Genomic DNA, 57,671 nt, shown 5'->3' on the forward strand with positions numbered 1-57,671 from the left:
TAGGTATCATTGCCTGTCCCTCCGAGAAGTTTAAACTGGAGGTAACTTATTAATGTCTCCAGTGTGATAGGGTACTGACCCCATAATAGGGATAAAGTAGCGACAACAATTAACAAAATTGTTGAGCCGATTATCCATCCCGCCGGTTTAATTTTTTTCATCATGCGCCTTAAAATTTCAGATTAATGCTGGCGAAGAGCCCGAATGGTTCACCGGTTTGATAAGTTGAAGCCGTAGCGGATGCTGCTAAAGCATTATCAGCTGCATTAATCGTAGCAATATACTTTTCATTGGTAAGATTGGTTGCCGTAAGGCGGAAAATGGCATTACGTGAACCCATAAACTGAGCCATACGATACGCTACATCAAAATCCACCAATGTATAGGCATCCACTTTTTGGGTATTTTGGACATCTCCCCATCGGCTTGAAGTATAACGGAGACTTGGGGTAAGGGTCCAATCGCCTAGCATGTAAGAGAGGGCAGCTTTTGCCATATATTGCGGTGCATCAGGGAGTTGTTTCCCATCGGTGTCGACGGTTGTTGTTGCACCGCTTTGGAAGTTCTGGGTAAATTGATAACGGTTATACGAGAGTCCGAGGAGAAATTCAAAATTTTCATTAATCGGACCATAAGCTGAGAACTCTGCACCGTATCCAAGAGCATCGCCGATATTGGCAGGATAGGAAACTCCGTACTGTGGATCATAGATATTAGCCTGTTTATTTTGGACAAATGAGACGAAGAGGCTTGGGTTAAGCGTTACAGCTCCTATGGTTGTTTTTACCCCAAAATCGATATTATTGGAGAGCTCTAAATCGAGTTTATCCCACAACTGTTGGAGTGTGACATTTTTAGCTACGAAGTTGGCTCGATTCGAAACATAGGTAGGAAAAAGATTGACATCAAATCCATAGGTGCGTGAGTAATCGATATACGCTGAAGTTGACGGTGATAGTGCATATCCAAGATAGAGTGAGGGGATAAAGGTATGGAATATTTTGTCATTGACACTTGCCCATGAATCGACGGCGGTTGTCGCAAGTGCCGTATCATAATCAGAACTGGTGGTTGCACTGGTATTGAGCGTATGGCTTTGCAGAGACCCTATTTTAAACGATTGGTATTGTAATCCGGCAACATAATTAAAATGCGCTATGGCTCCACTAACCTCTCCAAACGGAGCATGTAAAACATGATAAGCATTATCGGATAAAACACCGTATCCATCATATACTAAACTACCGTTGAGCACTTTGTATTTCTCTTGATCACTTGGTGGCCCGGGAGGGAGCTGTTTATGATACCAATATCCGATTTTTGTTTTCAGTGCTTCAGAAAAGGTGTGATCAAATGATGCCGTTGCTCCATAGAGGTCATGGTCTATTTGCCAATTAATTACGCGGTTTTTACTAACATTGCCATCACTGCTGGCGTTTGAATACCAATAATCCCCTTTGTCTTTTTTATAATACGGTTTAATCGTGATAGTATCGTTTGAGGTCGGTTTATACTCAATTTCTCCCAGTACGGCGGTGGTATCAAAACTCTGTTTGTTCCAGTCGTAGTAATTGACATCATTGGAAGAGGTTGGTTTACTCGTGCCATACTCTTTATTGAAATTTGCACTGAGATTAGTAGTATCGGCAAACGAGAGGTTGTAGTAGTTATGGTGATCATCAGAGTTGCGGATAGCGGTGATTTTGGTTTTTAATGCATTAGTCGGTGTATAGGTGAGACCGACGGTAGCGTTAAGTCGTTTCAGCTCACCTGAACCTTTTGTTTTGTCATTGCTAAGATCAGAAAATGATCCGAATACCGCTACATCACCGATTTTACTGCTATCAATTCGGACAAAAGTGCGTTTAAAATCATTACTGCCAAAGCTTTGTGATACTTCAGCTCCTAGAGTGTTTTTTGCCTCTTTAAGATTCATATCAACTTTACCGATGAGGCTCGAAAAACCGAGATTTTTATCAACAGGTAAGTATCCTTTGAGTAAATCGATTGAGCTAACATTCTCCATATCCATGAGCTGCTTTCCACCGCCGGGATTACTCGAAATCGGCATTCCATCGACCATAAATACCCCACCCGGACCGCTTTGGCTTTTTCCTCGAATACGGATGGGATCGTGATACGATGGTTCGTTTGATCCCGCTTGATCAACAGGGGTAAAATTAACAGAAGGGGAATACGCGATAACACTATAAGGGTTCATATTAGCTTGAGTCGATAGTGTAGCGATACTTTTGGTGCTAAACGTTTGATTGGCACTGCTACGATTTGAATCGGTAATCATAGTATCACCATCATCGAAGGTATCCGTGACAACGATTCGCTCGATTCCTAGTGGATTTGCGGTGAGAACCGCACACGCGGCAAGTGAGAGGAAAAAGATAGAGGGCTTCATTATTTATCTCCTACTAGATTTTTAGTTTGTTCATCACTTAGTTTTACATGTAAGAAAAGGTCGTAAAACTCTTTGGTTCGTTTCAATAAATCAACTTTGTACTCTTTAGGATGGAAGAGATGTGCTAACCATTGGATACCGAGTACACGCATAAACGATGGTGGGCGATCGATCCAGTTAAACGGTTGAACCGGAACGAGATGGATATGTCCTGATTTTACGGCACGAAGATTTTTCCACATTGGATCATTTTTTAGATCGAAGAAAACACTGCTATTTTGGACAATAATAACGTCGGGGTTATAGGTGAGGAGAGTTTCAAAGCTAATTTTTTCTAACCCTAAAATACCGCTTTGTTGGCATTTATGGACATTTTCACCCCCTGCAAAATTCATTGCTTCGACATGAAACGATTTATCGCATTCGGTTGAGAGCCCATCCATCCCCTCCGCATAATAATAGCGGACAGGTTTGAGCTTGGAAACACTGTTATGTACTTCACTGATAATACCTTGTGAATAGATCGCAAGGACTTCACCCCGTTTGTTTTCACCGATAGCATTACCGGCAAGACGAAACGCATTTGGCATATCGTTAACTTCTCGAAATGGAATCATAAAAGTGGGAATTTTGGTTTTTTCAATCTCACGAGCCACCGTTTGAACCAACATATCATCTTGCCATACGAGGACGAGTTGCGGTTTGTAGGTCATGAGTGTTTCGAGATTGATACTTTGACCTCCACCGTGAAATGATCCAATCACCGGCAACGAGAGAAATTTTTGATTTAAGAATTTTTCGTCAGCACTGTTATTTGAATTCTTTGCTGCGAAGTTCAGTCCAATCATTTTCTCAGGATTGAGGGTATAGAGGAGATAGTTCATCGGAGGGGATGAACCGAAAACCCGATCAGTGACATCGGGAAGAGTCACTTTTTTGCCGTCTAAATCGGTAAGTGTTTTCGCACTCATCGAGGTTGTAAGAAAGAGTGCTATGAGGAGTATTATTGACTTCATGGGTAACCTTTTAAGATTTATGGAGATTAAACGCGATAGGGATACTCAATTCAAAGGTTTTACCCAAAGCAGGGTAATCACCGCTGAGGCTGAGAATCGTCTGAATCGCTTTGGTATCGAGAAGATTGCTTCCGCTTGAGCTTTTGATTTGTGCTGTTTCAACGGTACCATCGGGTCTGAGAACGAACATAACCAATACTACCCCCTCAAGTCGCAATTTTCGTGCGATAGCAGGGTATGCGATGGCATTTTCGATCATAGCTCGTATATGTCCCAATGCCGCTCCGCCGATTTGGTTTTCTAAAACAGAGTTTTTTGGTACCTCTTTTTCAGAAGTTGTAGGTGCGCTATGAGGAGAATCATGAACATCAGTTGATGGCGGAGCTGAGGGGTGTTGAGGTACAGCTAGAGGCGCGGACGCCTCAGAGGAGAGCGTCGGTTGTTTCGTAGCTATCCTCTCAGGGGTCGTTGCCGAAATAGGGGTTGGTTCAATCGGTTGAGGTGTTTTGGCATGAGGTTTTGGTGCAGGAGTAGTTAGTTTAGGTTGCGGTAATTGTTCTAGTTTATGTATGTCGCCATCGGTAGAAGAAAAATCACTCAGTGAAATGACAACGCGCTCTTCCCCTTTTGTAAGTGGGATAGTATGGTGTGCGGCAATATAAAATAGTATGACTAAAAAGGTTGCGTGAATGGTAAAAGAGAATGCAAACGATTTTATATTTAATAATAAATTATTATGTTGTATCTCATTTGACATAACGATAGAGTTTGAAATACGCATCTTTTTTCCTTAGGATAGTAAAATATCAGGGGAGACGACAGGCATTTGAATAACCGCAGACAAACACTCCTGTCGCCTCGTCTCATACTTCATTTTGGCGAGAAAGGGATAGAATCTCTTTCTCTACGCTAGCCGCTTGGGCTAGGAAAGCTTGCCTCATCCGAGGCAGAAATTTTAGGATTAAAAAAAGTAATTCGCTTCTAAACGCAGTTCACGATTAGAGGTATCTTTGGTATACAAGGTTGTTGTATCATTACTTTGATCCATAAATCGTGCTTTTAGCTCAGTCCCTTTCCACCCTCCTGAGAGTTTATAGAGAACATCCAAATTCCATTGGTTAGTATCACCGTTTTGGAAGGCACGATCCGTCATACTTTGGTATGGTTTTTTACTGGGGTCACGATCATATGTAGCATAACTTAACATAGTGCTAAGTCCCGATATTAACGCATTAAAATCGTAATCCAATTGTGCTTTGTAAGCACGGGTATCAGCATTCCAGTCGGTTTGCGTCATACTACGTGTATATCCATCTGTCGGAAAACCGCGCCATGGAGCTATCAAGTCACCTCCACTAGCTGTATGCGATGTAGCCAATGTTAATTTTGCAGCGCGGTAATTAACGGATGTACGAAATGCGTATAATGAGGTGTCGATGCTATTGTCGGTATCAAAATTATTGCTTTTAGGTACGATGATATTTCCTGCCCCTTTATCACGCTGTATAATGTAACGTCCGCCGAAACTAACGATAGCATCACCGGCTTCTAATGCGTAATTGGCTTCGACTATCCCCTCATCAACGATATCGTTCCAATGCATTCCCCACGCTTGGAGTTCGAGGTTGTCAATCGATTTATTTTTGATACCGAGGATAGCTACACCCGGAGCATCGCCGTGTGTCCCTTGAACTGTAGCATAGTGGGTGCTGTAGTAGGCAGCAATTTTATCCGGAGTATCTCCTGTATCAGCCATTGAGCCAAAATAGGTCATCCCGCGTTCTTTGATTTTATCGGCATAATCAAGCTGTATAGTTGTGTTGAGGATATCGTTTGAGATAGCTTCATACCCTTCTATAGCGATTGGGATCATTTTGGTATCATTTGGTGAAATCCATGGATTGCTCATGAGCATCCGTCCACCTTTTGCTTTTGTTTTTGCAATGTCGTATTGCACATAAGCTTGGGCTAAAACAGCGTATCCTTTTCCATAGCTTACTGGTATGATACTTCCTGTGGCTGAACGTGATGAGTTACGTGAAAATAAATCTTTACTGGTAGTTGCGGTAGCACCGTCATAAGAGTCTGTTCGTCCCATAGGATTTTGGGTAGTGTAGAGTCCTGCACCGACACTGATTCCATAAAGAGGGTCTGTTTTATAAATCAAGCTACCACCAACAGCAAGACCGTTCGCATCAGAACCATTTTTTCCAGTTGCTCCGTTATTATCCCAATCAGTATTAAAATATTGAACGCGGAGACGTTTTTCCATCTTTCCGTTTACCAATGCATCGGTTAAAACATCCGCAGCAGTAGCCACCACTGTTGTTCCTAAAATGAGTGCTGTTGCAATGCTAAGTTTTGTCATAATAGATCCTTATTTACATTATTATTTATGCCAATGGAATAAAGTCCCCTTGGCTATGCTAGCCGCTAAGGCACTAAAACTTGCCTCTATCGAGGCAGAGTAATTATTTTTTTGGCAAGCCGTATCCGCTCGCTTTTAAGATTTCAAGTGCTTTTGGTGATGACATATAGCGCAAGAATTTTTTTGCCGCAATCTGATTTTCCGGTAAACCGTTTTTAAGTCCTACCATCGCTTGATCAATAATATTATAGGTTTTAGGATCAACTTCGACCCATTTACCAACATTTTTCATCTCTGGGCTTAGGACGATTGATTTTGCCATAAACCCGACATCAACCGCTTTAGTAGTTACGTAGCTTCCCACTTGTGAGATTGATTCAGCGGTAATGATTTTAGGCGTAGCCACATCGGCAACTTTGTAAAATTTCATGGTATTCATGGCTTCTACACCATATGGTGCAGTTTTAGGATTAGCAACAGCAATTTTTTTCACTGAAGAATCAGCGACAACTTCTACACCTTTGGAGAGATCCACCCCTGTATCACTCCACAGTACGAGTGAGCCATACGCATAGACGGTTGATGGTGTTGTAGTAAACCCACCTTGTGCCAGTTTCGCCGGAAATTCGACATCCGCTGACAAAAATGCATCATACGGAGCACCACTCATGATTTGTTGCGTCAATTTTCCAGATGCACCGGTGATAATTTTAACATCGATTCCTGAGTCTTTGGTAAATTCTTTGGCAATATCTGCCAAAGCATATTTGAGATTAGCCGCCGCTGCAACCGTAATCGTTTGTGCGCTAAGAGCTGAGGCAAACGCGAGGGATGCCAATACAATTTTTAACAGTTTCATTGAAACTCCTTAGTATCTATTTTGATATAGCGAAAATTACAAACACTGTATTGCAAAAAATGTTCGTAAAAAATACGACATTTTCGTTAGCTTTTGTAAGATATAACGAATTATATGAAAACAAATCTTAAAGTGGAGCGATTATGGATAAAATTGTGTTATATATGTGATAGAGTATTGTACACCATTTTATATCGTTAAAATGATGATTAAATTTCCTAAGTGTGGCATGGATTAATGGACTACAGGAAGCCCATCACTTTTCCATTGAGCAATTCCCCCTTTGAGATTAAGGGGGTGAAATCCATTGTCTGAAAGTATTCGTGATGCAGTAACACTCCGATTACCACTGTGGCAATAAACAATAATTGTTTTATCTTTTTTATCTTCCAGTTTAAAAAGGGTGTCATTTAATGCTTGCACCGGTATCAAAGTCGCACCTTCGATAAACTCTTGGGAAAACTCATCAGGAGTTCGCACATCCAGTAAAACAACGTTTTTGTCCTTCAGTAACATCTCATGTGCTTGTTTGGGTGAAATCGATTCAAAGTTAGTAAAAATCCACCCCTTTGTATAGGCCAAAAAGAGAGCAACTAAAGCCAGTACACTCCATGAAAGTAGGTTAGTAATTTGTTTTTTACTCATGTATAACTCCGTTTGGAATAGATGGTAGTTTGAGAACGGCAGTATAGTATGGAATAGATAACATTTACGTTATTTTTACATTGCAACAATATGATTACAATAATAAATAAATAAAAATGGAGATAAATATAATGAATAGTAATGGTATTTTTCAAAAGAAATACATTCTAATCGGGAGTGCAATAATAATTATTGGTATGAGCATTTGGGTTAGTAGTATGTTGTCTGGTAGTGAGCAAAAAGAGAAAATTTATGCTGATAAAGCGACCTCTATGGAGAAGATTTATACAAAAGCAATAGATGATCAGGATGTTATGTTGATGATGAATGCAATTAATATATCGACAAACACGGGAATTATTGAGGGGTTAAAAACAAACGATAGAACAAAAGTGTTAGAGACACTTCAATCGATAAAAAAAAGGTATAAAAACAACGCACTATTCGGTAATGTAAAAATACATGTACATGATCGAAATATTCACAGTTTTGTTCGACTTTGGAATCCAGAAAAATTCGGAGATGATCTGAGTGGTTTTCGTAAATCTATCGTAGCCGTAAAAGAGACGAGAAGTCCCGTTCTTGCACTTGAAGTAGGGGTTACAGGGGTAGAATTACGCGGCATTGTACCAATTGTTAGCGGTAATGAATATGTTGGTTCGGTAGAATTCATGCAAGGAGCCGATACGATTGTTACCGCATTAAAAAAGAAATTTAATTTAAATGTCATTATTGCATTAGATAACCGTTACCTAGAGACGGCGAAAGAGCTTCACGATGCTGCTAAAATAGGTTCCAATTTGACGTTGGCAACCCAAGAAAAAATAGTTGATAAAGAATTTTTGGATGAGTTAAAACAAACCACTTTGGATACCAATACCAAAACGTTCACTACTAACCACTATTATACAAAAGTAGTTCAGCTAAAAGATTTTTCTGGTAATGTTGTAGCTTATGCATTTTTAGGAGAACCATTAGGTGTTCTTGAAGAGCAGGTCAATGAGTCCAAAAAAGTATTACTCCGCCAAGTGGTTATTAATTCTATTGGGGGCTTTTTGATCTTGATTTTATTGTTTTATGTTATCCGTATTGCATTCTCTCAGGTTCAAGATAACGTCAAAACATTTAACTAAATGGGCTGACATTCATCGTTTTAGAAACGAGATTTCACCCCTTTGCGGGAATAATGAAGTTAGGACTATAACCCGATGATAATATGTAACGGTGAGATAATAGCGTAGGCACTTATGCCCACTTGCAGATTTTGGAGGGCATCTTGTTTTTCGAGGGCGATGAGGAGTGTTCCTCCTTCTAATCGTAATCCTATCTCAATATTTTCACCTGAACGCTCTAATGTTTCGATCGTTCCACTGAGGATATTATCAGATGTCTTAGAATCGGGACGTGATGATGCGATATGAATATCACTTGATTTGATAATTGCGTAGGTGTCACATCCGATAGCTAATCCCATATTCTCTACCGATTTAGCGGTGATGGTGGAGCGAAGGGTGTCTGAACCGCTGAGGGAGAGTGTGAGGGTCGAATGTAAACCGTTAGTCTCGATAGTTTGGAGGGTTGAGGGGATTTGGTTTCGTGCACTGGTGGTGAGAAAGGTACGGCTGAGGATGCGTGCGAGCCGTTCGGGGTCATTGCCTGCTTCAGCGAAACGGTCGATGAACTGGCGATGCAGTTCCCCCAAGCGATGAAAAGTAGCGATGAGCTCATGGGCATAGGGGGTGAGTTTTGTTCCTCCTCCCCCTTTTCCTCCCGTTGAACGTTCTATGAGTGGCTGATCGGCTAGGGCATTCATCCCGTTGATTCGCTCCCACGCCGCTTTGTAAGACATTTTCATCTCTTTTGCAGCAGCATTGATCGATCCTGTGGTATCGATTCGCTCCAACAGTTCAATCCTACCGTAACCTAGAAAGCTTTGATTCTCTTTGGTAAGCCAAAAACGTCCGTCAATCTTCATCCGTTTCCTCTTCTGGGGTTTCTTTATCGGTAAAGTTTATCAGTTTTTTAGCAACATTAACAGGGCAAAAGAAAAAAAGTTCAAAAATTGGATCGATAATTGTTGTCTCATCATCAATGATTTCAAACCCTTTAAAATGAAAACCCGCTCCATCCGTTTCACTGTTCATTGTTACCATAAAGTTCAATGGTGCGAGGGTACGGAGCATGTTGGTAACATTTTTATACTCTTTCGACGTAGAGGGTACCATGAGATTTTGATTCTCTACTTGACGGGCGTTAAGACGATGGCTTAATGTTGCTAAGGTGTCACGATGGAGAGTTTTATTCCATTTTATGACCCCTTTTGGGAAACGTAAATAAGGCGTTTTTGAGATGAGTGGATGGGGTGAAGTCCGTTTAATGGTTTCGAGTAACTTTAAAAAAGCATTTTTTCCACCGACAGCGGCGGCATATCCCAAAAGTTGATCGCGAAGCGCACTTTTTTCAGCTGATGAGAGGTGGTGGAATGGGCACATTGGTGGCCTTTAATTGAGATACGTCATTATAGCGGTTATAGCAAAAAACTTCGGTGCATGATAGGTTCTATCTCTTGTGCACTGAATTGATTGTTTAAAAAAAGGATATTTGCGAGTACCCCTTGTTCCAAGAGCATATTAGAGCCGTCTTTATAGGGAAGTGAGGCTTTTTTGACGACTGATAAAAAAGGTGTCTCTTTTCCATAAATGACGTCTACGGCACATTTTGCCCTGCTGAGTAGGGTTGTTAAAAGAGTTTCATCTATCGGAAGATGATTATCGCTGAGTCCTGCGGAGGTGGTGTTGATGATCATATCATACGTGTTTGGCATAAAGGTTTCCCACGTATAAGATTCAAATCCATTATCCTGAAAATAGCTAAGTCGATTTTTGGAACGATTTAAAATGGTTGGGGTGATGTTGTGATGGCGTAATACGATTGCTAACGCGCGAGCCGTTCCACCCGCCCCTAAAATCAAAGCATTGGAGAGAGAACCAAACGATTGAATAGCGGAATAAAAACCATCGGCATCGGTATTATAGCCGATAAGACGACCGTTTTCTTCGATAAGGGTATTAACCGCACCAATCTCTTTAGCCACTCCGCGTACTTCATCGCAGGCTTGAAATGCCGCTTCTTTATGGGGAACAGTGACGTTTGCACCGTTTAGCTTTTTGGCAAAAAAAGTCTCTTTGAGCAGTGCTCCATCATCTAAATGGGTGCGGGTATAACACGCATTAATCCCTAATGTTTTAAAAACGGTGTTATGCATGAGCGGCGAGCGAGAATGGCTTACCGGATCACCGAAAATGGTAAAAATTTTCATGTAGGATTGATGAGATCATCCAAGGTACTTGTTAATGCACCGAGTTTGTTGGTCACTTCGAGGTATTCGAGTTCATGCACCGAATCAGCGACGATTCCGGCTCCTGCTTGGAGGATAATCTCATTTTCTTTAACCAGAGCGGTACGGATGGTAATGGCACTGTCCATATTTCCATCAAAACCGAAATATCCGATAGTACCGCTGTAAAAGCCCCGTTTTACCCCTTCAAATTCGGCGATCAATTCCATCGAGCGTATTTTTGGTGCACCCGTCATAGTTCCTGCCGTAAACGTAGCGGCGAGGAGATCGAACATATCTTTATCACTTTTCAAAGTTGCATGGACATCAGAGACAATATGCATTACGTGCGAATAACGCTCAACGTGCATCATCTCCTCTACCCGTACGGTTCCCGTTTGTGCAACGCGTCCCACATCGTTACGTCCGAGATCGATAAGCATGAGATGCTCTGAGAGCTCTTTAGGATCACTCAAAAGCTCCTCTTCGAGTTCCAAATCACGTTGTTTACTACCACCACGTTTACGTGTTCCTGCGATAGGGCGGAGTAAAATATCCCCATCACTGAGACGCACCATCACCTCAGGAGAGCTACCGACGATACTAAAATCACCATACTCCATGAGATACATATACGGTGAGGGGTTTTTGATTCGTAATACACGATAAAAACTAAACGGGTCGATAGAAGCATGACGAACATAACGGTTTGTCATCAAAATTTGAAAGACATCTCCACTACGAATCATCTCTTTGGATTTGTCCACCATCTCAAAAAATTTCTCTTTTGTATGGATAAAACTGCCGCCTTTGTCATTTTTGATAGGGATGAGTGGGGTAAAGTGATAGGATTCTTTGAGAGATTTTTCAATATCACTAAATTGCTCTTGGATAGTTTCCAGTGATGTGATAAAGGTAATAGTAGCCGTTTTATGAGAGACAACCGCCACAAATTTTGGCAAGATTAAATCCATATCGGGGATATGGGTTTGATCTTCTAAATGTGCCATAGAGGAGTTTAAAGTAGGTTCAAACACTTGCACCATATCATAACCGATATACCCGATAAATCCATCGATATACCCGATATCGAGTTCTTTGGCTTTAGCATGATAATAGCGTTGATCGATGGTTTGGTAATAGCGTTTTAAAAATGAAAAAGGGGATTCATTACTTTCTGAAGTAAAATTATTTATATCAGTATGTTGGGTTGTATTATTTTGGTAACGCAATCGTTCGCGAGCACCAATAGCGATAATTGAATAATTACCGTTACTGTTTCCGGCGCTCTCTAATAAAAAAGAGATTTCGCCGCTAAATTGCTCTTTGAGCTTTTCATAGACGGCAATTGGGGCAAATTGATCGAGGGAAAAACGGTGAGAATGGATCACATTATCCCTTTATTCTAAATGCTTTGGCTTCGATATTTTGACGAATATTGCCGATAGCATCTTGAACTGCTTTTTCCCCTTGGAATGGTCCTACGAGAACTTTAGTCTTATCACCTGATTTTTGTGTTGTGTATTTCATACCGCTTGCATTGAGACGACTAAATAGAGCTTTGTCTGGTTCTTTCTCAAACGATCCAACTTGTACAAAGTAGGTTGTACCGCTGGTAGTTACAGTTTTTGCCTCTGCTTTAGCTTCTGTTTGTTTTACCGGTTCTGTGGCTGTGGCAGGTGTCGCTACTGCAGGTTTAGGTTCTACTGCTTTAACTGCTGGTTTTGGTGTAGGGGCAGCAGGTGCTTTTTTAGCCTCTTGTTTTATGATAGCCGGTTGCGCTTTAATAGGCTCAGTTTTAGGGGTTTTTACAACTACAGGTTTAGCTTCTACAGGTTTGGCAACTGGCACTACTTTTTGAACCGCAGGTGCTGCTTGAACTGTTTTTGGTATTGCAGGAGCAGTTTGTGGTGCAACAGGTACGGATGCCACAGGAGTCTCTTTCAAAGACTCCTCTTTAATTTTTTGTGCAACTTTATTTAAATCCATAGTTGCGTTGCTTTTGTTGGTTTCATTACCTTCTTGAATCACTTCTACGGGCTCAAAGAGTGGATCGTTGATGATTTCAGTCGGTGCAGTCGGTTCTGGAGGGAGAACAGCTTGAGGTGCTTTTTGAACTTCATCTTTTTTAAGTGAGTTCATAATTACCAGTACAATGATAAGAATAAGGGTGAGGGTCGCAATTGCTAATAGCAGTTTTTTACTGCCAGAACCTGATCCCCCTTTGTTGAGAATAATATCATTGAGTTCGTTTTTTTCTTCCATTAAATACTCCTTTAATTACATATGTTTTGACCATGAAGCACCGCGCTCTTTAGCGTAGACTTCATAAGGCAAATTAAGAATGTTATACTCAAGCGGTAGATCATCAGCGGGAAACATACGCCACTGTTTTGGTTGTTTAGCAGCCAGTTTCATAGAGATCATTTTACCCAATTGTATCGCTTCTTGCAGTGTAGTATGTCCTTTATGGATATAAACATGCAAATGTCCCGGTGTTTTTGTTTCGAAAGCGGTGAAATTAATAAATCCCTCTTCTCTAAGCAACAATTGTGCCTTATGATAAAAGCGTTGAGGATCGGTACCATTATAATCAATGACAATATTTTCAACTTTATTAAATTGGTTAATGAGAGAGTGTGCTATCGTGATTTGCTTTTTTAAATGTTGATCGATGAGTGCTTGAGTTAGCATTTTAGGAATTTTTTCATATTTGTTATAGAAAGTACGTCCTTTGAATTCTATCTTGTCAAACGTACCTTCATGTTTTATCCAATAATGATCTGAAATCATTTTGATCAGTTTCATATCCATCGATGTCATTTAAACTCCTCACAGTAGATTTTCTCACAGAGATACCAATATCTCTATGATTTTTAATAGGTAGATTGTTTATATATGATAAATCCACGTGCTAGGGTTTTTAATTCCTCTTTGATTGCGGCTTGTTTACCTTCATTTTCAATATCGTCCAAAACGTCCGCAATTTTATTGGCGATAAACTCAAACTCTTTCTCTTTCATACCGCGTGATGTTAATGCCGGACTTCCGATACGGACACCTGAAGTGACGAATGGAGAACGAGTTTCACCCGGAACAGTGTTTTTATTGACGGTAATCCCTGCACGTCCAAGTGCCGCATCAGCTTCTTTTCCACTGAACGGTTTATTTAAAAAGGATACGAGAACGAGGTGATTGTCGGTTCCGCCACTAACGATATCATACCCACGTTCCATCAATACTTTAGCTAGTACAGCTGCATTTGCTTTGACTTGCGCAGCGTATACTTTCCATTCAGGAGAGAGATTGTATTTGAATCCGACCGCTTTTGCCGCGATGACATGCACCAACGGTCCCCCTTGAAGAGCTGGAAAGATAGCAGAATTGATTTTTTTAGCAATCTCTTCATCATTGGTCATAATCATACCACCGCGAGGACCTGCAAGGGTTTTATGAGTTGTTGTAGTGACAATATCCGCGTACGGGAACGGGCTAGGATGTTCACCCGCACACACCAGACCTGCGATATGGGCGATATCGGCAAACAAAAGTGCACCGACTGCATCGGCAATTTCACGGAATTTTTTGAAGTCAATTTCGCGTGCATAAGCAGATGCACCACAGACGATGATTTTCGGTTGAACTATTTTTGCGATATCCATAACTCGATCATAGTTGATACGACCATCAAGCTCTACACCGTATGAAAAACTGTGGTAGTTTTTTCCCGAAAAGCTCACTTTTGAACCGTGAGTCAAGTGTCCGCCATGACTGAGATCCATACCGAGGAGTTTATCACCCGCTTGTAGTAATGCGGCATAAACTGCACCGTTTGCTGATGAACCAGAGTGTGGTTGAACGTTGGCAAATTTACATCCGAACAGTTCACATGCACGATCAATTGCAAGCTGTTCAACGCCATCGGCGTATTCACATCCGCCATAGTAACGTTTAGCAGGATACCCTTCAGCGTATTTGTTAGTAAACACAGATCCCATAGCTTCCATAACGGCAGGGAGGGTAAAGTTTTCAGACGCAATCATCTCTAAATGATCGGTTTGACGTTCAAGCTCTTGCTCACATAAGGTGTAAATTTCATTATCGAATTCTTTGAGGAAACTCATTCTTCTTCTCCGTTGTTAAGTTGGTTGTTGTTTAAAGGTTTCATTGCCGGGAAAAGCAATACGTCCCGAATAGAGTGTTGGTTGGTGAGCATCATCACCAAACGATCGATGCCGATCCCTTGACCGGCTGTTGGTGCCATACCGTAGCTAAGAGCGGTCACGAAATCTTCGTCCATCTCATGGGCTTCATCATCACCCGAATCTTTAGCCGCCATTTGACCTTCAAACCGCTCTAACTGATCGAGTGGATCGTTGAGTTCACTAAAAGCGTTGGCTATTTCACGTCCAGCAATGAAAAGTTCAAAGCGATCTGTTAACTCAGGACGTTCATCATTACGTCGTGCAAGGGGAGAAATCTCAACCGGATAGTGGGTGATGAAGGTTGGATTAATCAGTTTAGCTTCAACGAATTCATCAAAGAGTTCCCCTTGAAGCTGTCCGAGATTCATTGCCGCATTGGCTTCGAGATTTTTCGATTTCAAAAATGCCAAAATGGCCTCTTTGTTATTGACAATCTCCTCAGGTACTCCGCCGATAAGAGTGAGGCTTTTAACGAGTTCAATTTCGCTAAATTGGTCGAAATCGACTTCGAGTTCGCCATACGGGAGACGTTTTGGGAGGTTGAGATGATCAAAGAGATACTCGAAATACTCTTTAGTGATAAGAATCAAATCTTTATAAGTTTTGAATGCCCAATAAAATTCGATAGAGGTAAACTCAGGGTTGTGGGTTGCGTCCATCCCCTCATTACGGAAGTTACGATTAATTTCAAATACCGCTTCAAATCCGCCGACGATGAGACGCTTGAGATATAACTCAGGGGCAATTCGTAAAAATCGATCTATCCCTAATGCATTATGATGGGTCACAAACGGTTTGGCATTCGCACCACCAGCAATCGGATGCATCATCGGAGTTTCTACTTCGAGGAACCCTTTATCTTCAAAAAAACGACGGGTAAGACTGATTACCTTTGAGCGGATATGAAATGTTTTACGCACTTCAGAATTCATAATCAAATCCAAATAGCGCTGTCGGTATCGCATCTCTTTATCGGTGATTCCGTGAAATTTTTCAGGAAGAGGGGAGATTGCTTTGGTGAGGATTTTGAGATCATCTGCGTGCAGAGAGAGTTCTCCATGCTGTGTCACAAACGGATAACCGCTTACTTCGATAATGTCTCCCACTTCGATTAGTTTTTTAAAAACATCGTTATAAAAATTTTCAGGAAGATTGTCACGAGCAACATAAACTTGGAGCATTCCGCTTTCATCTTCGATTTTAATAAAACTTGCTTTACCCATCAAACGGTAGAGTTTGATTCGTCCTGCCACCGTGTAGTGACGATGCTCATCACGTTGATCCTCTTTTTTAAAAAGATCGGAGTTGACGTTATGAAACTTTTCGATGGTGGTATTACGCTGTGAATGGTTTGCGTACGGATCAATCCCCATATCTCGAAGAATTTTCCCTTTTTCGATCCGTTGTTGTATGTATTGATTATCAAATGTCACTAGTTTTTCCCTTTATTATTGGCATTCACGGCATTTACCGTAAATTTGCATAGAGTGTTCTTCTATTTTAAATCCAAATGCTTCTGCAATTTTTTGCTGTTTTTCTTCAATTTCATCATCAACAAATTCGGAAATGGTTCCGCATTTTGTACAGATAAGATGGTCATGATGATCTTTGGCACCCAGTTCGTATTTTTTCCCTTGCGCTCCAAAGGAGAGTGAGGTGACCATGTCGGATTCTTCTAAGAGTGATAACGTACGATAAACTGTAGCGATTCCAGTGCCTAGTTCAGGGTGCTTTTCTTGAATAAGATGGTGTAACCCTTCTGGCGTAAGGTGCTCATCCGAGTTGTACAGCATCTCTAATATAACTTCGCGCTGGATGGTAAATTTGAGCGCATTGACTTTTAGAAGCTGTTTGAAATCGCTAAGTAATTTAGCATATTCAACAGTGCGTTCTGTAAAGTCTGTATGTGAACTCATAACTTATTTCCCTTTTTTTGCGGATGGTGTAGTTGAGTCATTTTTATCACTTTTATTGCTATCCATAAAATGAGTCACCTTATCTGTTTCGATGTGTAATATAAAATTTCCGGTAGCAAACATTGGTTCAAAGAAAATACTACTTTTCATTTTCTCTCCAAAATTTTCTCTTATCGCTGTAACACTAAAAAGGGCATAGATAATAACCGAGAGGATAAAGAAAAATTTGCTTGCTCCAACGATAAAACCGAGTCCTTGATCCAAAGGTCCTAATCCACTTAGCGTACTAAGACGTTTAAAACCGGCACCTAATGCAACCATAAATAGCCAAAAAATTCCGACAGTAAAAACAAATCCTACTAAATTGATGGCTGCTGATGATTGAAAATTAAAAAACGTAGTGTTGAGAAAATTTCCGATAGCACCACCGATATGTGAAGCGATAAAAAGTCCTCCAACAATTCCGACTAATCCAAATAACTCTCTGGAAAAACCGTTTAACAGCCCTTTTAACCCCAATAATAAAATAATTGAGCCTACGGCAACATCAAAATAATTCATATCCATTACAACTCCATTTCGTATCGATCTTTACCGTTCTCTTTTGCTCGGTACAAAGCGTTATCTGAACGCTGAATTAAGCTATCCATTGTATCATCATCACGCAGTTGTGTCAGTCCAAGACTAATGGTGACAGAAATTTGTTCATTTTGATATAGCGGTTTGTTCTGTCTGCAAAGAGTTAAGAGACGTTCTGCAATTAATTGAGCACCTTCGATGTCGGTTCGATTGAGTAAAATTAAAAACTCTTCTCCCCCAAAACGGTAAACTTTATCTCCATCACGAAGAGCTTTTTTAAGAAGTTTGGAGAGAAAAATAAGAATTTTGTCACCTGCAATATGTCCGAAATGGTCGTTGATGCTTTTGAAGTTATCTATATCTAGCATTAAGATAAAGAGTTCGTTAGTACTTCTCTCTTTGGAAAGAATTTCATCAAAATGTTTTAAAAGTGCGTATCGATTAAAAGTTTTTGTAAGAGGATCAAGCGTTGAAGCTATCTCTAAACTTTTAACTTGTGAATTTAGACCTGAAATAATGTTATTCGCTCGGGAAACTTCATTGCTAAGGTGGGATTGTATATCGGAGAGTTTCTCGTTAAAGAATTTCAAATTAATAAGCTCTGATGGCTGATTTTTTAAAATAGATGCATGTTTATCGGATATGTGCTCGTATATTTCATTGGATTGAGTATACGAATCGATACTGAGTTTGGCAATATCTTTGTAGTTATAAGAATCATCACTGTTGTATTCGTGCAAATCGAGATCCCCGGTGAGATGATGATCTAGTACTTCTTTAGTAGCAATAGAGACAAGCTCGGCAAATTCAAGAGGGGTGATTTTTTCTTGACGTTTAGCCGCACTTTCTAAATAAAAAGAGAGCTCTTTGTAAAAAAGAGATAAAAAAAGGTTTATTTGTGCTGATTCCATAACACTCCCCTTATCTATAAATATCTATCTCTATAAAATGCGCAATTATACTTCTTAAAACCTAAATGTAGCTTTTGTAGCGGATAATCAGTCGATTTTTAGGATAAAACGATAAAATTGCCTACCTTAAAAATAATATTATGTAATGACCTTAGGTCTAAGCACATCAGGAGAGATAATTATGACGTCGTGGAGCCGCTCCAGCTGGAGAGAAAAAACAATTAAACAACAACCAACGTATCCTGATCAAGCTTATCTTCACGCTATTGAAGAGCAGTTAAAAAATTATCCTCCCCTTGTTTTTGCGGGAGAAGCACGTAATTTGAAAAAAAGTCTTGCGGATGTATGTGAGGGTAAAGCATTTTTACTGCAAGGTGGTGATTGTGCAGAGAGTTTCTCAGAATTTCATGCTCATAATATTCGTGATACTTTTAAAGTGATGATGCAAATGGCAGTAGTTATGACGTTTGCAGGCGGTGTTCCTGTTGTTAAGGTTGGACGTCTTGGCGGACAATTTGCTAAACCTCGTTCGTCTGATATGGAAACGATTGATGGTGTGAGTTTACCGAGCTATCGTGGAGATATTATCAATGGTGTTGAATTCAGCGAAGAAGCACGTGTTCCTGACCCTTATCGTATGGTTCAAGCGTACAATCAATCAGCCGCTACGTTGAATCTATTGCGTGCATTTGCATCGGGAGGTTTAGCTGATTTACATCAAGTTCATGCATGGAATCTCGGTTTTGTCGGACAAAACGAAATGACACGAAAATATGAAGAACTTTCACGTCAAATTGATGATTCACTTCGATTTATGGCAGCGTGTGGGATTACATCCGATACCTATCGCACTTTGCGTGAAACTGATTTCTATACCTCTCATGAAGCCCTATTGCTCAACTATGAAGAGGCATTTACACGCCAAGATTCACTGACGGGCGAGTGGTACGATGTATCGTCTCATATGTTGTGGATTGGGGATCGTACGCGTCAACTTGATGGTGCACACGTAGAATTTATGCGCGGTATTAACAACCCAATCGGAATTAAAGCCGGTCCTTCAATGTCTACCGATGATTTATTGCAATTGTGTGATATTTTGAACCCGAATAATGAAGCAGGTCGATTAAATGTCATTGTTCGAATGGGAGCCGATAAAGTGGGTGATGATATGCCGAGATTGGTACGTGCTATCGAGGCTGAAGGGAAAAAAGTGCTCTGGAGTTGTGATCCAATGCATGGAAATACCATAACAAGCAATGGTTACAAAACGCGTCCGGTTGAGCAAATTCTCAAGGAGATGAAACAGTTTTTCCAAGTTCATAAAGCAGAGGGAACCTATGCAGGTGGAGTCCATTTAGAAATGACCGGTAAAAATGTTACGGAGTGTTTGGGTGGATCGTTTGAGATCACTTCAGATAACCTCAAAAGCCGTTATCATACCCATTGTGATCCACGTCTCAACGCAGACCAATCCTTAGAATTGGCATTTTTGATTGCTGACACACTTAAAGAAGCACATCGTTAATTCGTCATTCCCGCGAAGGCGGGAATCCAGCTAGACTCCCGCCTTCGCGGGAATGACGGAATATGAAATTATCTTTGCCTCATTACTTAATTACAATTATTTCTTCTGACATTTTGGACAAATACCTGAAATAATTACCGATACCTCTTCTGTTTTATAAGCACTTTGTGATGCTACTAGTTGAATAAAACTTTGCGGGTCAAACTCGATATCTTTCAATTCACCGCATTGCGTACATAAAATATGTGCATGTCTCTCTTTTTCAATCTCATAGTGTGTTTTTTGCCCAGGAACTTTTACTTCTCGAATCAAATTAACGCCCATCATACTGTGTATATTTTTGTAAAGCGTTGCCAGTGAGATTGAGCTAAAAATTTGACGTATAGAGCTGTAAAGGTCATCAATCGAAATATGTCCATGATATTCCATAAGCTCAATAATCGCTAGCCGTTGGGGTGTTGCTTTGAGTTTGTGCTGTTGCAATAGAGTGTAATTTTTCATAATATGCAATTATAAAAGAAAAATCCAAGAAATCAGATAAAGAGTAAAGGAATGGGCTTATTGTTTAATATTGATTTAAATTCTCAAATTCTTGAACCCAAAAAAGGGTTCATTCTAAAAACTTATAAGGAATCGATGACCCGTTGTAATTCATCGGGTTTGTTAGAGTATTGCATTGCGGTATCTTTACTGATCAATTTTTTACGTAAGAATTCAACAATCTCTTGAGTTTGAGTGGTCATCCCAGTTACTTGTTGATTCAGTTGCATTTGAGAGTACATTTGGTGTACTTTATCTTCACGAATCAAGTTGGCGATTGCCGGATTGGTAATCATTACCTCTTGTGCTGCAATACGTCCTCCCCCAATTTTAGGGAGGAGCGCTTGAGAGATAACGGCAACCAAAGAGGTTGAGAGCTGTGCTCGAACTTGTGGTTGCTCTTCACCGCTAAAGACGTCAATGATACGGTTAATGGTACCGGGCGCTGAATTGGTATGGAGGGTTCCAAAAACCAAGTGCCCGGTTTCAGCGGCGGTAAGGGCAGCAGAGATCGTTTCACGATCACGCATCTCCCCAATCAAAATAACGTCAGGGTCTTGTCGGAGTGCGTATTTAAGTGCGGCGGAGAAGCTCTTCGTATCTGTTCCGATATTACGGTGTGAGAAAAGCGATTTTTTGTTTTGATGGACAAACTCAACGGGATCTTCGACGGTGATAATATGACGCGCTTCATTGAGATTAACTTCATTAAGCATTGCAGCAAGTGTGGTCGATTTACCGCTTCCGGTAGGTCCTGTTACAAGGATAAGCCCTTTTTCTCTTTTAATGAGTTCTTTAAATATTTTTTTTGCATTTAAATCATCCAAAGAGGGGATGGTAGTAGGAATGATACGAAAGGCACAAGCGATATCATCCATCGTTTTATAGTAGTTGGCACGGAAGCGACCTACATCGGGAATAACGATTGAGAAGTCGAGTTCATTATTCTCCTCAAATGCTTTTTTTTGTTTTTCAGTTAAGAGTGAATACGCCATCTCTTCAATTTGCTTTCCGTCCATAATAGGTAAATTGAGGGCAACAAGACGTCCGTCAATACGAATTTGAGGCTCAGAACGGCTAACCAAGTGCAAATCAGATGATTTGTAGGCAACAACACTTTTAAGCAGTTTATGAATATCTAGGGATTGACTCATGGTAAAAATAGTCCTTCATATTGAGTTTGATTAAAACCGATTATAACATTTGAGCCGTATTCTATCACAGGACGTTTAATAAGTCGATTTTCTTTTGTCATCCACTCAATTTTATCGTTGTTACTGAGATCTAACGATTTTAAATCAAGGTTCTTATAGGTTGTCCCTTTTGTGTTGAGCAAAAGTGAAAGGTCACTTTTATCACACCATTCAGAGATTTTTTTCGAATCTACGGGGGTAGTTTTGAAATCAACAAATGTATATTCAATTTTATGTGTGGTTAAAAAGGTGAGTGCCTTTTTGACGCTACCGCAGTTTTTAATACCGTAAACAGTTACCATGATAATTACTCAATAATCTTAGGGACGATAAAAAAATGATCTTGTGAATGGGGTGTATGGTTTAAGATGTCGTCATTAATTTGACGATTTACTCTCCGGATATCATCGCGTAGATGGGTTGAGCTAGTATCCATCGAGAAAGTCGGGTTAACACCATCGGTAGAGAGTTCGGAAAGATTATCCACAAATGAGACGATTTCGGACATTTGAGCAATCATCTCTGAACGATTTTCAGCCGGTATTTCTAAAAATGAGAGTTTTTCAAGACGTTGTAAAAGTGTTTCATCAATATGCATACTTTGAACCTAGTGAGGGAAATTTATTCTCTTATTGTAGCGAAAAATAGTTCTTATTATGAAAAATTAACAACTCTTGAGTTATCATTATCATCAAATAGATCAATTATGATTATCCACAGGAGCCCTTTTGAGCCTTAAAGAGAATATACAAGCTCTCCAAACTGAGCTAAGTTCGGAAGAAAAATTTTTTGAAAGTGCCGTGAAAACGGAACGTTTTGTTAAAAAATACCAAAAACCATTGATAGCATCATTGTTAGCTTTGGTATTTGGTTTAGGTGGATATGCAGGTTATGAAGCATACGAAAAGGCAAAAATGGAGAAAGCCAATAGTGCTCTTAATCTTTTATTGATGAATCCTAGTGATTCAAAAGCTAAGCAAGAGCTTGCTAATAACTCCCAACCGTTATATGAACTTTATACATTGTCACAAGCCCTTAAAAATAACGATCTTAAAGTGTTAAGTACACTAAAAAGCTCTAAATCAGGGGAAGTAGCTGATATTGCTACCTATGAAAGTGCGATAATTAGTAAAAATGAGAAAGAGTTGGGAACTTATAGCAAAAAGCAAGATGCGATTTACGGTGATTTAGCAACGATTGAATTGGCGGTAAAAGATATACAAGCAGGTAATGCTTCTAATGCCCATACATCCTTGTCAAGAATTAAAGAAGATTCATCACTCTATCCTTTGGCTCAAATGTTGAGCCATTATGGTGTGAAATAATGAGATATCTTTTTCCTTTAGCCTTGTTAGGGATACTTTTTCTTCAAGGGTGTTCACAAAAAGAGGTATTTAAACCAGAAAATCTAAAAGGGGAATGGCGTAGTAGTGGACATTTGAGTTCACCTATCAGCAATGTCTCACTCAAAGCGGCTGTTTTAGAAAACCGAAATCTTTTGACCAAAGAGGGTGAAAAAAAATTAAAAATTCCGGAAGGATTTCGTTTTATCACTATAAATGATGGTTGGATTATTACTCAAAACAGTCTCAATAATTTAGAATTAATTCCTGAAGACGGTGTTAGTGAGCATGTTACAATCGAGCTAAAACGTTCTGTTGCAGCAGCTAATATCGAAGGGGATGTAATAGCAATTTTGTTTGCCAATAATGAGATGGCATTGTATTCATTACAAAGCAAAAAATTAACTTTTAAAGAGAGTTCAAATGCTCCGATAGCTGTGGATGAACGGATTGTTAACCCTTATTTCTTAAAAGATTTAGTTGTTTTCTCAACATTGGACGGAAAAATTGTCATTGTTAATTCAACAGAAAAAAAGATGCTTAGATCAATTGTTGTTGGTTCAGAAGAGTATTTTAACAATGTAACTTATCTTAATGTTATAGAGAACAATATGGTTGCATCTACCGGTAATACGGTTCTAGCCCTTTCTCAAAAAGAGAATCGTGAAAAATACGAAGTGCGTGATATTGCTTATAGTGATGATGGAATATGGTTGACGACAAAGCAAGGTGAAGTTGTAGCACTTACTTCAACATTGCAATTCAAAGGGAAGAAAAAATTCCCTTTTGCCCATTTTGTAGGGATTTCGGTTCAAAAAGATCATGTTTATGTTGTAGAGCAGGGGGGATATTTAATTGCGTTAAGCAAAGACTTACTCACCTATGATGTGTATGACATTGATATGAAGCATGAGAGCGTATTCGCTGGAGAGGGAAGATTTTATTTTGGCGATCGTTACATTGATGTAAAATAAATGTCATCTGCCGTTGAAGCTTTTTGTGAATATATAACCATTGTCAAATCCCTGAGTCCTAATACAATTGAAGCGTACCGTCATGATCTCGATGAAATTGAGAGATTGACACAGCGTCCTTTGGTGGAGTTGGATACGGCTATGATTGTGAATGTTTTAATGAAGATTGAGAATAAGCGAACGCTCAATCGAAAGTTATCCTCTGTAAACTCTTTTTTAGACTTTTGTTATAAAAGCCATTTTGATGCCAAACTCTCTAAATTTCGTCTTTCCAAACTTCCGCAAACACTTCCAAAATATTTACCGTTTGAATCGATTATGGGTGGATTAAATAGTATAGACAAATCCGATTGGTTAGGATTGCGTGATTATGCATTAATACTTTTTCTCTATGCCACAGGGACGCGTATCAGTGAGTGTTTGGGGATTCATGAAGAGGATATTGAAGGGGAGTGGTTACGTGTGCGCCACGGTAAAGGGGATAAAGAGCGCTATATCCCTATTGCGCATGAGGCACTTAAAGCGCTAAGAGCATATCGAGATGCATGCCCCTATGTTAAACGCTCTTTATGGCTCAATTACCGTTTTGAGCCTTTAAGCCGTATCTCGGTATTTAAAATTACCCAAAAGTATCTTGGTGTTTCTCCCCATGCGCTTCGACACTCTTATGCAACGGGTCTGATATTGGGTGGAGCTGATTTACGGGTAGTACAAGAGCTTTTGGGGCACGCTTCATTAGTCACGACTCAGATATATACCCATGTGCAGAAGTATAATCTTCAGGAGACGGTATTGAAATATCATCCGATGGCAGATGCTATGAGAGAGGAGAAAGTATGATTTGTTGTGATATAGGCAACACAACCGCTGATATTTATGAAAAAGATGTGTGTCGAAAAGTTCTACTTTCGGAATTCAAACCTGAAGTGTTCATTGGTGAAGTGTGGTATGTTAATGTCAACCAAAGTATTCAAGACCAACTCGAAACTTTACCGAATTGGTATAATATAGAACTTTTGGTGGAGAGAGAGAAATATTACTCCACCATGGGGTTAGACCGTATTATGGTGTGTGAAGCGATAGATGATGGTGTGATAGTGGATGCCGGGAGTGCCATTACGGTAGATGTAATGCAAGGTGGTGTGTATCAGGGGGGATTTATTGCATTAGGTCTTCGTGCAGCGCAAGAGGCATATGCTAAACTCTCTCCCGCATTGGATATGTCATTTAACTTTGAGGTAGATTTGGCTAAAATGGCGAAAAATACCCCTGATGCACTCAGTATCGGTTTTTTAGCCCCTTTAATCGAAAAGATTGAGGGTTTAGGAAAACCCATTTATGTGAGCGGCGGAGATGCACGGCTGTTGTCTCGTTTCTTTAGGGAGGCAAAAGTGGATGAAAATTTGATTTTCACAGGGATGAAGAAGTTGATAGATAAAGGGGCTAAATGCTAAGTGTTGCACTTCCTAAGGGGCGAATTGCCGAAGATACGTTAGAGATATTTGAAACAATCTTTGGAAGCAGTTTTAAATTTGATGATCGCAAATTGATTTTGCAAACGGAAAATTTTAAATTTTTATTGGTACGTAATCAGGACGTCGCTACCTATGTCTATCATCAAGCCGCTGATATCGGTGTTGTCGGTCTCGATACGCTCGAAGAGCAGGGGTTGGACGTTATACGGTTACTGGATTTGCAAAAAGGGAAATGCCGTGTCGCTATCGGGATGCGTGCAGGTGAAAAACCCGATTTTACCAAAAGCGAAATCAAGGTAGCGACGAAGATGGTGAACATCACCAAACGCTATTTTGCTGAGCGTGCAGTGGCCGCTGATATTATCAAACTTTACGGTTCCATTGAGTTGGCTCCTCTCGTGGGATTAGCCGATATGATCGTTGATGTGGTGGAAACGGGGAGTACGATGAAGCAAAACGGGTTGGAAGTGGTAGAGACGATTATGGAATCGACCACTCACCTGATTGCCAATAAAAACAGTTTTTTTGAAAAAAAATCTGAAATTTTAGATATTTATGAAAAAATAAATACCCTTCTTTATCCTCAATAATTATAATTACCATTTTTTAATAGAATCTCGTGAGAGATTTTATTCTTCTTATCCCTTTTTTATCCGTTTTTTGTTACACTACCTCATTATATAGTCACTATTTAGGAGATACAATGGCACTTAAAGTCGCAATCAACGGAACTGGACGTATAGGACTTATTGTTGCAAAAATTATTGCTTCACGTACTGATATTGAATTAGTAGCACTTAATACGACTGCTAAACCTGATATGTTGGTCTATTTGTTGAAATATGATAGTGTTCATCAAGGTATTGATGCACGCATTATTGATGAAAATACGATTGAAATTGGCGGGAAAGCGGTACGTATGTTTAGTGACCGTAATCTTGATAATGTTGATTTTGGTGGAGCGGGTGCTGAGGTAGTCATTGAATGTACCGGTGTCTTTTTGGATCAAGTGAGCTGTCAAAAATATCTTAGAAATGGTGTTCGTAAAGTTGTTATGTCTGCTCCGGCAAAAGATGATTCACCTACCTACGTTATTGGTGTTAATTCAAACGACTACAAAGGGGAAGAGATTATCTCGAATGCGAGCTGTACAACCAACTGTTTAGGACCGATTTGTAAAGTTCTTGATGATGCGTTTGGAATTGAAAACGGTTTGATGACGACTATTCATTCATATACGAATGATCAAAATATTTTGGATGTTAAGCATTCAAAAGATCCTCGTCGTGCGCGTGCGGCTGCGATGAATATGATTCCTACTTCGACGGGTGCTGCTAAAGCAATCGGTAAAGTTATGCCACATCTTTTAGGTAAGCTGAATGGTTATGCGATGCGTGTACCGACTCCGGATGTCTCTGTTGTTGATTTGACAGTTAATCTTAAGAAAGAGGTTACTAAAGAGGATATCCATGCAGCATTTAATGCAGCAGCAGCAGGACCGTTCAAAGGATTACTTGAAGTGGATAACGACAAACGTGTTTCCACTGATTTTGTAGGGTCTACGTACAGTTCAACGTATGTTCCGGATATGACGAGTGTCGTCGATGGAAAAACAGTTAAAGTATTGGCATGGTATGACAATGAGTGGGGATACAGTAGCCGTTTGGTTGATATGTGCGTATTGGTTGGAAATCATCAATAATCTCTCTTTAAATCTTTAGTATCTTATCTGATACTAAAGATGAAACTCTATTAATTAGCGATTGCTAAAGCAATTTCAGACTCTTTAATAAGTTCATCCATATTATGGAAAAGTTCATCACTTGCTTTTTCCATTGCTACAAAATTTTGAATTATTTCATTTTTATGTTCAGTTGAATGATCTTCATTTTCAACAAATTTTATATTCTCAAGAGCATATTTATGGACCATTTCATGAGGAATAGCCATCGCTTTGTAATGCTCAAGATGAGCAAAACGCTCTTTTCCCGCGCCGTTATAATACCATTGACCTAATCTACAAGCATTATGGTTGGTTGGTTTCCATTTTTTTATTCCTCCATTAATTACGGTAATAAAGGCATTGGATTTATACATAATATGATCAATTTTTGCTAATGTAATAAAGGTGGTGTTTTCAATAATAGTTGCTTGTTGTGCTGTAGAAATAGCATCTTTGTTAAAGTTTTGAAGTGTAGAATGAAACGATGCAATCGATTGACTCGATTGTGACGCGATATCATTCATGGACTCAGAATTGGAATAAATTTCAGTTGTCTCTTGTAAGAGTGTTTGAACAGCTATTGCTATCTCACCGGTTGCCTTTTGGGTTCGTTCTGCCAGTTTGCGCACTTCATCGGCAACAACAGCAAATCCGCGTCCATGCTCACCGGCACGTGCCGCTTCGATAGCAGCATTAAGTGCTAAAAGGTTTGTTTGATCGGCAATATCTTTTATTAGATTGACAACAGAGGTGATTTCACTTGTTTTATTATTGAGTGATTGAATCGCATCGGCTGATGTTTGAACTAATTCAATAAGATGATTCAATCGCCCAATAATGTTTTCAAGCTCATTGAGCGTATCGGATGAACGTGTTGAGGTTAAATGGGATATTTTGGTAATATTCCCTAAACGAATAATCGTTTTTTGCAAGTCTCCTTGGATAACTTCTAAGCCACCGCTGACTCCTGAACCAATCTGACCAAGTTCGGCATTTAAAACAGATTTTTGCATGTGCACATAGGTTATATGCATAGATTGAATAGCTTTGTTAACGTAGTTGCTTGCCTCTTTAAATTCACCATGTAATCCTTGTGTAAGGATAGTACGATGATATTTGTCACGGCTTGCAGAATCTACACTCGCACGTATTTCACGGATAAAGACCTCTGTTTGATCAAGCATATTATTGGTATTCCAGCATAAGGCTTTGAGCTCCCCATGATCATCAATGTGAGTAATACGATTTTCAAGATACCCTTTTTCTGCCCCTTGAATCACCAAAGCAACTTCATTAATGGTTTTTTGGGTATGCCGGATGTTGATAAAGATAAACCATGCTAGGAAAAAATTGAAAAAATTAAGGAGACGTATCCAGTTCCATCCATCAAGTATGGTTTCGAGTACAAGTGCAACAACGAAAAGTGCTATGGATGCTATATTGGCATATTGGACTTTAGAGAGAGAGGATAAATTCGTCATAAGTGAGTCCTTTGTCTTTTAATACTTGAAATAGTAGTGCTTCTGAAGCGTTGATGCCTTCACTTTTTTCTTTTTGAAGGAGCGTAGCATAGAGGGGTTTAATAACATTTAATGCTTTTGCAGAAGGCTTGCGACGTACAGAGTGATAATTGCAGATACGGCGATTACTATCAAAAGAGGGGGTAACATGAGCAAAAACCCAATAGTAGTCACCATTTTTATTTTTATTTTTGACATAAGCGAATATCTCATTGCCTGCTTGTATCTCTTTCCATAAAAGCTTAAAAACAATGGCTGGCATGTCAGAATGACGGAGAATATTATGGGGTTGGTTAATCAGTTCAGCTTCATCATATCCTGATATTTTAATAAATAGGGCATTTCCATAGGTAATTTTCCCTTTTAAATCCGTTTTGGAGACAATAAACTCTTCTTCGCCAAAGGTTAGTTCTTGATTTGCCATATATATTACTCCTAATTATAGAAAGTTAGTGTTAGTCTAGCAACCATATCCTGAAAACTTTCCCTTTTATCGGTCGTTTTTGAAGTTTTGTATGTACATTCTTTGCTAATGAGCGGGGAACCGCAACATAACTAAGATGATCGAGTTGATCGATCTTCCCAATTTGCACATTTTCAAGCCCTCCCTCATGAATCATCGCACCGACAATATCGCCTGCACGCAGTTTCTCTTTTTTCCCTGCATCAATACAGATGGTTTGCATTGGTGTGGATAATTCAAAGTCATTGATAAGTCGAGGAAGTTCTTGCAACACTATATTTCGCGCTAAACCTAAAAATGAATCACCTTGATGTGGACTCACGAGAGTGATAGCCATACCATTTTTTCCTGCACGTCCGGTTCGTCCGATTCGATGGATATAACGATCAAGCTGTTGAGGAACATCATAGTTAATAATAACATCAAGCCCTTCGATATCGATACCGCGACCTGCCACATCGGTGGCTACGAGAAAAGGGGCACTTCCGTTTCGAAATTGGATAATGGCTTCATTTCGATCAAACTGTTCCATGTCTCCATGAAGAGCAATAGCATGTATGCCGGCATAACGGAGTGTTTCACACAGTTCTGAGGCTACAACCTTGGTATTGCAAAATATGATGGCATTGGTAATGTTATGATGTTGGATGAGGGTATTGAGTGCTAACGTTTTATCGCTGACAACGTAGGCTATCTCATCAATATCGGGTTTTATCTCCGTCGTGTGTGTTTTAATAAATAACGGATTATGGGTGAGCTTTGAGGTGAGCTCTTTGATCGACTCAGGATAGGTGGCTGAGAATAACAGTGTTTGTTTTTGAGCAGGTAGATAGGTAAATATCTCTTCTATATCGTCGATAAAACCCATATCTACCATTTGGTCAGCTTCATCTAAAACAGAAGTTTTACAATGTTTTAAATCTAAAGCATCGATTTGGAGAAGTTTGAGTACCCGTCCGGGAGTTCCAACGATGATGTGTGCACCGTGCGTGAGAGAGTGTTTTTGCCCTTTCATAGGGACACCGCCACAGAGGGTAAGGAGTTTGATATTACCGATTTCACTGGCACATGAGCGGATTACTTTTGCCACTTGTTCTGCAAGTTCACGGGTAGGGCACAATACGAGAGATTGGGCAGCAAAAAATTTAGGATTAATATTTTGTAAAAGTCCCAATGCAAACGCAAGTGTTTTACCGCTTCCGGTAGAGGCTTGCGCAACAATATCTTTCCCTTCTAAAATACTAGGGAGTGATTGCTCTTGAATTGGGGTCATAGTGGTGAAATTTAGCCGTTTAAGCGCTGTTTGTAATGGTGATTGAAGAGGTAGTGTAGTAAAAGAGGACATAATGTTGCTTTAGTATGTAGATGTCTAATTATAGCGTAGTTACTACTATCTTGAAGTTGTAAGGGTAAAAACTGGAACTGACACTTTAGTGTCGGAAAGTAGAGGCGGGACTAATACCCTAGGGGCAGACCCAGTCCCACTTCCAAGAGGAGGGGCGGATTATACCGCTTTAATAGTAACGCCGTATTTCTCTTCAGCTACATTACGCGCTTGAAGTGAGTAGGAAGTAATCTCGTTAAAGTTGAGATATTTATAGACTTGATCCGCTTTTCCTGCTAATTTTTCAGGAACGATGCTCATATATTCAGTTACCGTTGGGATACGTCCAAGTTTAGCACATACTGATGCAAGCTCAGCACTTCCGAGATAGACTTGTGTCCCTTTTCCTAAACGGTTGTCAAAGTTACGAGTAGAGGTAGAGAATACGGTTGAACCCTCACGTGAGCTCGCTTGGTTCCCCATACAGAGTGAACATCCCGGAACTTCGGTTGTAGCCGCAATCGCTTTATACACGTCGTAGTATCCTTCGTTGATGAGTTGTTGCTCATCCATACGGGTCGGTGGTACGATCCAGAATTTCTCAACGGCAATTTTACCCTCGCCGCGCATCACTTCACCCGCCGCGCGGTAGTGACCGATGTTGGTCATACAGCTGCCGAGGAATACTTCGTTGATTTCAGTTCCTGCAACATCGCTGAGCAATTTAACATTATCAGGATCGTTTGGACATGCCAAAATCGGCTCTTTAACGTCGTTAAGGTCGATTTCGATGATTGCCGCGTACTCTGCGTCTGCATCTGGCTCCATCAATGTCGGAGCAACCAGCCACTCTTTCATTTTGTCCGCACGACGTTGTAGTGTACGAGCATCTTCGTAGCCATCAGCTACCATCGCTTCGATCAACGTTACGTTTGATTTTAGGTATTCGATAACCGGTTCTTTGTTCAAACGAACGGTACATGCCGCCGCAGAGCGCTCAGCCGATGCATCGGAGAGTTCGAACGCTTGTTCTACTTTCATATTTGGCAACCCTTCGATTTCCAATACACGTCCGTTGAAGATATTTTTCTTGCCCTTCTTCTCAACAGTCAAAAGACCTGCTTTGATTGCATAATAAGGGATTGCATTAACCAAGTCACGCAATGTGATACCAGGTTGCATTTCACCTTTGAAACGAACCAAAACCGATTCTGGCATTTCAAGAGGCATTGCACCCGTAACACCCGCAAATGCTACGAGACCTGACCCCGCAGGGAAACTCACACCGATTGGGAAACGGGTATGGCTATCACCACCTGTTCCAACCGTATCAGGGAGAACCATACGGTTCAACCATGAGTGGATAACACCATCCGCAGGGCGAAGAGCGACACCGCTGCGTGAGCTGATGAATGACGGAAGCGTTGCGTGCAATTTCACATCGGATGGTTTCGGGTATGCGGCTGTATGACAAAATGATTGAAGAACGAAATCCGCTGAGAAGCCAAGAGCGGAGAGCTCTTTGATCTCATCACGTGTCATTGGTCCTGTGGTGTCTTGGCTCCCTACGGTACTAGTGATCGGCTCACAGTACATACCTGGGCGAACACCCTCCATACCACATGCCTTACCGACCATTTTTTGCGCAAGGGTGTAGCCTTTGCCTGTATCGGCAGGTTGGATAGGAGTTGCGAAAATGGTAGCAGGTGCCAGTCCAAGAGCCGTGCGTGCTTTAGCCGTCAAACCGCGTCCGATGATGAGTGGGATACGTCCACCAGCACGTACTTCGTCTTCGATAGTATTTGGACGAAGGCTAAAGGAAGCGATTACAGCATCATTTTTAGTGATAGTTCCCGCTTTTGTATCGATATCAAGTACATCGCCTGTCTCCATTTGCGATACATCGGCTTCGATAGGGAGTGCGCCGGAATCTTCACACGTTGCAAAGAAGATCGGAGCAATGATGCTACCGATAACAACTCCACCCGTACGTTTGTTCGGGATACCTGGGATATCATCACCCATGTGCCATTGAACGGAGTTTGCCGCTGATTTACGACTAGAACCAGTACCAACAACGTCACCGACATAGGCAATTTGCATCCCTTTTTCTTTCAACTCAGCGATTTTAGCGATACCTTCCGGCATTTTAGCGCTAAGCATAGTAGTTGCGTGAAGCGGGATGTCAGAGCGGGTAAACGCGGCACTCGCAGGAGAGAGGTCATCGGTGTTGGTTTCTCCTGGGAATTTGAACACTACAACGCTGAATTTTTCCGCCAAAGTTTTTTTGCTCGTAAACCACTCAGCATCTGCCCATGATTGAAGAACGTCCATAGCATAGCTGTTGGTTTTTGAAAGCTCAACAATGTCATTGAACGCATCGTACACCAAAAGTGTATGTTTGAGTTCATGTGCCGCTTCGTTAGCGATAGCATCGTTACTTAGAGCATCGATAAGAGGTTTGACGTTATAACCACCCACCATTTTACCGAGGATTTTGATTGCCGCTTTTTTGTGATCATTGCTGTTGATGTCGCTGTTGTCTGCCAAGAAAGCTTTTACTTCCCCTTGGACGATTTGATGCAAAAATGCCGCTTTAACGTGAGCACCGTCATCAACACCCGGATTGACACGTTCTGCCAACATAGTGACCAATTCGTCGTTTTTAGAGCTTTCTGCCGTGATCAGTGTTACCAACTCGGTAACTTGCTCTTTTGTAAGTGGGAATGGTGGGATTCCTTGTGCTGCGCGTTCCGCTACGTGTGCTTTGTATTCGTCCATAAAAGCCATAGTGACTCCTGTGCCAGTTAATTTTAAGTGATTATATCAGAAAGGGGGGAGTGATTTTTTACAGTGTTACAAAAGTAAACACTAATTTATTGTTATTAGTGAAATGGTGAGTAAAATTGAAACATATTTCAATCTACTCGAAAATTATTTCACGGTTTCCTTTTGCATTAGGGGGCGAGAGTATTCCGTTTTGTTCCAATTGCTCGATCAGAGTGGCAGAACGGTTGTAACCGATTTGCAATCGCCGTTGCAGGTAACTGATCGATGTTTTTTGTTCCGTAAGTATGATATTTTTTGCCTCTTCATAGAGCTCATCGAGAGGTTTATCGTTCTCTTCACCACTCCCATTTTTGACAATATCAGTTTTGTCTCTTAAAAATCGGCGGTCATAATCAGGTTCGCGTTGTGCCTTGATAAAGTTAACAATTTTTTCGATTTCCGATTCACTACTCCATGGCGCATGGAGGCGCACTAAACCACTCATTCCAGGAGGGGTAAAGAGCATATCACCACGACCGAGAAGCGATTCGGCACCCATGCCGTCAAGGATGATTTTACTGTCGATTTTTTGTCCCACTTTATAGCTGATGCGTGAGGGGAGGTTGGCTTTGATAAGCCCTGTAACCACATCGACACTTGGTCGTTGCGTGGCAACGATGAGATGGATACCGCTTGCTCGCGCCATTTGTGCAAGTCGCGCAATAGAATACTCTACATCCTTACCGCTGGTCATCATTAAATCGGCAAGTTCATCGATAATAACGACGATATAAGGGAGTTGTTCACCTTTTTCGGCTTTCATTTTTTCATTAAAATTTTCGATGTTTTTGGTACGGGTTTCAGACATCAATTGATAACGGCGTTCCATCTCATAGACCATGTTGTTGAGTGCTGAAATTGCCTCTTTGGGCTTAGTAATAACAGGGGTGAGTAGATGCGGTATATCGTTATAGACAGAAAACTCCAACATTTTTGGATCGATCATGAGTAGTCTAAGCTGATCGGGGGAATTTTTATACAAAAGACTCAAAATCATCGCATTAATACCGACACTCTTACCGCTTCCTGTTGTTCCTGCTATGAGAAGATGAGGGAGCTTTTTGAGATCGGTGATAAAAGGTTTACCGACGATATCTTTTCCTAAAACAAGGGTAAGCGGGGACGCTGCTTCTTGGAAAAGTTTACTCTCAAAAATATCGCGTAGATAGATGGTTTCGACGGTTTTGTTCGGAATTTCGATACCGACAACATCTTTTCCCGGAATAGGGGCTTGGATACGGATGGTTTGTGCACGAAGAGCCATGGCTAAATCATCTTGGAGTCCGAGAATCTTGGAGACTTTGATATTTGCGGCAGGTTTAAATTCAAACGTAGAGACAACAGGACCTGCATAGGTGCGGACAACGTCACCGTCGATATTAAAATGGGCAAGTTTTTCAATCAAATCCCGAATTTTATCATCCAATTCGCTCTCATCGACAACGTTTTGTTTTTTGGGTGGGTATTGTAAAAAATCGGTTGGTGGGAGTTTGAAATTTTTTGGTTTTTCGCTCACACCTTTGTCTATTTGTTCGAGCAAAATTTTATTCTCTTCGAGCTCATCCACAACTAATGCATGTTGTTTAGACTCTTTTACCTTTTTTGCCATACTTAAAATGGTTGATTCTTTTACTGCTGGCTCTATTTCAGATATCTCTGCCGGTACACCCTTTATTTCTACAATAGCTTCTTGTTTCTCAGGGACAAAAGTTGCTTGAACGGGTTGTGTCGGCATATCATTAGATGGATTAATGTCGAAAGTGGGGAGGGTATAAGAGGGTGCATCTTCATAATCACTTTCAAAAGAGTCATCATAGGTTTCTATTTTTTCATTATGGATTATTTTTGATGGTTTAGGGGTAGCAAGAGGCTTTGCCATATACTCTTTAAACGGACGAAGAAGCTCACCAATCGATTCTTCGAGGACAATGACCATAGAGACAGCCACAAGCATTAACCATAGTATCCATAATCCAAAACTGCCGATATAAACACCTAAAAAATCGACAATAGAACCTACTGCACTACCTCGATATTCTCCATCCACAACCATCGCTTGAAAAAAGAGGAGGGTAAATAAAAGGAGAGTAAATATCCCTCCCATCTCAAGACGATATGCTAAATTACTACTCCCTTTATAAAAATAAAAAAGAGGAACCATTAATAACAAAAGATACATGTACGCGACGTAACCAAAAACATAGATATTATTTTGTGCAAATGTCGCACCGTAAGCACCGATAATTGCGGGGTCTGAAATTACAGTAGCCAAGCCTAAATAAAACAGTATGCCAAAACTGCCAATGAAAAGTATATCGCGTAAAATGGAAGATCCTTGTAAATATAAAAAGTGTATAAATTATAGCTAAAAAAGAGAGACAGCCCTCTTTTTTATTGCATTTTGCTATAAATAATTGACAAGTGAGAGTTTAGAAACTTTCGATATTGTCGAGAGCATTGCTTGATAGCTGAGAGAAAGTTGTTGTAATTTTAATTGTGATTCGGCAATATCAGTGTCAATTACATCGGAGCGCAGCATTTTTGTACTTGTAATCAAGAGGTCACTGCGATCACTGGATGATTGTAATACTTGTGAATATGATCCTGATTCAGTTTGCAGGCGACCTACATGATCATTTATATCATCAATCATTTGAATGGAATTTTGGATTCCAATATTGCGAGGATCGGTTGTATCAGATCCATTTGCACGTGTTTTACCCTCTTCAACAGATTTGATGATTTGATCAATTTGAGTAAAAAAGTCGTTTTTAGGATCACGAACTGTAAGGGCATTGTTAGCATTAAAGGTTAATGCACTACCAGTGGTTGTGGTGTAATCAGAAGATGTAGAGTCATAAATAGAGAGTGAAGCTTGTGTGGTAGCGTTGGTTTTATCTTTGAATGTAATTTTACCATCGTAACTTAGAGAAGTTGTCCCTAATGCATAAGATGCTTGCGTGGTAGACGCACCGGTAACGATTACATTGATTGCATCCATTACTTGTTGATAGGTAACGTCGTTTAAAGCAGTTGGATTTCCATTTTCATCCAGTAAATCTGTTGCAAGATTTAGATTTTGTGAAAATGCAGCACCAGTGATGGTCGTCCCTTCGAGATGAATAGTTGTGTTCGTCGAAAATGATCCAACATCTACAATTTTTGTTGCTGGGGTGGCATAAGTGTTATCTGATCTTACAATTTGAGCTACGTTAGAAAGGAGTTCAGCCCCTTTCTGTGTAAACTGAGTTTGATCATAATTGATCCCTTCTATTGTGTCGAGTGTGTTTGTAGGATTAAACCCGCTTTTGGTAAATTCTTTGACATAGAGTCCAGGGGTGGTTATCCCTGCTGTTTGAAAATCAGTTGAACCAGCTTGTAAGGTGGTAATGTCAGTTATAGCATTTGTTGCTGCCGTTCCTCCGCTAAAATCAATTGCCGCAACCATGTGAAAATCCAGTTTACTAGAACCCATAGTTTTATCACTTATCTCAATTTGACCATGTGGATTGAGTGTTACATTGACTTTATTCGTTCCATAGGTATTTGATATCTCTTTGAGTAAATCATCCATTGTATCTGTTGCTGTAAGTTGAATCTGTTTTTTGAATGTTGAGCCGTCAGTTTTCGATCCCTGAATATAAAAATAGGAATCGGAAGATGAATTAGCTACTGTATTTCCCATTAGATCGCCTATGCTATTTGCTGAAGTAATATAGGTGTTTTTGTCATTTTTATATAAATCTGTCAGATTAGGCTGCACAATATTGGTGGTGATAGTACGGTTAATTTTACTCTCTTCGCCTAAAAATAATTGCGCACCGGAAATATTGTATTTTTGTTTTACTCCTGAACCTAAAAATGCTAGTTGATCTTTGTTGTTTCCTTGATACACACCATGATCATCAATCGGTTTTTGTGAAGATGCGGTGCCAGAAAATAAATATTGACCACCGATAGAAGTGTTGGCTAGTGTCATTAAATGATTTTGTAGACCACGTAATTCTTTCGCTATAGCTTGAATACTTGCATCAGATTGTGTAGAATTAGCGGCATTGACGAGTTTTACTTTCATAGATTCCATGGTTTTAACGATATCACCAATAGTAGTATCTGTTTGTGTAGACATTTTAAATGCATTTTGTGCACTACTTTTTGTTTGTGTTAAAGTAGTGATTTCATCATCTAAACGAAGAGTATTGGTCGATATATTAGGATCTTCGTATGAATATTGAATTTTCTGTGTGGATGATATTTGTTTGTTAACATCAAAAAGCTGTTGATTTAGTTTATTGTTTTCGCCGTAAATATTATTATAGTATGATGAAGAGGTTACTCGCATGATATATCCCTTTAAACTATTCTTGGAACAGATAAAGCAATAAAAGTTCCACACTCTATTATCGGCAAAAGTAGAATTTCTATTAGTAATGTTACTTTTACATATTTTTAAGCAAAGTATCTCTATACTTCCACCTCTTCACAAGACATGCCAGTGTGGTGAAATGGTAGACACGCCGGATTCAAAATCCGGTGGCGCGAGTCGTGGCGGTTCGAGTCCGCCCACTGGTACCACCTCTCTATATAAATCCCCTTAAAACATCGTAAAATAGGCGCTTTGATAGCCACTTTAAGAATTCAAAAAATCAATCATTTCTACCCTATTTCTACCCTGAAAAATCTGCTTAGTAAATTTTACCTATTTAAAATGTGTATTTTATTCTACTTGTAGTGATGAATATACTATTGTTAGTGCTAATTTATGCAATATAATGGGGCTGATTTGCTACAATCTTCAAATGAACCAAAACCCTGAACAACAAGCCCGTGACCAGATTGATACAATGCTCAAAGCTGCAGGCTGGGCTGTACAAAACAAAAATGGGATAAACCATAGTGCTGCAGCTGGTATTGCAGTGCGTGAATATCAAACAGATATTGGTCCTGCTGACTATGTATTGTTTGTAGATCGTAATCCTGTTGGGGTAATCGAAGCAAAACGTGAGGAAGAAGGTCATCACATTACTACCGTGGAAGAGCAATCGGGTGCCTACGCCAACAGTAAACTCAAATGGGCGAATAACAAAGAACCACTCCCTTTTGTCTACGAGAGTACGGGAATTATTACCCGTTTTACCGATCGGCGTGATCCTAAACCACGGTCGCGTGAAGTGTTTAGCTTTCACCGTCCCGAAACACTTGCTAAATGGGTAAAAGAAGAGAAGAGTTTACGTGGTAGACTCACAACATTTCCGACTCTACCACCTGATAAACTTCGTGATTGTCAGCTCAATGCTGTAACGAAGTTGGAGAGCTCTTTTGGTCAAAATCGTCCCCGTGCATTGATTCAGATGGCGACGGGAGCGGGTAAAACGTATACAGCCATCACTTCTATTTATCGTCTTTTGAAACATGCTCACGGTAAACGGATACTTTTCCTCGTCGATACGAAAAATCTCGGTGAGCAAGCGGAAAAAGAGTTTATGGCATTTGTCCCCCAAGACGATAACCGCCAGTTTACAGAGCTATACGGTGTTCAGCGGTTAAACTCGTCATATATTGCTACTGATTCACAGGTGTGCATTAGTACGATTCAGCGGATGTATTCGATCCTCCGTGGGGGCGAGTTGGATGAATCGGATGAAGATATCAGCCCTTATGAGTACACATTGACTCAACGCCCAAAGGAAGTTGTCTATAATGAAAAAATCCCGCCGGAGTTTTTTGATTTTATTGTCATCGATGAATGTCACCGCTCTATATATAATGTTTGGCAGCAGGTACTCGATTATTTCGATGCATTTTTAATCGGGCTGACAGCAACGCCGGATAAGCGGACATTCGGTTTTTTCCATGAAAATATTGTCAGTGAATACACACACGATGATGCTGTAGCCGATGGGGTTAATGTCCCATATGAAGAGTATATCATCACGACGGAAGTAACGAAACAGGGCGCGAAGCTGACAAAAGAGGCGGATGAAGAGGGTGTCGTTATTAAACAACTCGTTGAACATCGAGACAAACTGACTCGACAAAAAATGTGGCGCGAACTCGATGACGATATCCCCTATACTCAGAGTCAGTTGGATCGAAAAGTAGTCAATCCAAGTCAAATCCGTAATATCATACGTGAATTCAGAAACAAACTCCCTATTCTTTTCCCAAATCGTCAGCATGTCCCGAAAACCCTTATATTCGCCAAAAGTGACTCTCATGCTGACGATATTATCCAAATCGTCCGTGATGAATTCGGTGAGAGTAATGAGTTTTGTAAAAAGATTACCTATCAGGCAAAAGATCCTAAAGAGACATTGCAAGCTCTACGAAATGATTATAACCCCCGTATTGCCGTCACAGTCGATATGATCGCCACAGGAACCGATGTTAAACCGCTTGAGTGTCTTATATTTATGCGTGATGTCCGCTCCCGTAATTATTTCGAGCAGATGAAAGGGCGCGGAACCCGTATCTGTGATATCGATATGATGCAAAAAGCGGGTACCGATATCACCCATGACAAAACCCATTTCGTCATCGTCGATGCGGTGGGAGTGACCGAGACGATCAAGACAGATAGCCAGCCTCTGGAGCGTAAAAAATCCGAATCGATGAAAAATCTGATGATGAGCGTCCTGATGGGTGGAGCGGATGATGAGGATACCTATCGCTCTATCGCCGCGCGTCTCGTACGTCTGAATAAAGAGATGAGTACCAAAGAGCGCCAAGAATTTAAAGATATCGGCGGTCACTCGATCGAGGAGGTTGCTCATGCTTTTCTGGCAGTACATGATATGGATAAGCAGGAAGCGAGAGCACGGAACTTGTTTGATCTAAGCGAAGATGCGGAAGTCACTGTAGAACAGTGCGAGAAAGCACGTGTGGTACTGAGCAACGAAGCTGCACATACTCTAAATGGTGAGTTGGTCGAATATGCTGAGAGCGTCCGTCGCCGTCGTGAGCAGATCATCGACAGTATCAATATCGATTCGGTCGTATTCAGCGGTTGGAAAAGTGATAGCGAGGATGAAGCTAAAACCGTTATTGAGAGTTTTCGAGAGTATTGTGAATCGAACAAAGAAGAAGTGATTGCATTAAGGATATTTTTTAACGAACCGTATCGTCGCCGTGAAGTGACCTACCGTATGCTAAAAGAGCTACTGGAACGATTGAAAGAACACCGTCCGCCGTTAGCTCCGATCCGTATCTGGGAAGCGTATGAAAGACTAAATGGTGCCAGCGGAAGCCCCAAAAGTGAACTCTCTGCTATCGTAGGCCTTGTCTGCTATATTTCAGGTGTAGATGATACACTCACGCCTATGGAAAAGCACGTCGCCCAAAACTTCCAAAACTGGGTGTTTCGCAAACAAGAAGGCTCCGCTCCGAAATTCACCGATGAACAGATGAATTGGCTCCGCCGTATCCGTGACGAGATCTCCCGTTCGTACCGTTTTGATGTAGAGGATTTGGAGATGATGGAGCAGGGGGGACTTGCCAAAGCGTACAGTGCTTTTGGGGATGGACTCTATGGGATGATCGATGAGATGAATGAAGAATTGGTAGGATGATGGCGAAAAAAGAAAATAGTTTACCCAAAGGCTGGAAAAATGTACGGCTTGGAGATTTTGTTCATTCAGCTAAAGGTAAAAAGCCGAAAAATCATTCTAAAGAATTAACACAACTCTGTAAGATCCCGTATATCGATATTGATGCTTTTGATCGGAATAATATTAATAGCTACACCGATGGTATTGGATGTGTAGAGTGCAAAGATACTGACTTTCTAATGGTATGGGATGGCTCTCGATCTGGGTATGTCGGTAAAGGTATGAATGGAGCGTTAGGCAGTACGCTTGTACGTCTTGATTTTAAAGATGTATTTGACAAATATGCCTATTATTTCTTACAGTCAAAATATCAATTACTAAATACTCGTGCCAAGGGATCAGGGACTCCGCATGTTGATCCGCATTTACTATGGAATTTTGAATTATTGATTCCACCTTTGGAAATTCAACACCGCATAGTCGAAAAAATCGAAATCCTTTTCAGTGAACTCGATAACAGTATCAGGAATCTCAAAGCGGCGAAAGCTCAGTTGAAGCGCTACCGCCAAAGTGTTCTAAAATCGGCGTTTGAGGGGAAACTTACCGCTGCATGGCGTGAAGCTAATGCTGATAAACTGGAAACGGTTGGAACGCTGATGGAGCGGATCAAAGCGGAGCGCGAAACAGCGTATGCGTCAAAATCAAGAAAGCCAAAAGAAATTTTGCCGCTCACTGCTGATGAGATTGCTGGTTTACCGGAGTTGCCAAAGGGATGGAAATGGACAAGAATTGCGAATGCAGGCTTGGTACAACTGGGTCGTCAAAGGAGTCCAAAGGATCATTTTGGAGACCATATGCGTCCATATCTAAGAGTTGCAAATGTATTTGAAAATAGAATAAATATTGATGATGTTTTAGAAATGAACTTTACACCAGAAGAATTTAAGACCTATAAATTAGAATATGGTGATATCTTGCTTAATGAAGGACAAAGTTTAGAACTCATTGGTAGGCCTGCTATGTTTAAAAATGAGATGGAGAATGTTTGTTTTCAAAATACATTAGTTAGATTTAAATCTTATGTTGGAATTGAGTCAAAATATTGTTTATATCTTTTTTTACATTATTTTCATCATCAACAATTTCAGAAAATAGCTTCATGGACTACGAGTATTGCACATTTAGGGGCTGGACGATTTGCTCAACTTGGATTTCCATTGTCATCAACTGAAGAACAGCATCAAATCGTCAATGAAATCGAATCCCGCCTCAGCGAAGCCGATGTGATGGAACGAACCATCGATGAGTCTCTGATCAAAGCGGAGAAGATGCGCCAGAGTATTTTGAAAAAAGCGTTTGAGGGGAAACTCGTATTGCAAGATAAACCTGTTGTAGAGTCTACAATACAAGTGAAACAACTCTCTTCGACCGATCTCCATGCAGGGATTATTGCCCTAACGATGAAACTGCACGAGGGGACTCCTCATCAAAATAAACTTAATCATGTGAAATGTGAAAAAATAGCACATTTGTGCGAAGCATTGGTCGGTATCGAGCTAGGGCGTACTCCGGTACAGGATGCCGCCGGCCCGGATGACTATCCACATCTGAAAAAAGTAGAGCATCGTGCCAATATGGTAGGATGGTTCCATGTGTGTGAAGAGTCTATAGGTCACACTTACGAAAAAGGTAGAAATTTTAACGCTTTGGTCGAATCGGTGCGAATATCTCTGGGATTAAAGCTTGCAGAGGTCGAAAAACTGCTTCAAATTATTCTACCGATGGATTTAGTAAGGGCTGAGATTTTTGCTACAACATATGCCGCATGGAATAACCTTTTGATGGATGGAAAACAGCCCGATCATAATGAGATAGTGCAAAGTGCGAGAGAAGAATGGTCATCCCGAAAAATGAATATTGATCGTGAGCGCTTTTATAAAGCAATTGAATGGATGACTAAAGTAGGAATTGTTCCAATGGGACAAGGAAAATATGTAAAACCGATGAAAGTGAAAAAGTAAAAGGGGTGATAAATGAGCTTTGCATTTAAAAACTGGAAGACCTTTCGTACACAGATGCAGCGAGAAGGGATCACCGTCGCAAAATTTGAATTCGTGTATTATCAATGTCAATTTGGGATGATCTACAGCTTGGAACAAAATGTATTTTGGGTAGCAAAAAGAGGAACTCAGAGCGCATTTCCGATCTATTTGGATTGGTATCACGCTTCCGTTATTTTAGACAACGAACCTTATCGACAATTAGCAGTCTGCAAAGACGAAGTTTTTGATCTGACCAAGCCTTATAACCCTTTTGATTTTTTGAAAAAGCTTGATGAACATATCGGTACACATCCAACATTGCAAAGAGCTACGGCGGCTGATTTTCACTCAGTTGCCCGTAACGCTATCTCTGATGAAGATAAAATTTACTTTCAGCGCTTTATGCCTCATGCTCCGGGGACAAGACACGTTACGGGAGCAAATATCGCCAAAGTAAGAAAAATTTTGGGAAATACTATCGCGGAATTTTGTAAAGAAAATAATGTAAGTGTAGCATTTACGGATCAGCCGAGCGAAAAATCGTTTGCGATGATCGAAAATCCTAAAAAAGTGTTGGAAGAACAAGATGAAGACTAAAAGAGGATCCAACTCACCAGCCCCAAAGGGGTACCCAGACATTAAAGCTAGTAAGGTAAGTTGGATTAACAGCCAAATTATACAATACAAAGAAACATTATGCAAGCACAAATAAATTTATATAATCAACTTTGTCTGATCTTGAATATAAATTCTACTCATTCATCATATTCAGAAAATCAGAAACTCTATAAAGCGGCAAGCGTTTTGCAAAAGGATTACTTAGTATCATCGTCAATCGAGGCAGACAACGTTATAAAACATCGCATGGTACATAATAAATATGATTTAATGATCTCTATCTATAACAGAAAAATCAAAGAACACCAAGTTTTAGTGATGCTTATTCAGCTCTTTGAAGTTGCTATGAGGACACAAGCAGCAATTGTATTATCAAACAAATACAGTTCATTGAATCAAGACGATTGGTATTTTTTGCCCCCTTCCAATGCAAAACATCGTAAATTGCAAAAGAAAATAAGTGACAGGGCTTTAATGCTTAATCAAACAATCATTCCGACAACAACCAGTATTGATATGTTTAATATGTTAATGATGGGAGATATTCAAACCATTTATGAAGCTAACTGGAGCGATTTGAAAAGCTTGTTCCAAAATACAACGTACAAACATAATACCATTACTCCTTTACATACGAAAGCAATGTTTGATGCTCGTTTCGAGCGGATAAAACAGTATAGGAATAAATTATTTCACAGCAACCCCGGAAGTAGCGGTTGGCATCAGATTATATACGATATTGAAGAGATAATGGTGCAACTGCACTACAATCTAAAAGATGCAATCAATAATATCGATCCACATCAAAAGATTATTCATTTACAGCATAGTTATTAAAGGAATCTAATGAGTTCAGCGGCAATTATCAGTAAAATTTGGAATTTCGCCAGTGTATTACGTGACGATGGAGTAAGCTACGGCGATTATCTCGAACAAATCACCTATCTACTTTTTTTAAAAATGGCGGATGAATATAGCAAGCCTCCGTATAAACGCAATGTCGGTATTCCTGCAGGATATGGATGGAATGATCTCGTTGATTTACGCGGGGCAGAGCTGGAAAGTCATTATCTTATTACACTCAGAGAATTATCGATCCAAAGCGGTATGCTAGGGCAGATTTTTACTAAATCCCAAAACAAGATCCAAGACCCTGCAAAGCTTTATAAGCTTATCGATTTGATCGATAAAGAGAAATGGGTCATGATGGGGACGGATGTCAAAGGGGACATTTATGAGGGGTTGCTGGAGAAAAATGCCGAAGATACCAAAAGCGGTGCAGGGCAGTATTTTACTCCGCGTGCTCTGATTCGTACAATGGTCGAGGCAGTTCGTCCTAAACCTCTAAAATCGATCGCCGATCCCGCTTGTGGAACAGGAGGATTTTTCCTTGCGGCGTATGATTTTCTAGATGCTAAAGGACTCGACAAAGATGAGCGAGAGTTTCTGAAGCATTCGACTTTTTACGGTAATGAAATTGTTGCTAATACCCGTCGTTTAGCGCTCATGAATATGTTTCTCCATAATATCGGGGAGATCGACGGCGAATCGATGATCGCGGGGACGGATGCATTGATCGCTTCTCCTTCCAAGCGGGTTGATTATGTACTAGCGAATCCTCCATTCGGTAAGAAAAGCTCGATGACGTTTACGAATGAAGAGGGTGAACAAGAAAAAGACGAACTTACTTACAATCGTGAAGATTTTTGGACAACAACATCGAACAAACAACTAAATTTCGTACAGCACATCTATACAATGCTCAAAGCCGACGGTCAAGCAGCAATAGTATTACCGGATAACGTTCTTTTTGAAGGTGGTGCAGGGGAGACGATTCGTAAAAAGCTGCTAGAAAAGACCGACTTTCATACGATTCTGAGACTTCCAACGGGGATTTTTTACGCCAATGGAGTCAAAGCAAATGTAATCTTTTTTGATAATAAGCCGACGCGTAAAGAGCCGTGGACAAAAGAGGTATGGATTTACGATTACCGTACCAATATTCATCACACCAAAAAGAAAAATCCGATGAAATTTGAAGATTTGAGTAACTTTTTAGAGTGTTATAAATCAGGCAAACGAGAAGATCGGATTGAAACTTACAGTGCAGAAAATCCAGATGGACGATGGCGTAAATATGGCTATGAAGAGATAGTTGCTCGGGACAAGACGAGTTTAGACATCCTATGGCTTAAAGACGATGCACTTTCTGATTTGGATAATTTATCAGAACCGGATGTATTGGCGATTGATATTATCGAAAATATTGAGGCCGCATTACTCTCATTTCGAGAAGTTGTTAGTGAATTACAGTAAGTAAATTAGAGTTAAATGTAGTAAAGAAATATGCCAATACGTGCAATCAGAGACGGTAAGGATGTTTATGCAACTAGCATGAGTGATCCCGAATGGCTCGAAGTTCGAAAAACGTATAAAAAATATCCACTTACATTACCGTGTTGTGGTGCTGTAGCTATCCCAAAAGTTCGTTATGAATACGGTACCTGTTTCTTCGCTCACAAGGCAAAGGGTGGGTGTACATTATATGCGCCTGAAACGCGGCAGCATATTGAGGCTAAAAATATCATTCGCCATGCTGCAATGGAAAGTGGTTGGAGAGCAACAACAGAAGCTCGAATGGTGTGGCCTTTTGGAGGATTGGCAATAGCGGATGTGTTGTGCAAAAAAGGACATGATTTACTTTCAGACAAATATTTTGATTGTGTAGCATTTGAGATACAGCTTTCACCGCAAAATGACGTCACAACACACCAAAGAACTTTGAATTATATCAATGGTGGAGCAGAAATAGTACATTGGTTTTTTTATTCCCCACCGCGATATTTGTATCAAACTGATCAGTTGAAATTTTATAAAGTATCTGAAAAAGAAGGTAAGTTTTGGGTCAATGACAATCCAGATTTAGATCTTGCTACGGTTGTAAGTAATATTTTACGAGTAGGTCATATATCCGGTAAAACAGAAGAACAACGTCGATTGGAAGCGTTGCAAAAAGCTGAAGAAGAACGGCTCAGAATACTCCAAGAAGAGGAAGAAGAAAAACAATATCAAATCGAATTACAAGAAGCCCGCAAAAAAGCGAGAGAAGAAGCCAAGAATCGTAAAATAATTATAGAAGATATCCCCGTAGGAAAAAATGTTATTGAAAGAGGACCACACTTCTTTTGTGTGTTTTGTGATAAAAGGATGAAAATGACTCGCATTTTTGGACAAGGGCTACATTACACCTGTGAATGTGGGCAAAGTGAGCATTTAATAAAATACTGATCATTTGTCATTTTTAGGCTACATTTTTCTTCATATTCTTTCATTTTTCTCTATTTTTTACCATCTCTATTAAAAGTTTATTTCTTCGCAAAATAGGGCTTTTCAAGCCTGTTTATTTCAAAAATCATCATTTATCTCATCTCTAATTGACTCTAAACTTTCATCAACTGTCGTAAAACAATTGAGGAGAGAATATGTCAAATGAAAATAGTCAAGAGGTAGCGGACAAGCTTTACCGAAAATATCGAAAAGTCATGCTAACTCGACTTGAGACAGCGCATGAATTGGGAATTTCCATACAAACCCTTGATCGACTAAAGAAGATGGCACATGGACCTAAATATACAAAAAATGGGAAGGACAACCGCAATGGTGCAGTCCGATATTCGATAGAAGCTGTCGCTGAATATATCATTTCCCATGAAGTGATGACTGCATGAAAAAACGTGATGAAAAAATCAAACTTGGATACACAACAATTATGCATGATCCACGAATACGCTTCGAACTTTCCAATAACGATTATTGCGTTGCCGATGCTATTTATCATCTGAGCCATAATCCAGAAAGTTCTGTATATGGATGGTGCTATGCGAGCCGGGAAAAACTTGGAAAGTTTTTTGGTTTATCCCGTCAATCAGTGATAACCATCATAAAAAAGCTCCAAAACAAGGGGTTGATTGAAATCAACCAAGATACTAATCACCTTCGAACAACACAGCTTTGGTATTCGGAATTCGTTATGTTCGAACTGCGAAAACGCAGCCTGTAAAAAAACTTTACAGACTGTCAAAACTGTGCAAATCTAGTGTCAAAAAAGTTGACACAATAAATATAACTATACCGAAGAGGAAGAAGAATGGAAGTATCCAAAGAACTTTTTGATGAATTCATCCAATGGTTGAAACGAGATGGATTAACTCCAAAAAAATCAGAACGTTTATGGAGAAAAACAATCTATTCGCGTCTTTTAAATGGACATAAAAATACAAATGAAAATTGGGAGGATTTTATGGTTGATTTTCATCGTTATCAGACTCCGAAACAGGATTTTGATGAAAATTGCCTAAGTGGCATTGGGGTTAACGTTTCAGGTGCGTACAAAACGATTCGCAATGTTGTCAAAGGTGAAACGATGAGTCGTATATTTTTCGAGGATGGAACTGATATTGATGTTGATAACTCAGTTTCTATGGAGCTTTTCGATGCACATGCAAGCGATAAGAAATGTTAAAAATGACAATTGAACGGCTACTAAAAATGTCTCAAGAACAGCAAAGTAGTGAGTTGAGATATTACTCTCGTTGTCCATTAGATATCCGTATGCTGATTATAGGTAATAAGACACCTATCTTCCACAAATTACGGCAAGAAAATAGTGATGCTGATAAGGCGATACTTGAATATTGTGCATGGATATTGGCTATTACACAACATCACTCTGATGAACAGTTACTATTAAGTGGATCTATGAGCGGTATGAGTCTTGAGGAAATCCGAGAGATATCAGATAAGAGGATAGCGTTGTTTATCCAAAAAATTAAAAATACACGTGCCATTCAGCGTGAACGCATACTATCCATATGGGCAGATATACGTAATGCGAAACTCAATCATGGGATGAGCTATCGCAAACTTGTAGTATTTATAAAAAAGAAACATCGTTTTGAAGTTTCTCGGTCATTACTGAATTCTATGTGGTTAGAAATCGAAGAAGAGCAATCAAAGGAGAATGATAAATGAAAGATGAAATTATGTTAGGTACTGATTGTATAGATCGTTTGCGAGTAGATCACGCGCCACTGTCAACATTTCTAAAGATGGATTTAGTACGTGTTATTGAAGATGATGCAAAGGGTGGAAACCCTTACATTCGTCTAGTGGTCATCATCATCGATCGACAAATTATAACAACGTTCCATGCAGATGCGAATCAAATGAAATCAGAAATTAAATTATTTGATCGCGGCAATGTATTCAATCATTTTTTTAAAACAGCCAAACTCGACATAAAAAGTAAAAAATTTAAAGAGTTAGGGTTTGCTGATGAAGATACAAAAAATGAACGTGATACAAAGCTTGTTACACTAACCAATAAGTTTCCATTGAAAGAAGATATATTTATCAGTTTGGCAGATGCTGATGGAATTATTCAAAACTGGTATGACGCTTTTATAGGATATCGTAGAACAAAACTCATCGAATTTCCATCAGAACAATCGCTTGAATGTTTGGCAAAACTCCTCAAAAAATATGGCTATCTCGATGCATGACAATACGATAATTTCATACATCGAATACGGTGTACTTTTTATTATTATTGTGATTGTTTTTAACAAATTGGTAGATTCATTTTTCGCTGCAAAAATAGAAAAAACGTTGGAAAAAAAAGAACTATCACTTGTGATTGAAGAGGCGCAAAAAGTAGATAAAACTACTGAAGTTGAGTCTCCTCCGCTTCCACAATATGATGTCTATCACCCATCGATTTTTTTAAAGACAAGAACACGTAACTTTTACTTTGATCTCATTTTCAGTAAGGAGTTTTTTTTAGATGAACCATGGTTGAGTACATTGGCGGAAACATTGTCTCTTTTAGAGTTGGCGACTGATGCAAAAGTAGTCAAACAGGATGAAAAATCTATTGAGTTGATTATAGGTACTAAAGGGATAAATGAACTAAAAATTGGTCAAGTTTTTAATGCATATAGCTTGTATGATTTAACGATGACACTTGCTGAAAATTATGCAACTTATGCGTCATATAAAAAGCAAGATTTTCGTGAAATGATTCTTGCGATTCTTTTACTTTATATCGATCAGATAGATAACATTCGACATTGGGGTGATTGTGCTGAAAATACACTTGAATCGTTGGTTGAACATATGACAAAAGAGTTGCCGGATGAGAATAAAATACTCATATTACACTTGATCAATGAAATACATAATTCAGTCAATGAGATGGGAATGATTGAAGAGCTTCAATGCCAGATCAATATGATTCAAAACGATCTTGAACAGACCATCAAGGTGGTTCAATCAGATAAAAAAATTTCTACTTGGCATAAAAGTTATCCTCGAAAAAAGATGCAAAAACGTCTTTATAGCATGGATGAAATACGCCGATTTTAGAAAATCTGAAATGATTTTTCTTGTATCTACTGTCTAATCAACTGTCCATATAGTGTCTTTTTTGATGTCTTTGGATATTTGACATTTTTGGGCAAGAATACCCATGTATATGGGTCTTATGCAGCTTTTCTGGCAAAAATGGAAACTGTGGAAGACAGTTCATAGTTAGTACAAAAAAACTTCGAGAATAATGGACAATTTTCTCATTTATACTTTCCTCATTAAAACAACAACAAAACAAAAAAGTGTATTAATCGGTGGAGCTCTTAATCTACCCTATTAGGCGATTTCTCCCATCGTAACCAAAAGAGCCAAGTGGATGCTAACTTGTGAAACAGAGCAGAATGACTTAACTAAAATTGCCTATCGAGCAGAGGCTAAAACTGTTCTAATATCATCAATTTGAGGAATGAATGAGGGGTTCACCGGAATACCAAGCCAGTCTCTTAATACGCAAGCTCTTTAGAGAAGGTAGCAAGAAAATAGAGCGCACTGATCCGACACATCAACACTACCAAAAACTCAGTAGCTATAACACTGCCGATACCTATAAAAATACGCTTATCAATTTAATATATTTTGCAAAAGATAATTGGAAAATCAAAGACTGTACCAAGATCAATTCAGATGTTATCGAAGATTATTTATATGAAAAAATCGACAGTGGAATTAGTCAGCAATACCTTGAACGTTTAAGCAGTGCTATCGGAAAATTTGAGATAGCTTTGAAGCAATTTATGCGTGAAGAAATAGGTGAGAACCGGCACTATGATTTTAGTATTCGATTCGCGATTGTGAACGAAGCAAGACGCACCGGAATGGTGGTCGATAACTATCACAATAGAGCCTACAAAAACCCGCAGCAACTTATCGATTCATTATCAAATCCTCTACATAAAATTGCTGCCTTTGTAGAATACGAAGGAGGTGCCAGAATTTCTGCAACTACTTTGATTAAGCTTGACCAGTTACTTGGATATTCAGTCGATCCAATTATTGGAATTGAACGTGGTTTAATCATGACTCGTGAAAAAGGTGGGATTCGAAAAGAAGTGATGGTGTCTATAGAAACCTATGATCAACTTAAGCGACATGTTGATGTGAACGGTTTATTTAAAATAGATCGTCAACAATACATGAAAGACATAAGAGATACATGTAAAAGATTAGACATTAAACCTGAAGGTTCACATGGATTACGGTGGTCGTATGCCAAGCGTCGCATGATGGAATACTCTCGTGCCGGTTACACATATGAACAAAGTCTTCAAGCCGTGAGCTGGGAAATGAAACATAATCGCGCGAATATCACAGAACACTATCTTGGTGGATGAGCAGATAGACTTATACTTTACGATTTAATGTGTCAATCAACGTCGACTGCTTTACTTCAAATGTCCTGCACACCGCTGCTTTTGACATTCCGTTATTCAAAGCTTCTAAAATACATAGCATCCATCTTCTCTTGCGGTATTGCTCTTGGTCGTCCACAGATTCGTTCTCGCTTTTTTGCGGCAGCAAGACCAGCATTAACTCGTTCTTGTATCAATGAACGTTCAAATTGAGCCAGAGCTCCAAAAACATGAAAAAGCAGTTTGCCGGACGGACGGGCTGGATGTATCCATCCCCTCAGTTAGAGATTTAAAGTTTTACTTCCAAAAGCAGGGTAGTGGAAAGTATGTGGAAAACACTTATTTGTCGTTATGAATATAAAGAGAATCAATGACGAAACATTACGAGAGATTGCACGGTTGGCTGCAGAGAGCCCATTTGGAGTTAGAACCATTCGTCACATACTGCAAAAAGTGTTTGCATATCCGATCTATGATGCTCCAGGTAAAGAGAAAAAAAGTCACAGTATCACCATGAAACATCTCAAAGAAGTCATTGAGCTCACGTAGATTTATTACCAAAAGCTGTTGCCGCCCATCGCTCTACCATTGTACGTATCGTATCGGTAACCGGATGGTTTTTGTACCCGTTCATTTGTACGATAACACCGTTGGCAATCTCTATCCCATAGAGCAGCCGATCTTCGAAAAAAATCCCATAAATCGTCGTTTGTCTGAGATGAATCGCGTTGGCATAGGAGGTCATACAGTTGTGTAGCGTCACTGCCCACTCTTTGAGCTCAAAAGCAGATTGAGGGAGTTTGAAAATATACTCGGCTACATTACCCTGAGCTTTTTGAAAGAGCGGTTCATAGTTAAAGATTACATTGGTGCAGAGATGATCCAAATGGGTGCAGTGGATAAATTCATCATGGAGATCACGGATCGTGAGTTTGCTTTTGGTAAAGAGCTCTTTGATAAAAAAGGTCGATTCGATGTACATTCTGCATGTGTCTCTCCAGTATTCAGTTTGTGTGGAGATGTTTTTTATGTAGTGCATACACTCTTTTTCACTGTAGTGTTTACGCAAAAAGAGGAAAAAATCGAGCAAAAAATTAAAAGGGTCTCGGATGCGATCTTGCTGATGCTCTTGCTCTTTGTAGCGTTTGAGATCTTGCTCGGTTAAAAAGAGGGTATGGGAAATCCTAGCCTCTTCGAACGTTAGGGTTGTTTTAAGGTCATCTAAAATGGTGCATATATGATTGGGATCACGAAAGAGATGTATCACGATATAGGGGAGTAATGGATCGAAACTATCATCATAGTAGCGTTGGAGCTGATAGCGGCGAAATAGTGAGCGTTTGACACTCTTGGGGTGATTCCCACTGAGTTGCAGGAGGGCATTTTGCAGGTTGTTTGAAGATGATAGCAGGTTTCGGATTCTATCGTTGTCTCTATAGTTCCAAAAGAAAAACTCGGCATCAAAGATGTTGTAATAGCGCAATAAAGTCTCTACAATCACTCTTTGGCGAAACGGTGCCGCGTCGTCGAATTCTACACTCTCCCAGTTATAAAGGATAGATTTACGCTCATTCCATATATGACGTATTAACTCTCGTGAGAGTTTGTTTTGGACAAACTGGGTTGGACGGTATCGGTAGTCAAAACTGCTATTGCCCTGAATATCGATTTGGACTTCATAGATTTTTTGTTTTTCAAATACTATTTTTTCTTGGGTCAAATCAATCGTCACAGGTAGATTGAGATAGAGCTGTGCGCTGTAGCGGCCATAACCGTATTCGATAATAGGCGCGTAGGGGAGGTTGATTAACAGCTCTTTATCGAACGTTGAGATGAGGGTGTAATCATGAAACCTATCATTTCCGCAGGAAGAGCATTGATAGGTTTGCCGCTTCTCCTGATGGATGATGATTTGGGTGGTTCCACATGAGCATCTATAAGCATGGACGATAAAATTAGAGGGGTGGTTGCGAAATAAATGCCCGATGCAATCGCTAAGAGGCTTATAAACATACCAGTTCATTTCCCCTATCCCACTGGGAAGATCGTCTAATAATTTCATCCGAAAACCTTGTGTTGTACATCCGATATAAGTAAAATTGTAACCCTAGCTTAGAGCTTTGATAACAAAAATAGTTGGGTATTAAAGTGATATCTAATGATATTAGGATACTATATTAACCTATTAACGTTGTTTAAAATTAAAATAATCTCATAGGTTGCCCCATGTTTTCACTCTCACTAAAACCTCTCTCCCTAACCCTATTAGTCACGCTCTCTCTCATCGGATACCTCTATCAGCCCGATGTTTCACTCTATAGCTATGCCGCTCTCATGTTTGTCTCTTTCGGGGCGTTTTGGGTGGTGAGTCGGTTGGAGAGTGTTACCAGTATCAAACTTACCCTCTTCACGACGGCAGGGTTGGCGGTGGTGTTGGCTACTACGTCGTTCGCGGATAGCACGGGATTTTTTTACTCTGCTTCTGAGATGATATTGCTCTTGGCCGTGTTGGTGCTGGGTGTGGTGATGGGGCTATTTCGGTTATCATGGAAATGGCTCGTTTCGATAATCGTTCTGCTTCTATTTATGTTAGTTTATTATGTCATTTCGGCTGAATATCGGATGGTTCGTATCGAAACATGGTTTACCTATCTCCTCAGCGATACACTCTATTTTGATCCGATGATTATGATCTCAAAAATGGTGTTAATGGCGTTGATCGGAATGATCATAGTGCGTATCATCCATCTGTTAAGCCATGTGGAAAACATCTATGAATCTAAAATCGTGCAAGGGGGGATTGTATTTTTAGCGTTTGGGATTGTCGATCTCTTGAGCAGTACGTATGTGCTGGGTGCACAACACACCTCTATAGCGTTTTCCCTCTTTAGCGGTGGGTCGCTTCTGCCTTTTGCGTTGTTACTGGCTCTTATGAGCTCTATCGAGGCTGGACACCATCCGCTACCTGCACAATCGATGAAGAGCAAAATCCTCCTCACCTTGGTTGTAGTACTGGTAAGTCTCACACCATTATGGGTAAAAATCGCCCCTTTAAATCCTAACTTCGCCCTTCAATGTAGTGATAACATCACCTATATGAAATCGAGATACACGTTTGAAACCGCTCTGCAGCCTATCGTACAAAAACACGCCGAATTGCTCAAATCTGATGGGGTATATGTCGAGATTATCGATCCGATCAAATATGAGCGGGTAGCGTCCGCTAAGTCTGTCGGATCGAGGGCATCGTTTATGGGAGATGTGGGGGGTGCTATCGCTCCGATCATCATGGCTATCGCACTGGAAAACAACGTCACCGCAGCAAAAGATACCATCGACTGTCACAACGGAGCATTCAAAGTGGATGAGAACTATACGATCCGCGACCTCAAACCTGTAGGGGTAATACCGCTAGAGGATGTGTTGTTTTACGGTTCACAAATCGGTATCAGTCAAATTTCCCTCAAAATCCCTGAGGATGTTTTGACAAAAGGGTTGGGTAGATTCGGACTGAGCCAATTTCCAGAGCCAAGCGATAGAGCAAAACTCCTCTATTCACTCGGATACGGTATTCAAAATATGGATACCCTTCATCTACTAATGGCATACAACCAATTTCTCGATTCAAAAAGTCGTGCCATCTCGACAAAAACAGCGGATACGATCCAGAGTGTGTTGAGAAAAAAATACATGGCGAACAGCAAAATGATGGGAGAGGATATCCCCACCCTACGAATCGGCGGATATGAGGGGGTAGTACGGATGAAAAACGGCAATAACGAATACGAGACAGACAAATTTCAGACCACCTATATCGGGTTTGTGGATAACGCGAATAAGCGCTACATCATAGGGATTGCGGTCGCAAACTCACGACTCCCTAGCGAACCAAACCAAGCGGGAGAGGGTGTATTTCGTGAGGTCGTAGCGATGATGCAAAAAAACGGGTATCTCTAAAGAGACGAATAAAAAAGGGAAATAACAGTTAAAACGAGGAAAAAGATATGTCAGATTATTTAAACAAAATGAACGGTCAAAGCCAAGACCATGATATGTATCAAGAGGCAGAGCAGCAAGGTAATTTAGAAGGCTATGAGACATATCTGAAAAAATATCCTAATGGGATGTGGGCGAAGGAAGCACGACAAAATATCAGCACTCTAAAAGCTAAAAAACAAAAAGAAAATGAAGAGTATGCAAGACAACAAAAGATATATCGACAACAAAAGGATAAAGAGGACAATGAGAAGCTTGTCTTTAGAATAGTTATTGTTGGAATAGTTGTGATATTGCTATATGCCTCAGGGATATTTACTACCAAAGAAGAAGTTTCGCCGGCAGTGGAAGAAGCACCAGTAGCAGTGGAAGAAGCACCAGCAGTAGACGCTGCTGCTGTATCAGAAGATGCTCCAGCAGCTGAATCAGAAACGCCAACAAACTTACAAGAGTATTGGTATGATGTTTCTGAACATGAGTGTACCAATGGTGAGGCACAGATGACTCAAGGTGTATGTGAGCCAAATTGGTATGAAACAGGGCGTATCTGTAGCGCAGCAGGAGCTAGACTACCAAGCATCGATGAACTGAGAAATGTAGTTACAGAGTGTGGTGGAGTGATAGGTGACTATGTTAACAACAAAAAGGACCCTGCCTACCAGAAGTGTTATAAAAATAAAGGGTTTGCTGACGATTTATATTGGAGTTCGACTTCGATTTCAGGCAGTACGGACGATGTGTTGATTGTGTATTTCGGCATGGGCAAGGTGGCCAACCTCAGTAAGGGTAATAGTGCTTTACTTAGGTGTGTTAGAGCAAGACAGTAACTTTGAGAGGGCGATAGCCCGACTTTGATTTTTAAAGTTTAATTTTTGAGAGGTAATATGAAAAAAGAGATAATAATAGGGAAATTTAAAGATTTTGATGAAAATGCTGTTGTTGGATTTGATTTTGACAAGTCGCTGATAGCGGTGTATGAAGGCCAGAATTTTCAAGCTTCTGCCACTGTTTTGGAAAATATTGTATTGCAACTTGTGACATCATTGCCACCATTTGGGACGAAAATTACACTGTACGAAAATATGCCAAGCCATAGTTTTTCTTATCTTAAGATTTTGTGCAACGATCAAAACAACATCGGTAAACAGTTGTTCACCCCAAATGAAATCAATCATTTTTTAGGAGAAATTAATACAGAAATCGCAAAAAGATATGCTCAATTTGCAAATGTAAACGTCAAAACTATAGAACAAAACAATCAAACAGCTAGAATTCCACTCCCTTATCATTTTATTGTTATCTCTGATTTGACTTCTTTGGTCAATCAAAATGGACAAATGATACAAATTCTTAGAAATATCTTTGAAACAGGAGCAAATGCAGGTGTGTTTATGATACTCAATCACGACCATGGCAGTGCAAACAGGCTTAATCTCAATGAACAGAGTCAAAAAAACTTTTATACCCTTTTGAGTGATGTCGTTTCAAATCTGCAGGGATTTAATTTTTTGGCAAATGTTATCCCTTTTAACAATCATCCAGAATATCAAAAATTTATCCTGAAGTATGGGTATAAGCCAGTCTTTAAAGATGGTTTTGCCAAAACTTTAAAAGATAATATTTTAGAACAAATAAAAGTCAACGAAGAAAAAGCTCCAAATAAAGACTTTATCAAGACAAAATTTGGCGAGTCTGGTGGTAGAGATATATTTTTTGCGATGGGTGCAGCAACTCATACATATCATGCAATGATTTCAGGGACAAACGGAAGCGGTAAAACATCTATGGTACAAAATCTACTTTGTACCATTTGCGAAAATTATTCACCAAAGGATATAAATTTGCTTTTGCTTGATTTTGGAGGGGCTACATTTCATCCATATCAGGGTATCGCTCATATCCCGTATGTGTTTTATGAACCATCAGATACAGAAAAAGCAAAACGAACTTTAGAATATATCGGCTACGAACTGGAGAGAAGAAAAAAACTTTTTGTTGCTGCAGGGATTAAACACGGCATTACAGTAGATAGTTTGGATAAATATAAAAAATACGAACAAAAATCTTTACCTCGACTTATTATTATCATAGATGAATTTGGTACATTGATGGAAAAAAGAGAATTGATTAATTATACAGAAAAGAATATCAATCTAATAGCACGGGAAGGGAGAAAACATGGTATGCATTTGGTTCTTATCACCCAAAGCTTTCGTACGGTTGCCATTCCAGCTGATGTCAAAGGCAATGCAAGTATGCGGTTAGCTTTGAGAGCAAATACTTCAAACGATGCCACAGCTATACTTGACCAAGGAAACGATATGGCATACAATATTAGAAATTTTCAAGCCGTTCTAAACAATGACGGTGGAAGAAGTCATGCAAATATCATTGTGGATTTAGATTTCATAGATGAGGAATATCTCATAGAAAGACAAAAAAATCTTAAGACAAAATACAAAAAAGAGGTATTATCAGAGGTAGAACATTATTTAAATAATGCAGATGCTTCCATAAATCCTTCAAATACTT

The 57,671-nt window shown here is 39.9% G+C and carries 54 protein-coding genes, 1 tRNA gene and 1 pseudogene (2 of these 56 cut by a window edge); 26 read left to right on the top strand and 30 right to left on the bottom strand.

Going from position 1 to position 57,671, the window contains the following annotated elements; genetic code table 11:
• The 7 genes from PHC76_RS04235 to PHC76_RS04265 all read right to left on the bottom strand — a co-directional run.
• Window positions 1-161, bottom strand: partial view of an iron ABC transporter permease gene (locus PHC76_RS04235; protein ID WP_299974560.1) — the 5' portion only. The gene continues 859 nt to the left of window position 1, outside the view; 161 of the gene's 1,020 nt are visible here — the first part of the coding sequence; it begins with the start codon at window positions 159-161; the stop codon falls past the left edge of the window.
• Window positions 162-169: 8 nt separating this feature from the next.
• Window positions 170-2,413 (bottom strand): TonB-dependent receptor, encoded by a 2,244-nt coding sequence (locus PHC76_RS04240; RefSeq protein WP_299974557.1) that lies wholly within the window; start codon window positions 2,411-2,413, stop codon window positions 170-172.
• Window positions 2,413-3,429, bottom strand: a complete 1,017-nt coding sequence (locus PHC76_RS04245) for an ABC transporter substrate-binding protein (protein ID WP_299974555.1) — start codon at window positions 3,427-3,429, stop codon at window positions 2,413-2,415. The genes PHC76_RS04240 and PHC76_RS04245 overlap by 1 nt, the downstream gene beginning before the upstream one ends.
• A gap of 10 nt (window positions 3,430-3,439) precedes the next feature.
• Complete coding sequence (locus PHC76_RS04250; RefSeq protein ID WP_299974552.1) at window positions 3,440-4,210, bottom strand: energy transducer TonB; 771 nt, start codon at window positions 4,208-4,210, stop codon at window positions 3,440-3,442.
• 180 nt (window positions 4,211-4,390) lie between these two features.
• Complete coding sequence (locus PHC76_RS04255) at window positions 4,391-5,797, bottom strand: OprD family outer membrane porin (protein WP_300209819.1); 1,407 nt, start codon at window positions 5,795-5,797, stop codon at window positions 4,391-4,393.
• 103 nt (window positions 5,798-5,900) lie between these two features.
• Window positions 5,901-6,656 carry a molybdate ABC transporter substrate-binding protein gene (modA, locus tag PHC76_RS04260; RefSeq protein ID WP_299971915.1) on the bottom strand — a complete coding sequence of 252 codons (756 nt, stop codon included), beginning with the start codon at window positions 6,654-6,656 and terminating at the stop codon, window positions 5,901-5,903.
• Between the two features lie 234 nt (window positions 6,657-6,890).
• Window positions 6,891-7,301, bottom strand: a complete 411-nt coding sequence (locus PHC76_RS04265) for a rhodanese-like domain-containing protein (RefSeq protein ID WP_299971916.1) — start codon at window positions 7,299-7,301, stop codon at window positions 6,891-6,893.
• A gap of 197 nt (window positions 7,302-7,498) precedes the next feature.
• Between PHC76_RS04265 and PHC76_RS04270 the strand changes: the two genes are divergently transcribed.
• Entirely contained in the window at window positions 7,499-8,434 is a 936-nt protein-coding gene (locus PHC76_RS04270) for a cache domain-containing protein (RefSeq protein WP_299971918.1), read from the top strand.
• A 65-nt stretch (window positions 8,435-8,499) separates the two neighbouring features.
• Here the strand turns inward: PHC76_RS04270 and PHC76_RS04275 are convergent, their stop codons facing one another.
• From PHC76_RS04275 to PHC76_RS04325, 11 genes are read right to left on the bottom strand one after another with little or no spacing between them, the layout of a single operon-like run.
• Entirely contained in the window at window positions 8,500-9,276 is a 777-nt protein-coding gene (locus PHC76_RS04275) for a TOBE domain-containing protein (RefSeq protein WP_299971920.1), read from the bottom strand.
• Window positions 9,266-9,793: a hypothetical protein gene (locus PHC76_RS04280; RefSeq protein ID WP_299971921.1), complete on the bottom strand. Its 528-nt coding sequence runs from the start codon at window positions 9,791-9,793 to the stop codon at window positions 9,266-9,268. The genes PHC76_RS04275 and PHC76_RS04280 overlap by 11 nt, the downstream gene beginning before the upstream one ends.
• Before the next feature lie 35 nt (window positions 9,794-9,828).
• Entirely contained in the window at window positions 9,829-10,620 is a 792-nt protein-coding gene (locus PHC76_RS04285) for a shikimate dehydrogenase (RefSeq protein ID WP_299971923.1), read from the bottom strand.
• A complete protein-coding gene (locus PHC76_RS04290) occupies window positions 10,617-12,029 on the bottom strand; it encodes an anthranilate synthase component I family protein (protein WP_299971924.1) in 1,413 nt (470 codons plus the stop codon). The genes PHC76_RS04285 and PHC76_RS04290 overlap by 4 nt, the downstream gene beginning before the upstream one ends.
• 1 nt (window position 12,030) lies before the next feature.
• Window positions 12,031-12,903 (bottom strand): SPOR domain-containing protein, encoded by an 873-nt coding sequence (locus tag PHC76_RS04295; RefSeq protein WP_299971926.1) that lies wholly within the window; start codon window positions 12,901-12,903, stop codon window positions 12,031-12,033.
• Between the two features lie 15 nt (window positions 12,904-12,918).
• Window positions 12,919-13,461, bottom strand: coding sequence for a DUF1882 domain-containing protein (locus tag PHC76_RS04300; protein ID WP_299971928.1), 543 nt, complete (start codon window positions 13,459-13,461; stop codon window positions 12,919-12,921).
• 53 nt (window positions 13,462-13,514) lie between these two features.
• Complete coding sequence (locus tag PHC76_RS04305) at window positions 13,515-14,762, bottom strand: serine hydroxymethyltransferase (protein WP_299971930.1); 1,248 nt, start codon at window positions 14,760-14,762, stop codon at window positions 13,515-13,517.
• Entirely contained in the window at window positions 14,759-16,276 is a 1,518-nt protein-coding gene (lysS, locus tag PHC76_RS04310; RefSeq protein WP_299971932.1) for a lysine--tRNA ligase, read from the bottom strand. Before lysS ends, PHC76_RS04305 begins: the two co-directional genes overlap by 4 nt.
• Window positions 16,277-16,291: 15 nt before the next feature.
• Entirely contained in the window at window positions 16,292-16,759 is a 468-nt protein-coding gene (locus PHC76_RS04315; protein ID WP_299971933.1) for a Fur family transcriptional regulator, read from the bottom strand.
• A gap of 3 nt (window positions 16,760-16,762) precedes the next feature.
• Window positions 16,763-17,326 carry a CvpA family protein gene (locus PHC76_RS04320; protein ID WP_299971934.1) on the bottom strand — a complete coding sequence of 188 codons (564 nt, stop codon included), beginning with the start codon at window positions 17,324-17,326 and terminating at the stop codon, window positions 16,763-16,765.
• Window positions 17,326-18,249 carry a GGDEF domain-containing protein gene (locus tag PHC76_RS04325; protein ID WP_299971937.1) on the bottom strand — a complete coding sequence of 308 codons (924 nt, stop codon included), beginning with the start codon at window positions 18,247-18,249 and terminating at the stop codon, window positions 17,326-17,328. Before PHC76_RS04325 ends, PHC76_RS04320 begins: the two co-directional genes overlap by 1 nt.
• A 178-nt stretch (window positions 18,250-18,427) precedes the next feature.
• Between PHC76_RS04325 and PHC76_RS04330 the strand changes: the two genes are divergently transcribed.
• A complete protein-coding gene (locus PHC76_RS04330) occupies window positions 18,428-19,777 on the top strand; it encodes a class II 3-deoxy-7-phosphoheptulonate synthase (protein ID WP_366519966.1) in 1,350 nt (449 codons plus the stop codon).
• 96 nt (window positions 19,778-19,873) lie between these two features.
• On the opposite strand, the gene PHC76_RS04335 is transcribed toward PHC76_RS04330, so the two are convergent.
• The 4 genes from PHC76_RS04335 to gatC form a co-directional block, all read right to left on the bottom strand.
• Window positions 19,874-20,278, bottom strand: coding sequence for a Fur family transcriptional regulator (locus PHC76_RS04335; RefSeq protein WP_299971941.1), 405 nt, complete (start codon window positions 20,276-20,278; stop codon window positions 19,874-19,876).
• Between the two features lie 122 nt (window positions 20,279-20,400).
• A complete protein-coding gene (locus PHC76_RS04340) occupies window positions 20,401-21,471 on the bottom strand; it encodes a type IV pilus twitching motility protein PilT (RefSeq protein ID WP_299971943.1) in 1,071 nt (356 codons plus the stop codon).
• Window positions 21,468-21,812, bottom strand: a complete 345-nt coding sequence (locus tag PHC76_RS04345; RefSeq protein ID WP_299971946.1) for an arsenate reductase family protein — start codon at window positions 21,810-21,812, stop codon at window positions 21,468-21,470. Before PHC76_RS04345 ends, PHC76_RS04340 begins: the two co-directional genes overlap by 4 nt.
• Window positions 21,813-21,817: 5 nt before the next feature.
• Window positions 21,818-22,108 (bottom strand): Asp-tRNA(Asn)/Glu-tRNA(Gln) amidotransferase subunit GatC, encoded by a 291-nt coding sequence (gatC, locus tag PHC76_RS04350; RefSeq protein ID WP_299971948.1) that lies wholly within the window; start codon window positions 22,106-22,108, stop codon window positions 21,818-21,820.
• Window positions 22,109-22,238: 130 nt separating this feature from the next.
• Here gatC and PHC76_RS04355 point away from each other — a divergent pair, with 130 nt between their 5' ends.
• The 6 genes from PHC76_RS04355 (at window position 22,239) to gap (ending at window position 27,004) form a co-directional block, all read left to right on the top strand.
• On the top strand, window positions 22,239-22,835 hold the full coding sequence (locus PHC76_RS04355) for a hypothetical protein (protein ID WP_299971950.1): 597 nt from the start codon (window positions 22,239-22,241) through the stop codon (window positions 22,833-22,835).
• On the top strand, window positions 22,835-23,827 hold the full coding sequence (locus PHC76_RS04360) for a hypothetical protein (protein ID WP_299971952.1): 993 nt from the start codon (window positions 22,835-22,837) through the stop codon (window positions 23,825-23,827). The genes PHC76_RS04355 and PHC76_RS04360 overlap by 1 nt, the downstream gene beginning before the upstream one ends.
• Window positions 23,828-24,667, top strand: coding sequence for a tyrosine-type recombinase/integrase (locus tag PHC76_RS04365; protein WP_299971954.1), 840 nt, complete (start codon window positions 23,828-23,830; stop codon window positions 24,665-24,667).
• Complete coding sequence (locus PHC76_RS04370) at window positions 24,664-25,281, top strand: type III pantothenate kinase (protein ID WP_299971956.1); 618 nt, start codon at window positions 24,664-24,666, stop codon at window positions 25,279-25,281. Before PHC76_RS04365 ends, PHC76_RS04370 begins: the two co-directional genes overlap by 4 nt.
• On the top strand, window positions 25,275-25,892 hold the full coding sequence (gene hisG / locus PHC76_RS04375; protein WP_299971957.1) for an ATP phosphoribosyltransferase: 618 nt from the start codon (window positions 25,275-25,277) through the stop codon (window positions 25,890-25,892). Before PHC76_RS04370 ends, hisG begins: the two co-directional genes overlap by 7 nt.
• Before the next feature lie 113 nt (window positions 25,893-26,005).
• Entirely contained in the window at window positions 26,006-27,004 is a 999-nt protein-coding gene (gap, locus tag PHC76_RS04380; RefSeq protein WP_299971959.1) for a type I glyceraldehyde-3-phosphate dehydrogenase, read from the top strand.
• A gap of 50 nt (window positions 27,005-27,054) precedes the next feature.
• Here the strand turns inward: gap and PHC76_RS04385 are convergent, their stop codons facing one another.
• From PHC76_RS04385 to PHC76_RS04410, 6 genes are all read right to left on the bottom strand, one after another.
• On the bottom strand, window positions 27,055-28,506 hold the full coding sequence (locus tag PHC76_RS04385) for a methyl-accepting chemotaxis protein (RefSeq protein ID WP_299971961.1): 1,452 nt from the start codon (window positions 28,504-28,506) through the stop codon (window positions 27,055-27,057).
• Window positions 28,481-28,969, bottom strand: coding sequence for a PAS domain-containing protein (locus PHC76_RS04390; protein WP_299971963.1), 489 nt, complete (start codon window positions 28,967-28,969; stop codon window positions 28,481-28,483). The genes PHC76_RS04385 and PHC76_RS04390 overlap by 26 nt, the downstream gene beginning before the upstream one ends.
• Window positions 28,970-29,000: 31 nt before the next feature.
• Window positions 29,001-30,353 (bottom strand): ATP-dependent RNA helicase DbpA, encoded by a 1,353-nt coding sequence (gene dbpA / locus PHC76_RS04395; protein ID WP_299971964.1) that lies wholly within the window; start codon window positions 30,351-30,353, stop codon window positions 29,001-29,003.
• A gap of 159 nt (window positions 30,354-30,512) precedes the next feature.
• Complete coding sequence (gene acnB / locus PHC76_RS04400; protein WP_299971966.1) at window positions 30,513-33,122, bottom strand: bifunctional aconitate hydratase 2/2-methylisocitrate dehydratase; 2,610 nt, start codon at window positions 33,120-33,122, stop codon at window positions 30,513-30,515.
• A gap of 133 nt (window positions 33,123-33,255) precedes the next feature.
• The gene (locus tag PHC76_RS04405) at window positions 33,256-35,433 is read right to left on the bottom strand and encodes a DNA translocase FtsK (RefSeq protein ID WP_300209821.1); all 2,178 of its coding nucleotides are present in this window, start codon (window positions 35,431-35,433) and stop codon (window positions 33,256-33,258) included.
• A 132-nt stretch (window positions 35,434-35,565) separates the two neighbouring features.
• Window positions 35,566-37,503 carry a flagellar biosynthesis protein FlgL gene (locus PHC76_RS04410; protein WP_299971969.1) on the bottom strand — a complete coding sequence of 646 codons (1,938 nt, stop codon included), beginning with the start codon at window positions 37,501-37,503 and terminating at the stop codon, window positions 35,566-35,568.
• A 149-nt stretch (window positions 37,504-37,652) separates the two neighbouring features.
• On the opposite strand from PHC76_RS04410, the gene PHC76_RS04415 reads away from it, so the two are divergent.
• From PHC76_RS04415 to PHC76_RS04480, 14 genes are all read left to right on the top strand, one after another.
• Window positions 37,653-37,736 (top strand) — tRNA-Leu (locus PHC76_RS04415).
• Window positions 37,737-37,960: 224 nt separating this feature from the next.
• A complete protein-coding gene (locus tag PHC76_RS04420) occupies window positions 37,961-40,729 on the top strand; it encodes a DEAD/DEAH box helicase family protein (RefSeq protein WP_299971971.1) in 2,769 nt (922 codons plus the stop codon).
• Window positions 40,729-42,729 (top strand): restriction endonuclease subunit S, encoded by a 2,001-nt coding sequence (locus tag PHC76_RS04425; protein ID WP_299971973.1) that lies wholly within the window; start codon window positions 40,729-40,731, stop codon window positions 42,727-42,729. Before PHC76_RS04420 ends, PHC76_RS04425 begins: the two co-directional genes overlap by 1 nt.
• Before the next feature lie 12 nt (window positions 42,730-42,741).
• Window positions 42,742-43,347 (top strand): DUF6037 family protein, encoded by a 606-nt coding sequence (locus PHC76_RS04430; protein WP_299971975.1) that lies wholly within the window; start codon window positions 42,742-42,744, stop codon window positions 43,345-43,347.
• A gap of 267 nt (window positions 43,348-43,614) precedes the next feature.
• Window positions 43,615-44,205 (top strand): hypothetical protein, encoded by a 591-nt coding sequence (locus PHC76_RS04435; RefSeq protein WP_299971976.1) that lies wholly within the window; start codon window positions 43,615-43,617, stop codon window positions 44,203-44,205.
• Between the two features lie 9 nt (window positions 44,206-44,214).
• A complete protein-coding gene (locus PHC76_RS04440; RefSeq protein WP_299971978.1) occupies window positions 44,215-45,684 on the top strand; it encodes a class I SAM-dependent DNA methyltransferase in 1,470 nt (489 codons plus the stop codon).
• A gap of 78 nt (window positions 45,685-45,762) precedes the next feature.
• Entirely contained in the window at window positions 45,763-46,656 is an 894-nt protein-coding gene (locus tag PHC76_RS04445; protein ID WP_299971980.1) for a hypothetical protein, read from the top strand.
• Between the two features lie 194 nt (window positions 46,657-46,850).
• The gene (locus tag PHC76_RS04450; RefSeq protein ID WP_299971982.1) at window positions 46,851-47,096 is read left to right on the top strand and encodes a hypothetical protein; all 246 of its coding nucleotides are present in this window, start codon (window positions 46,851-46,853) and stop codon (window positions 47,094-47,096) included.
• A complete protein-coding gene (locus PHC76_RS04455; RefSeq protein WP_300209823.1) occupies window positions 47,093-47,428 on the top strand; it encodes a helix-turn-helix domain-containing protein in 336 nt (111 codons plus the stop codon). Before PHC76_RS04450 ends, PHC76_RS04455 begins: the two co-directional genes overlap by 4 nt.
• 87 nt (window positions 47,429-47,515) lie before the next feature.
• Complete coding sequence (locus tag PHC76_RS04460; RefSeq protein ID WP_299971985.1) at window positions 47,516-47,890, top strand: hypothetical protein; 375 nt, start codon at window positions 47,516-47,518, stop codon at window positions 47,888-47,890.
• Complete coding sequence (locus PHC76_RS04465) at window positions 47,884-48,399, top strand: hypothetical protein (RefSeq protein ID WP_299971986.1); 516 nt, start codon at window positions 47,884-47,886, stop codon at window positions 48,397-48,399. The genes PHC76_RS04460 and PHC76_RS04465 overlap by 7 nt, the downstream gene beginning before the upstream one ends.
• A complete protein-coding gene (locus PHC76_RS04470) occupies window positions 48,396-48,929 on the top strand; it encodes a hypothetical protein (RefSeq protein WP_299971988.1) in 534 nt (177 codons plus the stop codon). The genes PHC76_RS04465 and PHC76_RS04470 overlap by 4 nt, the downstream gene beginning before the upstream one ends.
• Window positions 48,910-49,791 carry a hypothetical protein gene (locus PHC76_RS04475; protein ID WP_299971990.1) on the top strand — a complete coding sequence of 294 codons (882 nt, stop codon included), beginning with the start codon at window positions 48,910-48,912 and terminating at the stop codon, window positions 49,789-49,791. Before PHC76_RS04470 ends, PHC76_RS04475 begins: the two co-directional genes overlap by 20 nt.
• Before the next feature lie 413 nt (window positions 49,792-50,204).
• Window positions 50,205-51,125 (top strand): hypothetical protein, encoded by a 921-nt coding sequence (locus PHC76_RS04480; RefSeq protein ID WP_299971992.1) that lies wholly within the window; start codon window positions 50,205-50,207, stop codon window positions 51,123-51,125.
• Between the two features lie 10 nt (window positions 51,126-51,135).
• Here PHC76_RS04480 and PHC76_RS14915 read toward each other — a convergent pair.
• A pseudogene (locus tag PHC76_RS14915) lies at window positions 51,136-51,437 on the bottom strand (recombinase family protein); the annotation flags it as partial.
• A gap of 57 nt (window positions 51,438-51,494) precedes the next feature.
• Here PHC76_RS14915 and PHC76_RS04490 point away from each other — a divergent pair.
• A complete protein-coding gene (locus tag PHC76_RS04490) occupies window positions 51,495-51,692 on the top strand; it encodes a hypothetical protein (protein ID WP_299971994.1) in 198 nt (65 codons plus the stop codon).
• On the opposite strand, the gene PHC76_RS04495 is transcribed toward PHC76_RS04490, so the two are convergent.
• The gene (locus PHC76_RS04495; RefSeq protein WP_299971995.1) at window positions 51,685-53,205 is read right to left on the bottom strand and encodes a PcfJ domain-containing protein; all 1,521 of its coding nucleotides are present in this window, start codon (window positions 53,203-53,205) and stop codon (window positions 51,685-51,687) included. The genes PHC76_RS04490 and PHC76_RS04495 overlap by 8 nt on opposite strands.
• A 164-nt stretch (window positions 53,206-53,369) precedes the next feature.
• On the opposite strand from PHC76_RS04495, the gene PHC76_RS04500 reads away from it, so the two are divergent.
• The 3 genes in view from PHC76_RS04500 to PHC76_RS04510 are tightly spaced (at most 57 nt apart) and all read left to right on the top strand, a layout consistent with a single transcriptional unit that may run on beyond the window.
• The gene (locus PHC76_RS04500) at window positions 53,370-55,100 is read left to right on the top strand and encodes a penicillin-binding transpeptidase domain-containing protein (protein WP_299971997.1); all 1,731 of its coding nucleotides are present in this window, start codon (window positions 53,370-53,372) and stop codon (window positions 55,098-55,100) included.
• 47 nt (window positions 55,101-55,147) lie between these two features.
• Entirely contained in the window at window positions 55,148-55,966 is an 819-nt protein-coding gene (locus tag PHC76_RS04505) for a DUF1566 domain-containing protein (RefSeq protein ID WP_299971999.1), read from the top strand.
• 57 nt (window positions 55,967-56,023) lie between these two features.
• Window positions 56,024-57,671 carry the 5' portion of an FtsK/SpoIIIE domain-containing protein gene (locus PHC76_RS04510; RefSeq protein WP_299972001.1) on the top strand. It continues 26 nt past the right edge of the window, so only the first 1,648 of its 1,674 coding nucleotides appear in the window; the start codon lies at window positions 56,024-56,026; its stop codon lies off the right edge, out of view.

The organism is Sulfuricurvum sp. (genome assembly GCF_028710345.1).
Taxonomy (GTDB): domain Bacteria; phylum Campylobacterota; class Campylobacteria; order Campylobacterales; family Sulfurimonadaceae; genus Sulfuricurvum.

Bases quoted from the DNA above. Each gene is read 5' to 3' on its own strand.
- PHC76_RS04240 (WP_299974557.1), bottom strand. From the start codon at position 2,413: ATGAAGCCCTCTATCTTTTTCCTCTCACTTGCCGCGTGTGCGGTTCTC.
- PHC76_RS04245 (WP_299974555.1), bottom strand. From the start codon at position 3,429: ATGAAGTCAATAATACTCCTCATAGCACTCTTTCTTACAACCTCGATG.
- PHC76_RS04250 (WP_299974552.1), bottom strand. From the start codon at position 4,210: ATGCGTATTTCAAACTCTATCGTTATGTCAAATGAGATACAACATAAT.
- PHC76_RS04255 (WP_300209819.1), bottom strand. From the start codon at position 5,797: ATGACAAAACTTAGCATTGCAACAGCACTCATTTTAGGAACAACAGTG.
- modA (WP_299971915.1), bottom strand. From the start codon at position 6,656: ATGAAACTGTTAAAAATTGTATTGGCATCCCTCGCGTTTGCCTCAGCT.
- PHC76_RS04265 (WP_299971916.1), bottom strand. From the start codon at position 7,301: ATGAGTAAAAAACAAATTACTAACCTACTTTCATGGAGTGTACTGGCT.
- PHC76_RS04270 (WP_299971918.1), top strand. From the start codon at position 7,499: ATGAGCATTTGGGTTAGTAGTATGTTGTCTGGTAGTGAGCAAAAAGAG.
- PHC76_RS04275 (WP_299971920.1), bottom strand. From the start codon at position 9,276: ATGAAGATTGACGGACGTTTTTGGCTTACCAAAGAGAATCAAAGCTTT.
- PHC76_RS04280 (WP_299971921.1), bottom strand. From the start codon at position 9,793: ATGTGCCCATTCCACCACCTCTCATCAGCTGAAAAAAGTGCGCTTCGC.
- PHC76_RS04285 (WP_299971923.1), bottom strand. From the start codon at position 10,620: ATGAAAATTTTTACCATTTTCGGTGATCCGGTAAGCCATTCTCGCTCG.
- PHC76_RS04295 (WP_299971926.1), bottom strand. From the start codon at position 12,903: ATGGAAGAAAAAAACGAACTCAATGATATTATTCTCAACAAAGGGGGA.
- PHC76_RS04300 (WP_299971928.1), bottom strand. From the start codon at position 13,461: ATGACATCGATGGATATGAAACTGATCAAAATGATTTCAGATCATTAT.
- PHC76_RS04305 (WP_299971930.1), bottom strand. From the start codon at position 14,762: ATGAGTTTCCTCAAAGAATTCGATAATGAAATTTACACCTTATGTGAG.
- PHC76_RS04315 (WP_299971933.1), bottom strand. From the start codon at position 16,759: ATGAGTTCACATACAGACTTTACAGAACGCACTGTTGAATATGCTAAA.
- PHC76_RS04320 (WP_299971934.1), bottom strand. From the start codon at position 17,326: ATGGATATGAATTATTTTGATGTTGCCGTAGGCTCAATTATTTTATTA.
- PHC76_RS04325 (WP_299971937.1), bottom strand. From the start codon at position 18,249: ATGGAATCAGCACAAATAAACCTTTTTTTATCTCTTTTTTACAAAGAG.
- PHC76_RS04335 (WP_299971941.1), bottom strand. From the start codon at position 20,278: ATGAAAAATTACACTCTATTGCAACAGCACAAACTCAAAGCAACACCC.
- PHC76_RS04340 (WP_299971943.1), bottom strand. From the start codon at position 21,471: ATGAGTCAATCCCTAGATATTCATAAACTGCTTAAAAGTGTTGTTGCC.
- PHC76_RS04345 (WP_299971946.1), bottom strand. From the start codon at position 21,812: ATGGTAACTGTTTACGGTATTAAAAACTGCGGTAGCGTCAAAAAGGCA.
- gatC (WP_299971948.1), bottom strand. From the start codon at position 22,108: ATGCATATTGATGAAACACTTTTACAACGTCTTGAAAAACTCTCATTT.
- PHC76_RS04360 (WP_299971952.1), top strand. From the start codon at position 22,835: ATGAGATATCTTTTTCCTTTAGCCTTGTTAGGGATACTTTTTCTTCAA.
- PHC76_RS04365 (WP_299971954.1), top strand. From the start codon at position 23,828: ATGTCATCTGCCGTTGAAGCTTTTTGTGAATATATAACCATTGTCAAA.
- PHC76_RS04370 (WP_299971956.1), top strand. From the start codon at position 24,664: ATGATTTGTTGTGATATAGGCAACACAACCGCTGATATTTATGAAAAA.
- hisG (WP_299971957.1), top strand. From the start codon at position 25,275: ATGCTAAGTGTTGCACTTCCTAAGGGGCGAATTGCCGAAGATACGTTA.
- gap (WP_299971959.1), top strand. From the start codon at position 26,006: ATGGCACTTAAAGTCGCAATCAACGGAACTGGACGTATAGGACTTATT.
- PHC76_RS04385 (WP_299971961.1), bottom strand. From the start codon at position 28,506: ATGACGAATTTATCCTCTCTCTCTAAAGTCCAATATGCCAATATAGCA.
- PHC76_RS04390 (WP_299971963.1), bottom strand. From the start codon at position 28,969: ATGGCAAATCAAGAACTAACCTTTGGCGAAGAAGAGTTTATTGTCTCC.
- dbpA (WP_299971964.1), bottom strand. From the start codon at position 30,353: ATGTCCTCTTTTACTACACTACCTCTTCAATCACCATTACAAACAGCG.
- acnB (WP_299971966.1), bottom strand. From the start codon at position 33,122: ATGGCTTTTATGGACGAATACAAAGCACACGTAGCGGAACGCGCAGCA.
- PHC76_RS04410 (WP_299971969.1), bottom strand. From the start codon at position 37,503: ATGCGAGTAACCTCTTCATCATACTATAATAATATTTACGGCGAAAAC.
- PHC76_RS04420 (WP_299971971.1), top strand. From the start codon at position 37,961: ATGAACCAAAACCCTGAACAACAAGCCCGTGACCAGATTGATACAATG.
- PHC76_RS04425 (WP_299971973.1), top strand. From the start codon at position 40,729: ATGGCGAAAAAAGAAAATAGTTTACCCAAAGGCTGGAAAAATGTACGG.
- PHC76_RS04430 (WP_299971975.1), top strand. From the start codon at position 42,742: ATGAGCTTTGCATTTAAAAACTGGAAGACCTTTCGTACACAGATGCAG.
- PHC76_RS04435 (WP_299971976.1), top strand. From the start codon at position 43,615: ATGGTACATAATAAATATGATTTAATGATCTCTATCTATAACAGAAAA.
- PHC76_RS04440 (WP_299971978.1), top strand. From the start codon at position 44,215: ATGAGTTCAGCGGCAATTATCAGTAAAATTTGGAATTTCGCCAGTGTA.
- PHC76_RS04445 (WP_299971980.1), top strand. From the start codon at position 45,763: ATGAGTGATCCCGAATGGCTCGAAGTTCGAAAAACGTATAAAAAATAT.
- PHC76_RS04450 (WP_299971982.1), top strand. From the start codon at position 46,851: ATGTCAAATGAAAATAGTCAAGAGGTAGCGGACAAGCTTTACCGAAAA.
- PHC76_RS04455 (WP_300209823.1), top strand. From the start codon at position 47,093: ATGAAAAAACGTGATGAAAAAATCAAACTTGGATACACAACAATTATG.
- PHC76_RS04460 (WP_299971985.1), top strand. From the start codon at position 47,516: ATGGAAGTATCCAAAGAACTTTTTGATGAATTCATCCAATGGTTGAAA.
- PHC76_RS04465 (WP_299971986.1), top strand. From the start codon at position 47,884: ATGTTAAAAATGACAATTGAACGGCTACTAAAAATGTCTCAAGAACAG.
- PHC76_RS04470 (WP_299971988.1), top strand. From the start codon at position 48,396: ATGAAAGATGAAATTATGTTAGGTACTGATTGTATAGATCGTTTGCGA.
- PHC76_RS04475 (WP_299971990.1), top strand. From the start codon at position 48,910: ATGGCTATCTCGATGCATGACAATACGATAATTTCATACATCGAATAC.
- PHC76_RS04480 (WP_299971992.1), top strand. From the start codon at position 50,205: ATGAGGGGTTCACCGGAATACCAAGCCAGTCTCTTAATACGCAAGCTC.
- PHC76_RS04490 (WP_299971994.1), top strand. From the start codon at position 51,495: ATGAATATAAAGAGAATCAATGACGAAACATTACGAGAGATTGCACGG.
- PHC76_RS04495 (WP_299971995.1), bottom strand. From the start codon at position 53,205: ATGAAATTATTAGACGATCTTCCCAGTGGGATAGGGGAAATGAACTGG.
- PHC76_RS04500 (WP_299971997.1), top strand. From the start codon at position 53,370: ATGTTTTCACTCTCACTAAAACCTCTCTCCCTAACCCTATTAGTCACG.
- PHC76_RS04505 (WP_299971999.1), top strand. From the start codon at position 55,148: ATGTCAGATTATTTAAACAAAATGAACGGTCAAAGCCAAGACCATGAT.